48 protein-coding genes, 1 tRNA gene and 1 pseudogene are annotated in these 53,186 nt (G+C 67.9%); 25 read left to right on the forward strand and 25 right to left on the reverse strand.

The genetic code is table 11. From position 1 onward, the window contains the following. Positions 1 to 120 precede the first annotated feature (120 nt). Positions 121 to 2,679: an ATP-dependent chaperone ClpB gene (clpB, locus tag AB0F41_RS22755; RefSeq protein ID WP_357426912.1), complete on the reverse strand. Its 2,559-nt coding sequence runs from the start codon at positions 2,677 to 2,679 to the stop codon at positions 121 to 123. A 334-nt stretch (positions 2,680 to 3,013) separates the two neighbouring features. On the opposite strand from clpB, the gene AB0F41_RS22760 reads away from it, so the two are divergent. Both AB0F41_RS22760 and AB0F41_RS22765 read left to right on the forward strand, forming a co-directional pair. Continuing rightward, the gene (locus AB0F41_RS22760) at positions 3,014 to 4,171 is read left to right on the forward strand and encodes a globin domain-containing protein (RefSeq protein WP_357426914.1); all 1,158 of its coding nucleotides are present in this window, start codon (positions 3,014 to 3,016) and stop codon (positions 4,169 to 4,171) included. 49 nt (positions 4,172 to 4,220) lie between these two features. Next, complete coding sequence (locus tag AB0F41_RS22765) at positions 4,221 to 5,003, forward strand: FAD-binding oxidoreductase (protein WP_357426916.1); 783 nt, start codon at positions 4,221 to 4,223, stop codon at positions 5,001 to 5,003. 22 nt (positions 5,004 to 5,025) lie between these two features. Here AB0F41_RS22765 and AB0F41_RS22770 read toward each other — a convergent pair whose 3' ends face one another. From AB0F41_RS22770 to AB0F41_RS22780, 3 genes are read right to left on the reverse strand one after another with little or no spacing between them, the layout of a single operon-like run. Continuing rightward, the gene (locus AB0F41_RS22770) at positions 5,026 to 5,859 is read right to left on the reverse strand and encodes a helix-turn-helix transcriptional regulator (protein ID WP_357426918.1); all 834 of its coding nucleotides are present in this window, start codon (positions 5,857 to 5,859) and stop codon (positions 5,026 to 5,028) included. Next, positions 5,856 to 6,374, reverse strand: coding sequence for a DUF6879 family protein (locus AB0F41_RS22775; RefSeq protein WP_357426920.1), 519 nt, complete (start codon positions 6,372 to 6,374; stop codon positions 5,856 to 5,858). The genes AB0F41_RS22770 and AB0F41_RS22775 overlap by 4 nt, the downstream gene beginning before the upstream one ends. Further along, positions 6,355 to 6,735, reverse strand: coding sequence for a hypothetical protein (locus AB0F41_RS22780; protein ID WP_357426922.1), 381 nt, complete (start codon positions 6,733 to 6,735; stop codon positions 6,355 to 6,357). Before AB0F41_RS22780 ends, AB0F41_RS22775 begins: the two co-directional genes overlap by 20 nt. 169 nt (positions 6,736 to 6,904) lie before the next feature. Between AB0F41_RS22780 and AB0F41_RS22785 the strand changes: the two genes are divergently transcribed. Further along, a complete protein-coding gene (locus AB0F41_RS22785) occupies positions 6,905 to 7,147 on the forward strand; it encodes a hypothetical protein (protein WP_357426924.1) in 243 nt (80 codons plus the stop codon). Positions 7,148 to 7,278: 131 nt separating this feature from the next. On the opposite strand, the gene AB0F41_RS22790 is transcribed toward AB0F41_RS22785, so the two are convergent. The 4 genes from AB0F41_RS22790 to dnaK are packed head-to-tail and all read right to left on the reverse strand — an operon-like array spanning position 7,279 to position 11,458. Beyond that, entirely contained in the window at positions 7,279 to 7,692 is a 414-nt protein-coding gene (locus tag AB0F41_RS22790; RefSeq protein ID WP_357426926.1) for a helix-turn-helix transcriptional regulator, read from the reverse strand. Next, complete coding sequence (dnaJ, locus tag AB0F41_RS22795; RefSeq protein WP_357426928.1) at positions 7,692 to 8,864, reverse strand: molecular chaperone DnaJ; 1,173 nt, start codon at positions 8,862 to 8,864, stop codon at positions 7,692 to 7,694. The genes AB0F41_RS22790 and dnaJ overlap by 1 nt, the downstream gene beginning before the upstream one ends. Positions 8,865 to 8,891: 27 nt before the next feature. After that, positions 8,892 to 9,614 (reverse strand): nucleotide exchange factor GrpE, encoded by a 723-nt coding sequence (grpE, locus tag AB0F41_RS22800; RefSeq protein WP_357426930.1) that lies wholly within the window; start codon positions 9,612 to 9,614, stop codon positions 8,892 to 8,894. Beyond that, positions 9,611 to 11,458: a molecular chaperone DnaK gene (dnaK, locus tag AB0F41_RS22805; protein ID WP_357426932.1), complete on the reverse strand. Its 1,848-nt coding sequence runs from the start codon at positions 11,456 to 11,458 to the stop codon at positions 9,611 to 9,613. The genes grpE and dnaK overlap by 4 nt, the downstream gene beginning before the upstream one ends. Positions 11,459 to 11,951: 493 nt before the next feature. On the opposite strand from dnaK, the gene AB0F41_RS22810 reads away from it, so the two are divergent. The 3 genes from AB0F41_RS22810 to AB0F41_RS22820 all read left to right on the forward strand — a co-directional run bounded on the left by AB0F41_RS22810 (position 11,952) and on the right by AB0F41_RS22820 (position 16,120). Then, the gene (locus tag AB0F41_RS22810) at positions 11,952 to 13,289 is read left to right on the forward strand and encodes a hypothetical protein (RefSeq protein ID WP_357426934.1); all 1,338 of its coding nucleotides are present in this window, start codon (positions 11,952 to 11,954) and stop codon (positions 13,287 to 13,289) included. A gap of 143 nt (positions 13,290 to 13,432) precedes the next feature. Beyond that, positions 13,433 to 14,788: a S1 family peptidase gene (locus tag AB0F41_RS22815; RefSeq protein WP_357426936.1), complete on the forward strand. Its 1,356-nt coding sequence runs from the start codon at positions 13,433 to 13,435 to the stop codon at positions 14,786 to 14,788. Between the two features lie 24 nt (positions 14,789 to 14,812). Further along, positions 14,813 to 16,120, forward strand: a complete 1,308-nt coding sequence (locus AB0F41_RS22820) for a S1 family peptidase (protein ID WP_357426938.1) — start codon at positions 14,813 to 14,815, stop codon at positions 16,118 to 16,120. A gap of 473 nt (positions 16,121 to 16,593) precedes the next feature. On the opposite strand, the gene AB0F41_RS22825 is transcribed toward AB0F41_RS22820, so the two are convergent. Then, on the reverse strand, positions 16,594 to 17,424 hold the full coding sequence (locus AB0F41_RS22825; protein WP_357426940.1) for a hypothetical protein: 831 nt from the start codon (positions 17,422 to 17,424) through the stop codon (positions 16,594 to 16,596). 447 nt (positions 17,425 to 17,871) lie between these two features. On the opposite strand from AB0F41_RS22825, the gene AB0F41_RS22830 reads away from it, so the two are divergent. After that, complete coding sequence (locus AB0F41_RS22830; protein WP_357426942.1) at positions 17,872 to 21,162, forward strand: (Fe-S)-binding protein; 3,291 nt, start codon at positions 17,872 to 17,874, stop codon at positions 21,160 to 21,162. Positions 21,163 to 21,381: 219 nt separating this feature from the next. Here the strand turns inward: AB0F41_RS22830 and AB0F41_RS22835 are convergent, their stop codons facing one another. Further along, complete coding sequence (locus AB0F41_RS22835) at positions 21,382 to 21,813, reverse strand: PPOX class F420-dependent oxidoreductase (protein WP_357426944.1); 432 nt, start codon at positions 21,811 to 21,813, stop codon at positions 21,382 to 21,384. Between the two features lie 109 nt (positions 21,814 to 21,922). Between AB0F41_RS22835 and AB0F41_RS22840 the strand changes: the two genes are divergently transcribed. Continuing rightward, positions 21,923 to 22,177: a hypothetical protein gene (locus AB0F41_RS22840; protein ID WP_357426946.1), complete on the forward strand. Its 255-nt coding sequence runs from the start codon at positions 21,923 to 21,925 to the stop codon at positions 22,175 to 22,177. Between the two features lie 41 nt (positions 22,178 to 22,218). Further along, positions 22,219 to 22,575 (forward strand): Uma2 family endonuclease, encoded by a 357-nt coding sequence (locus AB0F41_RS22845; RefSeq protein ID WP_357426948.1) that lies wholly within the window; start codon positions 22,219 to 22,221, stop codon positions 22,573 to 22,575. 109 nt (positions 22,576 to 22,684) lie between these two features. Here the strand turns inward: AB0F41_RS22845 and AB0F41_RS22850 are convergent, their stop codons facing one another. The 3 genes from AB0F41_RS22850 to AB0F41_RS22860 form a co-directional block, all read right to left on the reverse strand. Then, positions 22,685 to 23,830 carry an acyl-CoA dehydrogenase family protein gene (locus tag AB0F41_RS22850; protein ID WP_357426950.1) on the reverse strand — a complete coding sequence of 382 codons (1,146 nt, stop codon included), beginning with the start codon at positions 23,828 to 23,830 and terminating at the stop codon, positions 22,685 to 22,687. After that, positions 23,830 to 25,062: an acyl-CoA dehydrogenase family protein gene (locus AB0F41_RS22855; RefSeq protein WP_357426952.1), complete on the reverse strand. Its 1,233-nt coding sequence runs from the start codon at positions 25,060 to 25,062 to the stop codon at positions 23,830 to 23,832. The genes AB0F41_RS22850 and AB0F41_RS22855 overlap by 1 nt, the downstream gene beginning before the upstream one ends. Before the next feature lie 136 nt (positions 25,063 to 25,198). After that, positions 25,199 to 25,729, reverse strand: coding sequence for a YdcF family protein (locus tag AB0F41_RS22860; RefSeq protein ID WP_357426954.1), 531 nt, complete (start codon positions 25,727 to 25,729; stop codon positions 25,199 to 25,201). A gap of 189 nt (positions 25,730 to 25,918) precedes the next feature. Here AB0F41_RS22860 and AB0F41_RS22865 point away from each other — a divergent pair, with 189 nt between their 5' ends. Continuing rightward, positions 25,919 to 27,238 (forward strand): UDP-glucose/GDP-mannose dehydrogenase family protein, encoded by a 1,320-nt coding sequence (locus AB0F41_RS22865; RefSeq protein ID WP_357426956.1) that lies wholly within the window; start codon positions 25,919 to 25,921, stop codon positions 27,236 to 27,238. 163 nt (positions 27,239 to 27,401) lie between these two features. Continuing rightward, on the forward strand, positions 27,402 to 29,174 hold the full coding sequence (locus AB0F41_RS22870; protein ID WP_357426958.1) for an Hsp70 family protein: 1,773 nt from the start codon (positions 27,402 to 27,404) through the stop codon (positions 29,172 to 29,174). A 439-nt stretch (positions 29,175 to 29,613) separates the two neighbouring features. Here the strand turns inward: AB0F41_RS22870 and AB0F41_RS22875 are convergent. Beyond that, positions 29,614 to 30,837: pseudogene (locus AB0F41_RS22875) on the reverse strand (YibE/F family protein); the annotation flags it as partial. Between the two features lie 331 nt (positions 30,838 to 31,168). Further along, positions 31,169 to 32,413: a pyridoxal phosphate-dependent aminotransferase gene (locus AB0F41_RS22880; RefSeq protein WP_357426960.1), complete on the reverse strand. Its 1,245-nt coding sequence runs from the start codon at positions 32,411 to 32,413 to the stop codon at positions 31,169 to 31,171. 94 nt (positions 32,414 to 32,507) lie between these two features. On the opposite strand from AB0F41_RS22880, the gene AB0F41_RS22885 reads away from it, so the two are divergent. Continuing rightward, a complete protein-coding gene (locus AB0F41_RS22885) occupies positions 32,508 to 33,782 on the forward strand; it encodes a serine/threonine-protein kinase (RefSeq protein ID WP_357426962.1) in 1,275 nt (424 codons plus the stop codon). Positions 33,783 to 33,828: 46 nt separating this feature from the next. On the opposite strand, the gene AB0F41_RS22890 is transcribed toward AB0F41_RS22885, so the two are convergent. Further along, the gene (locus tag AB0F41_RS22890; protein ID WP_357426964.1) at positions 33,829 to 35,208 is read right to left on the reverse strand and encodes a helix-turn-helix transcriptional regulator; all 1,380 of its coding nucleotides are present in this window, start codon (positions 35,206 to 35,208) and stop codon (positions 33,829 to 33,831) included. A gap of 257 nt (positions 35,209 to 35,465) precedes the next feature. Between AB0F41_RS22890 and AB0F41_RS22895 the strand changes: the two genes are divergently transcribed. Next, the gene (locus tag AB0F41_RS22895; protein WP_357426966.1) at positions 35,466 to 35,906 is read left to right on the forward strand and encodes a hypothetical protein; all 441 of its coding nucleotides are present in this window, start codon (positions 35,466 to 35,468) and stop codon (positions 35,904 to 35,906) included. A gap of 101 nt (positions 35,907 to 36,007) precedes the next feature. Here the strand turns inward: AB0F41_RS22895 and AB0F41_RS22900 are convergent, their stop codons facing one another. Continuing rightward, on the reverse strand, positions 36,008 to 36,523 hold the full coding sequence (locus tag AB0F41_RS22900; protein ID WP_357426967.1) for a hypothetical protein: 516 nt from the start codon (positions 36,521 to 36,523) through the stop codon (positions 36,008 to 36,010). 96 nt (positions 36,524 to 36,619) lie between these two features. Here AB0F41_RS22900 and AB0F41_RS22905 point away from each other — a divergent pair, with 96 nt between their 5' ends. Next, positions 36,620 to 37,192, forward strand: coding sequence for a helix-turn-helix domain-containing protein (locus AB0F41_RS22905; protein WP_357426969.1), 573 nt, complete (start codon positions 36,620 to 36,622; stop codon positions 37,190 to 37,192). Between the two features lie 13 nt (positions 37,193 to 37,205). Here AB0F41_RS22905 and dcd read toward each other — a convergent pair whose 3' ends face one another. After that, the gene (gene dcd, locus AB0F41_RS22910; protein WP_357426971.1) at positions 37,206 to 37,778 is read right to left on the reverse strand and encodes a dCTP deaminase; all 573 of its coding nucleotides are present in this window, start codon (positions 37,776 to 37,778) and stop codon (positions 37,206 to 37,208) included. Between the two features lie 88 nt (positions 37,779 to 37,866). On the opposite strand from dcd, the gene AB0F41_RS22915 reads away from it, so the two are divergent. The 5 genes from AB0F41_RS22915 (at position 37,867) to AB0F41_RS22935 (ending at position 39,953) form a co-directional block, all read left to right on the forward strand. Next, the gene (locus AB0F41_RS22915) at positions 37,867 to 38,238 is read left to right on the forward strand and encodes a VOC family protein (protein WP_357426973.1); all 372 of its coding nucleotides are present in this window, start codon (positions 37,867 to 37,869) and stop codon (positions 38,236 to 38,238) included. A gap of 96 nt (positions 38,239 to 38,334) precedes the next feature. Continuing rightward, positions 38,335 to 38,408 (forward strand) — tRNA-Gly (locus tag AB0F41_RS22920). Between the two features lie 60 nt (positions 38,409 to 38,468). Then, positions 38,469 to 38,939, forward strand: coding sequence for an adenylate kinase (locus tag AB0F41_RS22925; RefSeq protein ID WP_357426975.1), 471 nt, complete (start codon positions 38,469 to 38,471; stop codon positions 38,937 to 38,939). A 92-nt stretch (positions 38,940 to 39,031) separates the two neighbouring features. Beyond that, positions 39,032 to 39,379 carry a VOC family protein gene (locus AB0F41_RS22930; RefSeq protein ID WP_357426977.1) on the forward strand — a complete coding sequence of 116 codons (348 nt, stop codon included), beginning with the start codon at positions 39,032 to 39,034 and terminating at the stop codon, positions 39,377 to 39,379. A gap of 229 nt (positions 39,380 to 39,608) precedes the next feature. Beyond that, on the forward strand, positions 39,609 to 39,953 hold the full coding sequence (locus AB0F41_RS22935; protein WP_357426979.1) for a hypothetical protein: 345 nt from the start codon (positions 39,609 to 39,611) through the stop codon (positions 39,951 to 39,953). Between the two features lie 38 nt (positions 39,954 to 39,991). Here AB0F41_RS22935 and AB0F41_RS22940 read toward each other — a convergent pair whose 3' ends face one another. From AB0F41_RS22940 to AB0F41_RS22955, 4 genes are all read right to left on the reverse strand, one after another. Further along, complete coding sequence (locus AB0F41_RS22940) at positions 39,992 to 40,489, reverse strand: flavin reductase family protein (protein ID WP_357426981.1); 498 nt, start codon at positions 40,487 to 40,489, stop codon at positions 39,992 to 39,994. A 10-nt stretch (positions 40,490 to 40,499) separates the two neighbouring features. Next, the gene (locus AB0F41_RS22945; RefSeq protein ID WP_357427003.1) at positions 40,500 to 41,009 is read right to left on the reverse strand and encodes an NAD(P)H-dependent oxidoreductase; all 510 of its coding nucleotides are present in this window, start codon (positions 41,007 to 41,009) and stop codon (positions 40,500 to 40,502) included. A gap of 52 nt (positions 41,010 to 41,061) precedes the next feature. Then, positions 41,062 to 41,616, reverse strand: coding sequence for a hypothetical protein (locus AB0F41_RS22950; RefSeq protein ID WP_357426983.1), 555 nt, complete (start codon positions 41,614 to 41,616; stop codon positions 41,062 to 41,064). Positions 41,617 to 41,785: 169 nt separating this feature from the next. Further along, positions 41,786 to 42,118, reverse strand: a complete 333-nt coding sequence (locus tag AB0F41_RS22955; RefSeq protein ID WP_357426985.1) for a hypothetical protein — start codon at positions 42,116 to 42,118, stop codon at positions 41,786 to 41,788. A gap of 428 nt (positions 42,119 to 42,546) precedes the next feature. Between AB0F41_RS22955 and AB0F41_RS22960 the strand changes: the two genes are divergently transcribed. Then, complete coding sequence (locus AB0F41_RS22960; RefSeq protein ID WP_357426987.1) at positions 42,547 to 43,329, forward strand: alpha/beta hydrolase; 783 nt, start codon at positions 42,547 to 42,549, stop codon at positions 43,327 to 43,329. A 7-nt stretch (positions 43,330 to 43,336) separates the two neighbouring features. Here AB0F41_RS22960 and AB0F41_RS22965 read toward each other — a convergent pair whose 3' ends face one another. Continuing rightward, positions 43,337 to 44,101 (reverse strand): crotonase/enoyl-CoA hydratase family protein, encoded by a 765-nt coding sequence (locus AB0F41_RS22965; RefSeq protein WP_357426989.1) that lies wholly within the window; start codon positions 44,099 to 44,101, stop codon positions 43,337 to 43,339. Continuing rightward, the gene (locus AB0F41_RS22970; RefSeq protein WP_357426991.1) at positions 44,098 to 45,621 is read right to left on the reverse strand and encodes an acetyl-CoA acetyltransferase; all 1,524 of its coding nucleotides are present in this window, start codon (positions 45,619 to 45,621) and stop codon (positions 44,098 to 44,100) included. Before AB0F41_RS22970 ends, AB0F41_RS22965 begins: the two co-directional genes overlap by 4 nt. A 329-nt stretch (positions 45,622 to 45,950) precedes the next feature. Between AB0F41_RS22970 and AB0F41_RS22975 the strand changes: the two genes are divergently transcribed. From AB0F41_RS22975 to AB0F41_RS22985, 3 genes are all read left to right on the forward strand, one after another. Beyond that, a complete protein-coding gene (locus AB0F41_RS22975) occupies positions 45,951 to 47,033 on the forward strand; it encodes a DUF4185 domain-containing protein (RefSeq protein ID WP_357426993.1) in 1,083 nt (360 codons plus the stop codon). Between the two features lie 81 nt (positions 47,034 to 47,114). Next, positions 47,115 to 48,359 carry an erythromycin esterase family protein gene (locus tag AB0F41_RS22980; RefSeq protein WP_357426995.1) on the forward strand — a complete coding sequence of 415 codons (1,245 nt, stop codon included), beginning with the start codon at positions 47,115 to 47,117 and terminating at the stop codon, positions 48,357 to 48,359. A gap of 43 nt (positions 48,360 to 48,402) precedes the next feature. After that, entirely contained in the window at positions 48,403 to 49,071 is a 669-nt protein-coding gene (locus AB0F41_RS22985; RefSeq protein WP_357426997.1) for a class I SAM-dependent methyltransferase, read from the forward strand. A 66-nt stretch (positions 49,072 to 49,137) separates the two neighbouring features. On the opposite strand, the gene AB0F41_RS22990 is transcribed toward AB0F41_RS22985, so the two are convergent. Further along, positions 49,138 to 49,761 carry an alpha/beta family hydrolase gene (locus AB0F41_RS22990; protein ID WP_357426999.1) on the reverse strand — a complete coding sequence of 208 codons (624 nt, stop codon included), beginning with the start codon at positions 49,759 to 49,761 and terminating at the stop codon, positions 49,138 to 49,140. A gap of 283 nt (positions 49,762 to 50,044) precedes the next feature. Here AB0F41_RS22990 and AB0F41_RS22995 point away from each other — a divergent pair, with 283 nt between their 5' ends. Continuing rightward, entirely contained in the window at positions 50,045 to 51,880 is a 1,836-nt protein-coding gene (locus tag AB0F41_RS22995) for an acyl-CoA dehydrogenase (RefSeq protein WP_357427005.1), read from the forward strand. Between the two features lie 272 nt (positions 51,881 to 52,152). Then, complete coding sequence (locus AB0F41_RS23000) at positions 52,153 to 52,857, forward strand: MspA family porin (protein ID WP_357427001.1); 705 nt, start codon at positions 52,153 to 52,155, stop codon at positions 52,855 to 52,857. Positions 52,858 to 53,186: the final 329 nt, after the last annotated feature.

Below are 53,186 nucleotides of genomic sequence, written 5' to 3' on the forward strand. Positions count from 1 at the left end.
AATGGTTCCGCCCCGCTTCTGCTTCCCCCCCACCACTGCCTGGTGGCGAAGCCACGAGTCTCGAGGGCTGACAGCAGACGCCAAGAGGGCCGAACCCCGCGCGGCGAAGCCGCGCCAAAATTACAACCCCGCCACCACCAGCCGGTCGCCGTCCGGGGACACACCCACCTCGACCGTGTCGCCGTCGGTGATCTTGCCGGCCAGCAGTTCCTTGGCCAGGGTGTCGCCGATCGACTGCTGGATCAGCCGCCGCAGCGGGCGGGCCCCGTACACGGGGTCGTAGCCGCGCACCGCCAGCCAGAACCGGGCCGAATCGCTGACTTCCAGGGTGAGCCGCCGCTGCGCCAGCCGGCGCTGCAGCTGGTCGAGCTGGATATCCACCACGTGCGCGAGCTGGTCCTCGTCCAGGGCGTCGAACATCACCACATCGTCGAGCCGGTTCAGGAACTCCGGTTTGAAGGCGGCGCGGACCGCGTTCATGACGAACTCCGGATCAGCTCCGGCGCCCAGATTCGAGGTCAGGATCAGGATGGTGTTGCGGAAATCCACCGTCCGCCCCTGACCGTCGGTCAGCCTGCCCTCGTCGAGAACGGCGAGCAGGATATCGAATACATCCGGATGCGCCTTCTCGATCTCGTCGAACAGCACCACGGTGTAGGGCCGCCGCCGCACGGCTTCGGTGAGCTGGCCGCCCTGGTCGTAGCCGACGTATCCGGGCGGGGCGCCGACCAGGCGCGCGACCGCGTGTTTCTCGCTGTACTCGCTCATATCGATGCGAACCATCGCCCGTTCGTCGTCGAACAGGAAATCCGCCAGCGCCTTGGCCAGCTCCGTCTTACCCACACCCGTGGGCCCGACGAACAGGAACGAGCCGGTGGGGCGGTTCGGGTCCGCGACTCCGGCGCGGGCGCGCCGCACCGCATCGGACACCGCCTGCACCGCGGCGCGCTGCCCGACCACCCGGCGGCCCAGTTCGGCCTCCATCCGCAGCAGTTTCTCGGTCTCGCCCTCGAGCAGCCGGCCCACCGGGATATGGGTCCACGCCGAGATCACCTCGGCGATATCGTCCGGGCCGACCTCCTCCTTGAGCATCACTTCGCCGTCGGCCGCCGCCCCGGAGACCCGTTCGGCTTCGGCGAGGTCCTTCTCCAATGCCGGGATCCGGCCGTAGCGCAGTTCGGCTGCCTTACCCAGATCGCCGTCACGTTCGGCGCGGTCGGATTCCCCGCGCAGCCCCTCGAGCTGTTCCTTGAGAATCCGGACCTGGTCGATCGCGGTCTTCTCGTTCTGCCAGCGGGTGGTGAGCTGGTTGAGCTTCTCCCGATCGTCGGCGAGTTCGGCGCGCAGTTTCTCCAACCGCAGTTTGGACGCCTCGTCGGTTTCCTTGGAGAGTGCCACCTCCTCGATCTCGAGCCGGCGCACCGCGCGCTCCACCTCGTCGATCTCCACCGGCCGCGAGTCGATCTCCATCCGCAGCCGCGACGCCGATTCGTCCACCAGGTCGATGGCCTTGTCGGGGAGGAACCGGGAGGTGATGTAGCGGTCGGAGAGGGTGGCCGCGGCCACCAGTGCGGAGTCGGTGATCCGCACGCCGTGGTGCACCTCGTAGCGCTCCTTGATACCGCGCAGGATTCCGACAGTGTCCTCCACGGTGGGTTCACCTACCAGCACCTGCTGGAAGCGGCGTTCCAGGGCCGCGTCCTTCTCGATGTGCTGCCGGTACTCCTCGAGCGTGGTCGCACCGACGAGCCGCAGTTCACCGCGGGCCAGCATCGGCTTGATCATATTGCCGGCGTCCATGGCCGATTCGCCGGTCGCGCCGGCCCCGACGATGGTGTGCAGTTCGTCGATGAAGGTGATGATCTGCCCGGCGCTGGACTTGATCTCCTCGAGCACGGCCTTGAGCCGTTCCTCGAACTCACCACGGTATTTCGCGCCCGCCACCATGGCGCCGAGATCGAGCGAGACGACGGACTTGCCGCGCAGTGATTCCGGGACATCGCCCGCGATGATGCGCTGGGCCAGGCCCTCGACGATCGCGGTCTTACCCACACCGGGCTCACCGATGAGAACCGGATTGTTCTTGGTGCGCCGGGAGAGCACCTGTACGACGCGGCGGATCTCGGTATCCCGTCCGATCACCGGATCGAGTTTGCCCGCGCGCGCGGCATCGGTGAGATCTGTGGAGTACTTCTCGAGCGCCTGATAGCTGCCCTCGGGATCGGGGCTGCTGACCCGGGCGTTGCCGCGTACCGCGGTGAACGCCTCGCGCAGCGCGGCGGCCGTCGCCCCGTATTTCTGGAGCAGCATCGTGATATCGGTATCGCCGTCGGCGAGGCCGACCATCACATGCTCGGTGGAGACGTATTCGTCGCCGAGTTCGGTGGCCAGATGCTGGGCCGCGGTGATCGCGGCCAGCGCTTCCCGGCCGAGCTGGGGTGTGGTGGTGGCGCCGGACGCGCGCGGGAGCCGGTCGACGATGTCCTGCGCCTCGCGCCGCACGGTCGCCGGATCGGTGCCCACGGCCTCCAGCAGCGGGCCGGCGATTCCGTCGGTCTGGTCCAGCAGCGCCACCAGCAGATGGGCCGGCCGGATCTCGGGGTTTCCGGCGGCCGAGGCGGCCTGCAGCGCGGCGGTCAGCGCGGCCTGAGTCTTGGTGGTGGGGTTGAACGAGTCCACGAAGCACCTTCCTGCTAGTCGATATCTCCTCCGGCAACCGCACCCGCTTGCGGGGACTCGTGCCGTTCTGCCCGTTTCAACGTCCGAAAGGTTGAGTCTGTTCCGCTCAAGTTTGAAATTTTTCGCGCCCTGAGCCCACCCACCGGTAGCCGGAAAAATGCCGGATCACGGCGCGCAGCCCAGGCGCGATACCCGCGAACAAGATCACTCAAACCCGGTATCCGTATTTCACATCCACCATCATCACAATTTTCGGGGATACTGGTCGAGTGAAGGACGGCCGGTAACGGGTACGTCCCTTCGGGCAGATTTCAGGGAAAGGAAGCTCCACGCCGTGGATGCGCGTTCGGCAGCGCTGGTCCGCGCCAATTTCCAGTCGGTGCTCGACACTCCGGCTGGACCCGAGCGGTTGGTCAGCGCGTTTTATGGTCACCTGTTCGCGGAGAACCCGCGGCTGCGAGAACTGTTCCCTCCGGCGATGGAGATGCAGGCGAAGCGGCTGGCCACCGCTATCCAGTACATGCTCGACCATCTGGAGGACTGGGACCGTGCGCAGAAGTTCCTCGAACAACTCGCCCGCGACCACCGCAAGTACGGCGTCGAAGCCGCGCACTACGACCTGGCCGGTCCGGCGCTCTACGCCGCCTTCCAGAGCTACAACGGCCCCTACTGGACCAGAGAACTCGCCGAGGGCTGGCGAGATGTCTGTCTGCTGATCTCGGCCGCCATGGCGATCGGCGCCAATTCCGACGACGCCCCGCCCTACTGGGAAGCGACCGTCGTCGGCCACCGGCATGTCCTCGACGATCTGGCCATCGTCCGGCTGCAATCCGACGACCCGATCCCCTACCTGGCCGGGCAGTACGTCCCGGTCTCGGTACCGCAGCGCCCGCGGATGTGGCGCTACCTGTCCCCGGCCATCCCGTCGAACCCGTACGGCGAGATCGAATTCCACGTCCGCAAGGTCCGCGGCGGCTGGGTGAGTCCCTCCATCGTCGGCGAAACCAAGGTCGGCGACCGCTGGCTCATCGGCGGCCCGCTCGGCGGCCTGCAGGTGGACCCGGATCGCGGCAGCGATGTGCTCATGATCGGCTCCGGCACCGGAGTCGCCCCGCTGCGGGCCCAGCTGATCGAGATGGGCCGGCGCGGTATCAACCCGCGGGTGCACTTCTTCATCGGCGGGGTCTACCCGTGCGACCTGTACGACGTGGAGAACATGTGGCAGCTCTCGCAGAGCAACCCGTGGCTCACCGTGGTCCCGGTCTGCGAGCACAAGACCAACCCGTGGTGGTACCCGCATCCCACCGAGGACGCGCCCTACGGGATGCACCGGCGGCTCGTCGGCAATCTCGGCGCGGTGGTCGCCAGTTTCGGCGCATGGGAGGATCGGCAGATCCAGATCGCCGGTTCGGCGACGATGATCGCCGACACCCGGCGCGCGCTGCTCGCGGTGGGCACGCCGGAAGAGATCATCAGCACCGACCCGGTGTGATCCGGTACCCGCACCGTTCACCAGGCCCCGAAAGGGTTGAGGCCCGCGTATGACCAACGACCCCCGCGTGTCCCGCGATCACTCGTCCCGGCAGGCATATTGGATGGCCGATGTCGTCGAACACCATCGGCTGCGCCACGATCTGGCGGTGATCCGGCTGATCGGCGACTACGTGCCGTTCACCGCGGGACAGTCCGTGGAGGTCGAGGTCCCGCAGTTCCCGGGGATGCGGCGCCGATTCTCCCCCGCCCTGCCCCCTTCGATGGACGGCAAGATGGAGTTCCATGTGCGCACGGTCGCGGGCGGCTGGTGCAGCGGCGGGATCGTCGCCGATACCGCCGTCGGCGACCGGTGGAAACTCTCCGCACCCCAGGGCATGTTCACCGTCGACCCCGACGGGGACGAGGTGGTGATGATCGCCGGCGGCACCGGACTGGCCCCGCTGCGCTCTCAGATCCTCGAACTGGCACGGCATCCCGAACCGCCCGCCACGTATCTCTTCTTCGGCGGCTTCTCCCCCCGCGACCTGTACGCCGGCGATATGCTCGTCATCCTCGGCCACAGCCTCCCCTGGCTGACCGTCGTCCCGGTAGTGGAACGGCTCGAGGACCCGTCCTGGCCCGACCAATGGCACGAAAGACACCGCGTGGATATCGGATTCGACGAGGACGACCTGATCCAGGGCACCCTCGCCGACGTGGTCGGCTCCCACGGATCCTTCGGCCGCCACCAGGTCCTGGTCTGCGGCTCCCCCGCCATGACCCGCTCCACGGTCGAACGCCTCCTCGACACCGGAACCCCACCCGAACGCATCCAATTCGAAGGCGCGTGAGGGCCGGCGACGACGTCGCGTATCACGAGCGCCGGTCCAGGGCCGCCCGGATCAGTCGCCGGGCAGGTTCCCCGGTCACCGCCTGACCCGCCATTGTCTCGAACGCTCTTCCGTAGAGCGCTATCTCGCGCGGCTGAGAGATCGTCAGTTCGGCTGTCATGGCCTCGACCATCACCCGCCGATTGTCGAACATGACGAAATTCGTTGTTTGCATCGGAAGTTCCGCGAGGGCGGGGACGATCCCGAATGTGACGCGGGAGAGTCCCATCACGGCCAGCAGCCGATCCAGCTGGCCGGCCATCACCGAGTCGTTCCCCACTGTCGTGTACAGGGCTTGCTCCCCGATGAGGATGTGGAACCTGCGGTCGCCCTTGTACAGCAGTTGTTGCCGTTCCATGCGCTTTGCGACACCGGCCTCCAGATCATCGGATATCCGGTGGAAGTCGATGGATCGGCGCAGCATGGCCTGGGCGTACTCGGCGGTTTGCAGTATGCCCGGGACTAGTGAGGGTTGATAGATACGCATGATCGCGGTCTGTTCCGCGAGCTTCAGCGACAGCTGTTGCCTCCGGCGGGTCCCCGCGTAGAGAACGCGCCTCCATTCCAGATATGCGTGCTCGATATTCCGGGCAGTCGCGATGAGATCGGCTTCTTGACCAGTCGCATCGGTCAGTACACACCAGAGTTTGATGTCGGCTTCGGTGGGCTTGGTCTTGCCGTATTCGATCTTCGACACTCGGGTTTGGTGCCAGCCCGCCTGCCGAGCCAGTTCGCTTCCGCTCAGCCCCGACGCCAGGCGAAGCTCCCGGAGCCTGCCGCCGAGCACCTCGCGTTGTTGCTGGACCGAGTCGGTCACCGGTCGATGTAGTCCGCGTAGGGGATCGCGATTTCCCAGAGTCGATCTCTTACTCCGCCGCAGTACGCGGCAATCCCCGGATCCGTGGTGACTGCCGCGCCGACGGGCTTGCCGTCGTGGTCGGTGAGGTTGAATCCGACCAAGCGATCGTCGAAGAGCCAGAAATCATCCGGAGGAACCGTCCCGGCAGCGTGCCGGGGTAGGTATCGGATATCTTCGCCGGCCTCCACATTGCCGCCGGTGACCGACAGCAACCAACGCTGGTAGTCACTGTGCGGCACGGTTACTACGCGTACCCGGCTCACGCCGACGCCCCGGCCCGCCGTTTGCCGGACAAGGTCGATCCATGGCCTGGACAGAAACCGGTCCTTCTCGATCTGCGCACCATCGAGGAATCGCCGAAATGGATCGGACTCGCTCGGCACCGCGTAGGTGTCTCGGACCTCCAAGTGGAAGGCCGAGCGTTTCGCTTGCCGAAACAATTCGGGCCAAGGGTTACCCTGTCTCAACTCCACCGTAGAAAGTTCTCCGCTTCTTCGGCACCTCAACAGCCGCTTCGTGCTCGGCGATGGTCAACTGAGCCAACATCTCAGGGTCGGTTACCGGTGTTCCATCGAGCCGGAAGGTTCCCCGGCCGGTATCGGTCATGGTCGCGCCGATATACATCTCGGGTTCAGCGAACCCGGTAAGCAGATGGGGTATCTCCACAGTCTCGGGGCGAGTTGTCCTCCACCCCTGCACAAGATAGCTCCCGCGGTCGGTTGCATAGAGCGTGGGGCAATCACCATCTGCTGACCCACCGCGTCCCAAGAAACTCACTCGCATGATGCCCCCAGCCTTCGAGTCAAGTGCAACTATGCCGATCCGATAGTTCATGATTTCACGATTTGATCCCAGCTGCCTGCGATCAAGACAACTTGGCTTAGTTCGGCATACATCTGGATTCCGAGGTCGCTCCATCTCTACGTTCTGATCGGCCGCCGCGTCGGGTGCCAACCCAACCCCGACGCGGCGAGCAATCCATCGACTCGGCCAAGGGGTGGTCATGCTGTTCTCGGTGCAGGTCAGTTGTTTTGGAACACAGTGGCTCATCTACGCGCCCGCTTTCGGGGTGCAACGGATCGTCGCGGACAAGAAGTCGATCCGCTCGGAAGCGCGCGAGATGATCGCCCGGTGTGGTGCGGCACCTCGCGAGTTCGAGGTCGAGTTGGAACTGGGGAGGGTTGTGGATAAGTCAGAGTTCCGTCTGCTATCCGAATCGCCCCGGAACGGCGACGATGAGCCCTGACGTGGTCCACGGCGGCGTCGCGACCCGGGCCCAGCCGGCGGCCACCCCCTTCGCGAGAAGTACTCGAACGATGGAAACCCCGCGGAAAACATTCGCGGGGTTTCCATCGAGCGTGCGCCGGGACCGGCCGGCTACCTTCTCCGGTTGCGGGGTTGCCAGACGACCAGAGCGGTATTGCGCTGGGGCGGCAGCAGTTCCGGGCGGTAGTCCGGGCGGCTGCGCTCCCGCTCCAAGGCCGCGGAGAGTTCCACTACCCGCTGCTGGAGCTCCGACACCTGGTTGGTGAGTTCGATGATCCGTTTGATTCCGGCGAGATTGACGCCCTCGTCCTGGGACAACCGCTGCACTTCGCGCAGTAGTTCCACGTCCCGTTCCGAATAGCGCCGACCGCCACCCGATGTGCGCTGCGGGGTGACCAGGCCCAGCCGGTCGTAGGTACGCAACGTCTGCGCGTGCATACCGGCCAGCTGGGCGGCCACCGAGATGACGAAATATTCGGCACGCGCCGAACTGCCCTCGGGTGCCCGTTTCGGATCAGTGGACATCACGCACCTGCCCATCCAGCTCTCGGATCGAAGCCGCTGGCCTTCTCCGCCTCCTGTAGCGCGCGCAATGCGGCCACGGCGTCGTCGTCCAGCTTCGGCGGCACGGCGACCTTCACGGTGACCAGCAGATCACCGGCTCCGCCACCACGTTTGGGAACCCCGCGACCGCGCACCCGCAGGATGCGGCCGTCCGCGGTGCCCGGTGGCACCTTCACGCCGACCCGGCCCTCCAGGGTGGGCACCGATACGGTCGTGCCGAGCACCAATTCACTGTAACTGACCGGTAGTGCCAGTGTGAGGTCATCGCCGGCCCGGCCGAAGACCTTGTCCTGGCCGACGCGCACCGTGACGAACAGGTCACCCGAGGGTGCGCCCCGCAGTCCGGCCTCGCCCTGCCCGGCCAGCCGGATGCGCTGACCGTCGGAGATACCCGGGGGAATCCGGACATTGATGGTGCGGGTGCGGTTCTGGATACCGCTGCCCTGGCAGTCCACGCACGGATCATCGATGATCGACCCGGTGCCGCGGCAATCGTCGCAGGGTTCGCTGAAACCGAACGCGCCCTGGTTGCGGCTCACCACACCGCTGCCGTTGCAGATCGGGCACACCCGCGGGCTGGTGCCCGGCTTCGCACCGCTGCCGTGACAGGTGGTGCAGGGGGACGGGCTGGTCAGGTGCAACGGCACGGTGACACCCTTGGCCGCCTCGCGGAAACCGAGGGTCGTCTCGGCCTCCACATCGGCGCCGCGTCGCGGCCGCTGACCGGTCCGCGCGCCCCCGCCGCCCCGGTTGAACAGACCACCGAAGAGATCGCCGAGGCCGCCGTCGGCCGCGGCACCGGCGCCCTGCCCGAAGAGGTCGCCCAGGTCGAAGCTCTGGGAGAACCCGCCACCGCCGCCGGGAGCGAAGCCGCCGCCCCGGCCGTATCCGCCACCCGCGAACAGGCGGCGGGTCTCGTCGTATTCGGCGCGTTTGGCCGAATCAGACAGCACGGTATGGGCCTCGCTGACGGCCTTGAACCGTTCCTCGGCCTGGGCGTCACCCGGATTGGCGTCCGGGTGCAGATCACGGGCGAGCTTGCGGTACGCCTTCTTGATCTCGTCGGTCGAGGCGTTGGAGGAGACACCCAGCTCCTTGTAGAAGTCCTTTTCGATCCACTCCCGCTGGCTCACCGAGCGTCTCCTCCTCTCGCACTATCGTCAATTACCGGAGCCGGCATCAGCATCCGATGCCTCCGCCCCGGCGGTGGCCGCCGCGGTGCCGGGGTCCGGCGCGGTATCGCCCACACCGTCGGTGACCCCGACCAGCGCGTGCCGTAGCACCCGCTCGCCGAACCGGTAGCCCTTGCGCATCACCACACCGATCACCGGATCGTGCCCGGCGCCTTCGTGCTGGACGGCCTCGTGCAGATTCGGGTCGAAGGGCTCGCCCTCGGATCCGAACTCCTCGAGTCCCTGTTTGCGCAGCGCCTCGGCCAGCTTGTCGGCCACCGACCGCAGCGGCCCGGTCTCCAGATCACCGTGCGCGCGGGCACGATCCAGATCGTCGAGCACACCGAGCAGTTCGTTGACCACTCCCGCTTTGGCGTTGTCGATCGCGGTTTTGCGATCGCGCTCGACCCGGCGCCGGTAGTTGGTGTATTCCGCCGTCAGTCGCTGCAGATCAGCGGTCCGCTCGGCGAGTTCGTCCGCGGGGGACGCGGCCGGAGCCTCCGCCGATGCCGCGTCGGCGGCGTCTTCGTCGAGTCCGGCCTGCGGCGCCTGCGGGGCGACACCTTCCTCGCCCCCGGCCGGGGCGGCACCTTTGGCCGCCCCGCCCTGTTCACGGACCTCACCGGTTTCCGGATCGATCTTGCGTTTGTCGACGAAGCTCACCGGCTCCGATGCCTCTCCCGACTTGTCGTTGTTTCCCGTATTCGTCACTTCTTCTCCGTGTCGACCGGATCGTCCACGACCTCGGCGTCGACCACTTGGTCGTCACCGGAGTCGGCGGCGGCACCGTTACCGGAAGCCGCGCCTTCCTGCGCCTGGGCCTCGTAGATCGCCTGACCGAGCGCCTGCGATTCGGTGGCCAGCTTCTCCACCGCGGCCTTCACCGCGGCGGTATCGGTGCCCTTGAGCGCCTCGTTGGCCTCCGCGATCGCGGCCTCGACCTTGGTCTTCACATCGGCCGGGACCTTGTCCTCGTTGTCGGCGATGAACTTCTCGGTCTGGTGTACCAGCGATTCGGCCTGGTTACGGGTCTCGGCTTCCTCACGGCGTGCCTTGTCCTCGGCGGCGTGCGCCTCGGCGTCCTTGACCATCCGGTCGATCTCTTCCTTGGACAGACCGGAGCCGTCCTGGATCTTGATCGTGTTCTCTTTACCGGTGCCCTTGTCCTTCGCGGTCACATGCACGATGCCGTTGGCGTCGATATCGAAGGTGACCTCGATCTGCGGCACACCGCGCGGGGCCGGCGGGATACCGGTCAGCTCGAAGGAGCCGAGCAGTTTGTTGTGCGCGGCGATCTCACGCTCACCCTGGAACACCTGGATCTGCACCGACGGCTGGTTGTCGTTGGCCGTGGTGAAGGTTTCCGAACGCTTGGTCGGAATGGTGGTGTTGCGCTCGATGAGGTTGGTCATCACGCCGCCCTTGGTCTCGATACCCAGCGACAGCGGGGTCACGTCGAGCAGCAGGACGTCCTTGACCTCACCCTTGAGCACACCGGCCTGCAGGGCGGCACCGACGGCGACGACCTCGTCCGGGTTCACGCCCTTGTTGGGCTCCTTGCCACCGGTCAGTTCCTTGACCAGCTCGGAGACCGCGGGCATACGGGTGGAGCCACCGACGAGTACGACATGGTCGATATCGGCGACCTTGATCCCGGCGTCCTTGACCACGGACTGGAACGGCGCACGGGTGCGGTCGAGCAGGTCCGAGGTGATCTTCTGGAACTCCGAGCGGGTGAGCTGCTCGTCGAGGAACAGCGGGTTCTTCTCAGCGTCGACCGTGATGTAGGGCAGGTTGATCGAGGTGCTCTGCGAGGAGCTCAGCTCGATCTTGGCCTTCTCGGCGGCCTCACGCAGCCGCTGCATGGCCATCTTGTCCTTGGTCAGGTCGATACCCGAGCTCGACTTGAACTTGTCGACCAGCCACTGCACGACCCGCTCGTCCCAGTCGTCACCACCGAGGTGGTTGTCACCGGAGGTGGCGCGGACCTCGACGACGCCTTCGCCGATTTCCAGCAGCGAGACGTCGAAGGTGCCGCCACCGAGGTCGAAGACCAGGATGGTCTGTTCCTTGTCGCCCTTGTCCAGGCCGTAGGCCAGGGCGGCCGCGGTGGGCTCGTTGACGATGCGCAGGACGTTCAGCCCGGCGATCTGCCCGGCCTCTTTGGTGGCCTGGCGCTGGGCGTCCTCGAAGTAGGCGGGGACGGTGATCACCGCGTCGGTGATCTCCTCGCCCAGGTAGGACTCGGCATCGCGCTTCAGCTTCATCAGCGTGCGCGCGCTGATCTCCTGCGAGGTGTACTTCTTGTCGTCGATCTCCACGGTCCAGTCGGTGCCGATATGGCGTTTCACCGAACGGATCGTGCGGTCGACGTTGGTCACGGCCTGGTTCTTGGCCGGCTGCCCGACCAGTACTTCGCCGTTCTTCGCGAACGCGACGACAGAGGGCGTAGTGCGAGAACCCTCGGAGTTGGCGACGACGACCGGCTCACCACCTTCGAGAACGGCGACGACCGAGTTCGTGGTCCCGAGGTCGATTCCGACCGCACGAGCCATTTGTTCCTCCTCATTTTTCGACTGCTTGTGTCTGCACGGGCCTGTCCGCCCACGTACGCCGGGCTCCGGGGGAGCCACGGCGTTCCGGACCAGCCCCAGGCACGGCATAGAGCACGGCCCCAGCAATACTGAGCGTGGTCGGCTCAATCCTGCCCGCCTACCGGCGAGCCGTCAAGTCAAACTTGAGCCGAGTTCACTCAACATTGTCGAACAGCTCAACCCAGGGCTCCGGCGAACTATTCCCACGCCCCCTGCGACCGGGCCCGCACCAGTCTTCCCGCGATCGCCGCGGCGAACCCCGCCGCAACGACATCGTGACCCAGCTGTGCCGTGCCCGGCACCCGCGCACCGTCCCGCCCGGATCCCCGCCGGTGCCGAATCGGAGTTATTGTCAATGCTCCGCCCGTGGTGACCCGGCGCCCGCCGCCGGGCCGGTCACGGGCGAACCCGTGTCGCGGTTGTTGGACGAGTACGTCGAAGCGAGGATCCGAGGATGGCCACTGGGGTGGGCCTGCACATCGCGGAACACGTGTGCGCCGCAGCGGTCGTCGGCGACGGCGCAGATCCGTATTTCATCCTCCGGGAACCCGTTCTGCACATGTCCGACGACGGCGACGCCGTCCTGGGCGGTACGCACGCGCCACCCGACCACACCCATACGATCACCGGCTTCGTCGCCGCGGTGGGCGATCCCGCCGGCGTGGTGGTGGACGACGGCGAGGCCTTCCGCGGCGAGGACCTGCTGGCCACCGCGCTGTTCTGCCTGATCAACCTGACCGCCGAATATCTGCACGGCGCGGCCGAGTTCTACGCCACCCATCCGGCCGGCTGGCCGGTCGCGCAGGTACTGGCGCTGCGCGGCGCCCTGGACTACCTGGGCCTGAAAACGGTCACCCTGATCAGCGAAGACGACCTACCGGCCCCGCCCGCGGGCCTCACCACGGCCGAGAGGGGCAGCTACTTCGCGGAGAGCGCCGGCCGGGCCGCGCTCGCCGTTGTCCTCGACACCCCCGCCGGGGCCACCCCTCCCGATCCCACGACCGCGGAGAACTCTTTTCTCGACACGATCGTCATGCCCAAACTGCGCGGTGGAGATACCCCGGCCAAGGCGTATTCGGCGATCTCACCGGCCATGGACCCGGAGGCCACCTACGGCGGACCGAGCCTCGGTGTACTGGCCGCCGGGCTGGGCGTCCCCGCCGCGGAACGCCCGGCGACGAGCGCCCCGGCCGCCGCCGTCCCCGCCGTCGCTCCCGCCACCGGCAGCCGCAGGGTCGCGGCAAAGGCCGCGGCACCCGAGCCCCCCGCGCGCCCCGTCGCCGACAGGAGCGTCCGCCGCACCGCGGGCCTGGTCGCCGCCGCCGCGCTGGGCGGTGTCGTGATCGGCGCCGTCGGTGTCGCGGTCCTGCTGGGCCGCGGATCCGCCGAGCCGGGCACCCCGCCCGCCCCCACGACCACCGAAACGCCCGCCGCGTCGCCGGTCCCCCCGCCCGTCCTGCCGCAGCCATTGGCGCCGCCGCCGGTGGAACCGACCTACGAACTCGAGCCGACCTATGAGCCGGAACCGACCTACGCCGAGCCGCCGCCTCCGCCGGTGACCGTCACTCCCACCCCGGTGCCCACCACCACCGGCACCCCCGACGCCACTCGGACCCCGGGCCCGACGCTCACCGAACCGACCACCGGGACCGAAACCCCCACCACGAAAACCCGACCGTCGAACGGTTTCGAGTTCTTCCCGTTTCCGATGCCATTTCCCACCGACGAGAACCCCGAAATGGACCTTCCAGACACCGGATCCAAGGAAGGCCGTCAAGAGGAAGCCAGATAGCGTTTTGTGCCATAGAGTGTTCGCCTGACCGGTGTATTCCGGCCACCCCGGCACCCGGTCACTGCTCGAGGAAACCTGCGCGCCAACGGATTCAATCCCGTGGCCGCGGAATATCTGGCACAAAGTGCCTACGAAGGGACTCCATGCGCAAGTCGGTGGCGCGTCGCGCCGCGGTCAAGGCTGCCGTCATCAGCTCGACCGTCCTCCTGGCTCCTCTGTTCGGTGCGACGTCGGCGACGGCGGCCCCCGCACCGGAACAGCTCAGAGCCGAGGATCTTCCGGCCGAACTCGTCGAAGCGCTGTCCCGCGATCTGAATATGACTCCGACCGAATACCTGGACCGGTCGGCCCGAGCCCAGCAGTTGCAGACCTACGCGAGCGATTTCCGCACCGAACGTCCCGATGTGTTCGCGGGCGCGTGGCTGAACCCCGAGGGAAAGCCGGTCGTCGCCGTCACCTCGCCGGACGCCGCCAAGGTGGCCAGCGCCGACGGCTACCAGACCCGGCTGGCCCCGGTTTCGGCTGCCGCGCTGGAAACCTCGCTGACGCAACTGAACCAATGGGTCGCCGGGCAGCCCCGGGATATCTCGCAGGTGATCAATTCGATCGCCATCGACTTCCTCAACAGCCAGCTGGTCGTGAATGTCGCCAATACGCCGCTGGCTCATATGCTCAATCTGCCGACGCTGATCGCCAACATCAAAGTCGTCCTTTCTCCGGACGCCGGCGGCCCTGTCGAACGTCATCCCATGGGCGGCGATACCTACATCAGCGCCCCCGGCCCGCTGGACGACGCCGAATTGCGCAGTGTGGATGTCTGCTCGTTCGGCTTCAACAGTGTGGACGCCGCCGGAAACGCGCTGAATATCAGCGCCGGGCACTGCAACCCCAATCTCGACAAGGGCGACGAACGGGCTTCGGTCTACGGCCCCAATGTCCGCAATATCCCGGCGAGCCCGCAGCTGGGCACCTTCGTGCAGTCGGAACTCGGCGGCCCCAGCACCCTCGACTATTCGGTGATCCAGCTGAACGAGCGGGCGGTCGGCGCGGGTATGGACCAGCCCTCGGTCCGCGGCGCCAACGGCACCACCCTGAACATCACCGGCACCGCCGACCCGGTGACCGGTGCGCCGGTCTGCAAGTCCGGGCAGTCCTCCACCTTCACCTGCGGCTTCGTGGTCGCCGACCGGGTGGAGACCCAGCTGTTCACCACCGAGGGCGAGGCCAAGACGGTCCGCGGTTTCGCGAGCTCGGCCTGCACCCTGGGCGGGGACAGCGGCGGGGCCATCGTCACCGGCACCCTGGCACTCGGTATCACCAGCGGATCGAACGCCGCCGACGCACCCGATTGCGAAAAGGCCAACATCGCGATGGCCCAGTACGGCGGCACCGCCACGCTGGGTATTCCGATCCGCGCGATCCTCGCGCAGGCCGATGCGGCCTCCGGCGGCGGCGTCGGCAGCGGCATCAGCGTACGAACCAGGCCGAACGCCGGATGAGCCCGATATAGTCTCTGCATGCTCATGCCACGCATTGGGAAACGGCGAGAGTCGCCGACCAGAAACCGACTGCACCGCGCCGCGATTGCCGCTTCGGCGGCCGTGCTGCTTTTCGGCCCCACCGCGGTCTCCTCGGCCGCCCCCGAACCCGCTCCCGGCCTGCCCGGCGATCTCGTCGCCGCGCTGCAGCGCGATCTGCACATCTCCCCGGAGGAGTACCTGGCCCGCGCCGATACCGCCCAGCAGGTGGCGGCGTTCGCCACCACCGCCCAGCGGCAGTTCCCGCAGGTCTTCGCGGGTTCCTGGCTCGACGAACAGGGCAAGGGCGTGGTGGCCCTGGCCCCCGGCCCCGGTGCCGACGAAGCGCGCGGCGCGGCCGAGTCCAGCGGTTTCGTGGTCCGCAACGTCGCCAAGAGCGAATCGACCCTGCGCGGCGAGAAGAGCGCATTCGAGCGCTGGCTCGACGGACAGCCCGCGGCAGTGTCCGCGCTGGTTCGCGGCGTCGTGATCGATACCGTCAACAACAGCATCGCGGTGCGGGTCGACAAGGCCGGGCTGCCGATGCCGAACTTCATCGATCCGGCGCGGGTCATCGTGATGGCCCCGCCGGTCGCCGCGGAGACCCTGCCGCAGGCGGCGGCGGTCGCCGAGGCCGGCACCGTCGGCCTCGGTGGCGGTGACGGGTTCGCGTCCATCGCCGGGGACAGCTCGCTGCGCTGCTCCTTCGGATTCAACGGCATCGGCCCGGCCGGTAACGTCGTGAACATCACCGCCGGACACTGCAACCCCAACCTCGAGAACGTCGGCGCGGCCACCGTGCACGAATCGCTGGGCGGCAACAAGGTCGGCCCGAAGATCGCCACCTTCCAGAAGTCGGTGCTGGGCAACCAGGACTACTCGATCCTGGATATCGAGGACGGCGCCGCCGGCCGCTTCGAGAACAACCAGGTCAAGGTTCCGGCCGCCGCGCCGGTGCCGATCGAGGGCGTGGCCGCCCCGGTCGTGGGCGCTCCGGTCTGCAAGTCCGGTTCGCGGACCGGCTTCAGCTGCGGTGTGGTGAACGCCGTGGATCAGACCGTCCAGGTCGGCGATCGTCAGCTCACCCAGAGCTTCTCCGCCAATATCTGCGCCCTCCCCGGCGACAGCGGCGGCCCGATCGTGACCGGCCGCATGGCGCTGGGTATCTCCAGCGCCTCCTCGGTGGCCGACTACCCGATCTGCGAGATCCCCAACCTGCTGGGCGTGCTCACCGGTAACGCCCCGCAACTGTTCGCGCAGCCGGTGAGCGTAGTGCTCTCCGACAACCCGGGACTGCGCATCCGCACGAGCTAGCCATCGCCCGCCCTCCGTTCGACGCGGAGGGCGGCGGGGCCGGGCCCATCCGCACGGAACGGGTCGCACGGCATCGAGCAGACCAGAAGGGCCGGCAGCACAGCTGCCGGCCCTTCTGGCTGCCCGTAGGACATTCCCCCAGCCCCGGGCATACCCCGGGGAGGCATCTGCGCTCACGGGCCGAATGCGCGCCCCTCCGCGGCACCACCGGATCACTGACCACGGGTCCGCCGTCGAGGGTGATCGTCGCCGGAATCCGCCCCGCTCGGGCGAGCGAGAAACACGGCCTGGTCCCGGATGCGGCGGTGACCTACCGCTACGACCGCAAGGTCTGGAACGCCGCAACGGCCGGAACGCGAAAGAGGCGGTCACGGTCCGGAGTTCACTCCGAGACCGTGACCGCCTCTCACGATGCGATCCGCGGCTTGCGCGGTCTCGCCCCGCAGTGTGCGGCAGGCGGGACCGATCGGCCGTTACTTGGGCGCTTCTACTTCCGCTTCCGCCTTGGCGGGCTCGGTCTGGGGCTGTCCACCGTTGGCCCATTTGCTGGCACCGGCCGGCGCCTGCAGGGTGTTGACCAGCTCGACACCGGCCCCGATCAGCGTCGGTCCGCCGACGGCGATCGTGCCGATGATGCCGCCGATACCGGCGCCCGGGATGCAGCCCAGTGCCGGGATCACGACACAGCCGACCACGAAGCCGACAGCGGTACCGATGAAGCCGCCGATGGCGGTGGCCAGGCCGAAGTTGCTGGAGAACTCGCTGATCGCCATCTGGTTCTCGGCCGGGGAAGCGATCGGCTTCACGACCTGCGGCATGGCGACCGGCTGCAGGACGGTGTCCTGCGCGCCCGCCGGAACACCGGCCGGCTGCTCCGGGGTGATCTCGAGGACTGCGCCGTCCTTCTTCACCTCGGAGGCCACCGGGATCTCGACGCCGTTGGCGGTGAACTCCAGCGGCATCGAGGCCACCAGGGCTCCGGCCTTGTCCTTGATCTCGACGACCTTCTGGACGTCTGCCTTATCGGCTTCCGCCGTGGCGCCCTCCGCGATGGGTTCCCCTGCCGCCTCCCCCGCGACGGGTTCTTCCTGCGAGGTGCCGGGCTCCTGCGCGGCGATTTCCTTCTCGACGATGGAGAAGGTTCCGCCGTTGATCGTGGCGACCACTGTCTTTTCCAGCAACTGAACGGCGTAGTTGACCGTTTCCTTCGGCGCTGCCGCCGGTTGCGCATGAGCTGTGCTGAAGCCCATAGCGAGCGAGCCGGTGACCAGTGCTGCGATCACGGCGGATCTCGGGAGTGTCATCCAATTCCAATCGGGTGTCCGAGGTCACATCTCAACGCGAGGGGGTCAACATAGAACCGACCCGGAAATCCTCCCCGAGCGTTATGAGATGTCACGCTTCCTGATAGATCGGGCTGAGCGTAATCGAATGCACTGTCAAAAGGCGAGATTCGTTTCCCAAGCGTAAGAAACGGCACGGGTAAGCCTGGCCTTATCACGGTGCGCGACAGCGGGCCCTTTACGGTGTTGATCAGGTCGTTCCGTTATGGACGAACAACTGAACACAGTGATGTTGATCACGCCACGATCGTCGCGAAAAACCCAGGCAGACGGGCCGCAGCCTGCCGGCGATCGTACAGTGGACACCAGTAGTTACTGGCGAGTAACTTACTGGCGGTTACGATACGAGCCGGACGGGTACTGCTCAGTTCTCCGTACCTCGTGTTGCTTCGAAAGAAAGGTCGCGACATGAATGCCCTGACAGTGACGCTGGGCACCCTGGGAGCGGCGCTCAGCCTGCTGTGTTGGGCGTCGTTCTTCGGCGGCGTCCGGGATATCGTCCGGTCGATCATGCTGGGCCAGTCCGCCCCGGACCGCTGGCGACCGTTCTTCCCGCGTTTCAAGCAGATGCTCGTGGAGTTCCTGGCGCACACCCGGATGAACAAATTCCGGACGGTCGGCTGGGCCCACTGGCTCGTGATGATCGGCTTCATCGGCGGCGCCATCCTCTGGTTCGAGGCGTATGGCCAGACCTTCGATCCGGCCTTCCACTGGCCGCTCATCGGCAACACCGTGCTCTACCACCTGTGGGACGAGATCCTCGGTATCGGCACCGTTGTCGGCATCGGGACGCTGATCGTCATCCGGCAGCTGAACCATCCGCGGGTCCCGGAGCGACTCTCCCGTTTCAGCGGTTCCGCCTTCGGCCCGGCCTACGTGATCGAGGCGATCGTGCTCCTCGAGGGCCTGGGCATGGTCTTCGTGAAGGCCGGCAAGATCGCGACCTACGGCCACGCCAACGGCGCGACCGATTTCTTCACCATGCGGGTGGCCGAACTGCTGCCCGCCAGCCCGACCATGGTGTCGATCTTCGCCTTCATCAAGCTGATGTCCGGTATGGCATTCCTCTACCTGGTCGGCCGCAACATCACCTGGGGCGTGGCCTGGCACCGGTTCTCGGCCTTCCCGAACATCTACTTCAAGCGTGAAGACGACGGTGGCGTCGCCCTCGGCGCGGCCAAGCCGATGATGTCGAAGGGTCGCGCCCTCGATATGGAGAACGTCGATCCGGACACCGATACCCTCGGCGCCGGCCGGATCGAGGACTTCTCCTGGAAGGGCTGGCTGGATTTCACCACCTGCACCGAATGCGGCCGGTGCCAGTCGCAGTGCCCCGCCTGGAACACCGGTAAACCGCTGTCGCCCAAGCTGCTGATCATGTCGCTGCGCGACCACGGCCGTGCCAAGGCGCCGTACCTGCTGGCCGGTGGCAGCCGGGATGCGGGCGGCGACGAGATCGGCCTGGTCGACAGCGAGGGCAAGCCGGACGAGGCGAAACTGGCCCGGATCTCCGAGGCCGCCCGCGCCGAGTCGGAGCGCCCGCTGGTCGGCGACGCCGAGGTTCAGGGCATCATCGACCCCGAGGTGCTGTGGTCGTGCACCTCCTGCGGCGCCTGCGTCGAGCAGTGCCCGGTGGATATCGAACATGTCGACCACATCATCGATATGCGCCGCTACCAGGTGCTCATCGAATCGGAGTTCCCGTCCGAGCTCGCGGGTCTGTTCAAGAACCTGGAGAACAAGGGCAATCCGTGGGGCCAGAACGCCAAGGACCGGCTCAACTGGATCAACGAGATGGATTTCGACATCCCGGTGTTCGGTAAGGACGCCGACAGCTTCGACGGCTATGAATACCTGTTCTGGGTGGGCTGCGCCGGTGCCTACGAGGACCGCGCGAAAAAGACCACCAAGGCCGTCGCCGAACTGCTGGCGACCGCGGGTGTGAAGTACATGGTCCTCGGCCAGGAGGAAACCTGCACCGGTGACTCCGCCCGGCGCGCGGGTAACGAATTCCTGTTCCAGCAGCTCGCGATGCAGAACATCGAAGTCCTGAATTCGGTGTTCGAGGGTGTGGAGCAGAAAAAGAAGAAGATCGTCGTCACCTGTGCGCACTGCTTCAATGCGCTCAACAACGAATACCCCCAGGTGGGCGGTAACTACGAGGTGGTGCACCACACGCAGCTGCTGAACCGGCTGGTGCGCGGTAAACAGCTCGTTCCGGTGGCCCCGGTCTCGCAGAACGTCACCTATCACGACCCCTGCTTCCTGGGCCGGCACAACAAGGTCTACAACGCGCCGCGTGAACTGATGGCCGCCTCCGGCTCGACTCTGGTGGAGATGCCCCGGCACGGCGAACGGTCCATGTGCTGCGGCGCCGGTGGCGCCCGGATGTGGATGGAAGAGCAGCTCGGCAAGCGCATCAATATCGACCGCGTGGACGAGGCGCTGACCACCTCGCCCGCAAAGATCGCAACCGGCTGCCCCTTCTGCCGCGTCATGCTCACCGACGGTGTGACGGCCCGCCAGGAATCGGGTCAGGGTGAGGGTGTCGAGGTCGTCGACGTCGCACAGCTGATGCTGGATTCGATCGAACGGGTCGACCCGTCGAAGCTGACCGAGAACCTCACGGTCATCCAGGAACCGAAAGCCGAACCCGAACCGGAAGTCGAATCGGAGCCCGAACCCGAACCTGTCGCCGAGGCCGCGCCCGCCGCGGAGAAGGCGGCGCCGAAGGGTGGCGGCCTGGCCATGAAGGGCCCGGCGAAGGCACCCGGTAAAGGTCTGGGCATGAAGGGCGCCGCGAAGGCACCCGGAGCGAAGGCACCCGGCGGCGAGGCGAAAGCCCCCACTGCCGAGGGCGAGACCGCCACTCCCGCCCCTGCCAAGGGCCTCGGTATGAAGGGCGCCGCCAAAGCGCCCGGCGGTAAGGGTCTGGCCATGAAGGGCGCGGCCAAGGCGCCCGGCGCGAAGGCCGAATCCGCGCCCGCCGAAACCGCTCCGGCCGAATCGGGCGAAGCCAAGGCGGCTCCCCCGGTGAAGGGTCTGGGCATGAAGGGCGCCGCCAAGGCGCCCGGCGGTAAGGGTCTCGCCATGAAAGGTGCCGGAAAGGCGCCCGGAGCGAAGGCACCTGCCGCCGAGCCGGAAACCGAGCCGGCGGCGACCGCGGAAGCGGAAGCGACCGCGAGTGCCGCTCCGACCGAAACCAAGCCCACGGTCGCGGCCAAGGGTCTGGCCATGAAGTCCGGCTTCAAACGCCCCGGCCCGAAAGCGCCGGGGGCCAGGCCCGCTGCCGAGTCGGCTTCTGCGGAGGCCCCCGCATCCGCAGACTCGGATGTCACCGATTCCGCTCCGGCGGAAGCCGAAGCACCGGCCCCCGCGCCCGCTCAGGAGAGCAAGCCGTCGAAGCCGGCCAAGGGTCTGGCGATGAAGTCCGGGTTCAAACGTCCGGGCCCGAAGGCTCCGGGTGCCGAGGCCGCGGCGGAGCCGGCCCCGGCGACCGAACCCGAGCCGGCCGAGGCAGTCGAGGAGGCGACCCCGGAGGTCACCGCCGAGACCGCGCCGGAAACGACCAGCGAGACCGATACGTCCGGTAACGGAAACGGCTCCGCCGGCAACGATTCCGGGGCTACCCCGCCGCAGGCGAAACCAGGGGCACTCGGCTTCAAATCCGGCGCGAAGGCACCGGGTCGTAAGAGCTGACGAACACCCGATCGGACACGAGCAGGGCCCGGCGATCGAATCGCCGGGCCCTGCTCGTGTCTCCGGGTCTCGCACCGGAAGGTGCGGGCCGGACCCGTGCCGCGCCTGTATCCGGACCACGCCGGTCCGCCACCGGAACCGACGGAGTGGCAGTGGGCAGCGGTGCCGAACGTGCTCTCCCGACGGCGGCTCCCGCTCCGGGCGCTCCGGTCGTCCCGTTCAACGCAGGGCGGCGCCGTACACCCGATCAACGGACAACGCCATCAGGACCCGGCGATCGGAGACCATCACCGACCGGTACTCATCCCAGTCAGGGTGCTCCCCGGCGGCCGCACGGTAGTAGTCCACCAGCGCCTCGACCTCCGGACCGTGCGGATCGGTGCCGGGGCCGGTCAAGGTCACCGACCCCTCCGCGGTCGCCCAGGCCCAGCCGTCGGCCCGGGTCACCTCCAGCGCCGCCCGCGGGTCACGGCGCAGGTTCACGGTCTTGGCGCGGCCCTCGGTCATGGAGACATAGATGATCTCGGCGGCGCGGTCGTAGTAGGGCGTGACCGGTGACAGCTGCGGCAGCCCGTCGGATTTGATGGTGGCGAGGACGCCGAGGCGACTCTCGCTCAGCAAGGTGCGGGGGTCGAACTGTGTGTCCGTCATACCGTGGTCCAAGTCGCGTCCGCCGATCGCTATTCCGTCGCCGGCGGACGCCGAGAGGCAAACCCGGTACAGCCTCGAAACGGATCGGAACCGGGCATATCATGTCGGCATGTCGCTGCCGAACAGTGATCGCCCGGACCTGCCCGAGTCCATGTCATGGGAGGAACTCGAGCAGCTACCCGAGGAGGTCGCCGGCCAGATCGAACTGTGGGACGGCCGGGTGGTCTGGGTACGTCGCGGACCGAGCGAACACCAGACCTTCAGTCGTCGTCTGACCAACGCGTTCGAGCGCAATGCCCGGAAGACGATGGCAGACCAACCCGACAGCTGCTGGAGGGTCGAAGCCGAAACCAATGTTTCCTGAACAGCCACGGTAAGTCGAATTTCCTGACACCCGATTTTCTCGTGTTCCGTTGCTTGTCTTCGCCCTTCCAGGATGTCCGGGCCACCGACACCCGCTTGGTCGGCGAAGTTCTGTCACCGAGCAATACGCAATCGGATATGGAAGCAAAGAAAGCACGATACGCGGGCGCGGGGATCCCCTGGTACTGGCAGGTGAGTTTGGCTGGGGCAGAAAGTGCCATAGCCACGATCCGAGCCTATGGCCTGGAGACCGACTCCGGACCGCTCCCCGATGGCGTGCGGCCGCTACGTCAAGCCAATTACATCCTGGCCGGTGAATGGACCCCCGCCGACCCGGACGGCGTCCATATCGACTTCCCGTTCCCGATCACCATCCCATGGACCGAACTGGAGTACTGAAGCACGGACCGGGCCGCGCGGTGATCCCCCTCTGTCGAGCCACCGCACGGCCCGGCGCGGGTTTTCGCGCACCCCACTCGGGCACGGGTGAGTGGGGTGCGCATTCCGATCAGGAGTTCGTCAACGCGATATAGCGTGCGAGATGATCGGAGCTGGAACCGAATTCGTATTCGATGGCGGTGAGCCGCTTGAAGTAGTGGCCGATGGCCAATTCCTCGGTCATACCCATCGCGCCGTGCAGTTGCACCGATTCCTGGCCGATGAGACGGGTCGCGCGGCCGATGGTGACCTTGGCCGCCGAGATGGCACGGGCGCGTTCGGCTGGTTCGGCCTCGAGCGCGTAGGCCGCGAGGTACGCGGCGGCAACGCTCTGCTCGAGTTCGATGAGCATATCGACCATACGGTGCTGTAGTGCCTGGAAACTGCTGATCGACACCCCGAACTGCTGGCGCTGTTTGGTGTATTCGACGGTGTCGTCGAGCACTTTGCGCATCAGGCCGACGGCTTCGGAGGCGACCGCGGCGATGGCGTCGTCCACGGTCGCGTCGATCACCGGCCAGGCCCGGCCTTCCGCGCCGAGCAGCGCGTCGGCTGGGACGCGGAAGCCGGTGAGGGTGAGGTCGGCGGCCACTCGGTCGTCGATGGTGCGATACCGGTGCACCTCGACTCCGGCGGGCGGCGCGGACGGGTCGAATTCCAGTAGGAACAGCGATATTCCGTCGTGATCGCGGCGCTCGCCGGAGGTACGCGCGGAGATGATCAGATGGGTGGCGATGGGCAGGCTCGTCACCACGATCTTGGCGCCGTCGAGTACCCAGTCCGCGCCGTCACGCCGCGCGGTGACCGAGACATCGTGGCGCACTTCGCCGGAGCCGGGTTCGAGCGCGGCGAAGGCGATTCGCGCGGCGCCCTCGGTGATCCGCGACAGCAACGCCTGCGCGCCCTCGCCGCCGGACCTGCGCAGCAGACCGCCGCCGACCACCACGGTGTCGAGATACGGTTCCACGACCAGGGCCCGCCCGAGTTCCTCGGCGATGATCATGCCCTCGACGGGACCCCCGCCGGAGCCGCCGGCGGTCTCGGGCAGGGTGAGGCCGAGGACGTCCAGTTCGGCCAGCCCCCGCCAGATCTCCGGCTGCCAGCCCGCGCCGGTCTTGACGGCGCTCCGGCTGTTCTCGAGGTCGTACCGGGCAGCGAGAAAACCGGCGACAGCGTCGCGCAGCATCTGCTGCTCATCGGTGAAGGTGAAGTCCATCAGAGCCCCAATGCTGCCTTGGCGAGGATATTTCGCTGAATTTCGTTGCTACCGGCGTAGATCGATCCGGCGCGGTCGTTGAAGTAGCGCAGCGGCGCCACGGCCTGCCAGTCGGCGCCGCTGAGGTAGCCGTCGGACGGCGGGGTGTATTCGGCGATCGGACCGCCCGGCGCGGTGGCGTGCGGCTGGTAGACGCGGCCGCGCGGACCGGCCGCGGTGAGCGCGAGCTCGGTGAGCTGCTGGCTCAGTTCGGTGGACAGGATCTTCAGCATCGACGACGACGTCCCCAGATCCTTGCCCTGCGCCATCGCGGCCAGGGTCCGGAACTCGAGCACCTCGAGCACCTCGGTGCGGATCCGGGCGTCGGCCAGCTGCGCCGCGAAATGCGGATCGGCGCTGAGCGGGTTGCCGTCGCGGCCGGGCTGGGTCGCCGCGGCCGTCGCGATGTTCTCGGCGATGGCCTGCAGCGCGGGCGCCATGGCGCCGCCGCCGCGCTCGTGGACCAGCAGGTATTTCGCGACGGTCCAGCCGTCGTCGATCCGCCCGAGCACATTGCTCTGGGGGACCCGCACATTATCGAAGAAGATCTGGTTCTGGACCTGCTCGCCCGAACTCATCACCAGCGGCCGGATCTCGATACCCGGGGCGGTCATATCCATCAGCAGGAAGGTGATGCCCTGCTGTTTCTTACCCTCGCGGGAGGTCCGGACCAGGGAGAAGATCCAGTTCGCCTCGGTGGCGTGGGTGGTCCAGATCTTGCTGCCGGAGCAGACGAAATCTTCGCCGTCGGCGACGGCGGACATGTTCAGGGCGGCGAGATCGGACCCGGCCTCCGGTTCGGAGTAGCCCTGGCAGAAGAAGACCTCCCCGGTGAGGATGCGCGGCAGGAAGTACTTCTTCTGCTCCTCGGTGCCGAAGGCGATCAGCGCCGGGGCGACCATCCGGATGCCCATCGGCGAGAGCGCCGGGGCGCCCGCCAGGGTGAGTTCGCGGCTGAAGATGTAGTGCTGAGTGAGCGACCATTCACAGCCGCCCCATTCGACCGGCCAGTGCGGCGCCGCCCAGCCCCGCTCGTGCAGGATGCGCTGCCATTCCAGGCTTGCCTCGTGGTCGGAGTAGACACTCGTCATCAACCGGCCCGCGGTGCTGATCTCGGGCGTCAGCTTTTCGGCCAGGAATGCCCGTACCTCGTCTCGGAAGGCCTTGTCGGCCTCCGACCAGTCGTAATCCATACACGCTCCCGAAGGCTTCATGCGTCGTCGCAGCAGGTCCGGCGACTACCGGTGCCACTGCGAATGTAGCCACGCCGCGCACCCGCAGTCAAACTGAAGGCACGTGCCCTCAAAGGTTCGGAAATAGTCCGGCAGGTTACCCGCAATTCTCGAACATCGCCTTCACGTAGCCCGCCGATTGGTACACGTAGTCGTAGGCCCACCGCGGGACCGACAGCCGCGGCCGGGTGTCCACGAACATCAGCTGCCCGTCCCAGCATTTGCCGAGCACATACCGCGCGCGCGAGATATGCGGGGTGAAGGTGACGACGATGACCCGCCGCCAGTCGTGCGCACGCGCCTGCTCGGCCAGATAGCGGGCTTCGCCCCGGGTGGTCCGCGGCTCGGGATCGAAACAGATGACCTCGAAGCTGTACCCACCGTGACAGATCCGGTTGATCAGCGGGCTGTCCTCGTAGGGGTTGGAGATGAGAACCCGCGGCGCGTACCCCTCGCGCGCCAGCCGCAGACCCAGCGCCTCCCGGCCGTCGTGCGCACCGCCGAGCACCAGGATCGCGTCGGCCGGAGCGGGATCCTCACGTTGCGGCCGGACGTACACCGGCCACAGCGCGAGCACCACGACCGCGACGACGACCAGCGCCGTGGCGAGAACGAGTCGGTGGCGCATCGCCGCGATCCTAACGGCCACGGCCCGTCCCCCGGCCGCGCCCGGCCGCAGCCGAAAGCGGTGGTCCGGCCCGCCGCACAAGGCCGCGGCCCAGGTCGCGGCGCTGCGTCGTCGGGTGTACATCTGCTGTTGCCCGATACCTCGCCTCGGTTTTCTGGTGTGGCCATCGGCGCGGATTACCACTGGATCATGCGATGCACAGTCTTCGGAACCGGGTACCTGGGGGCCACGCACGCAGCGTGTATGGCCGAGCTCGGACACGATGTACTCGGAGTCGATATCGACCCGGGCAAGGTCGCGAAACTCTCCGACGGGGTGACTCCCTTCTACGAGCCCGGCCTCGACGCGGTACTACGCCGCAACCTCGACTCCGGACGGCTCCGGTTCACCACGTCCTACAGCGAGGCGGCCGAGCACGCGGAAGTCCACTTCCTCGGGGTCGGCACACCACAGAAGAAGGGTGAGTACGCGGCGGACCTCAAATATGTGCACGCCGTGGTGGACACCCTCGCCCCGCTGGTCACCCGGCCGTCGGTCATCATCGGCAAATCCACCGTGCCGGTGGGCACCGCCGCCGAGCTCGGCCGCCGCGCCCGCGCGCTGAGCCCGGATATCGAGGTGGCCTGGAACCCGGAATTCCTGCGCGAGGGTTTCGCGGTGAAGGACACCCTGCGGCCCGACCGCCTGGTGCTCGGCGTGGATCGCGAGCGGGAACGGTCCGACTGGGTGCGCGAGGTGGTCGAGGAGCTCTACGCCGATCTCCTCGCCGCCGAGGTCCCCTTCCTGCTCACCGATCTGGCGACCGCGGAACTGGTCAAGGTGTCCGCGAACGCCTTCCTGGCGACCAAGATCTCGTTCATCAACGCGGTCTCGGAGGTCTGCGAGGCCACCGGCGCGGATGTCACCGTCCTGGCCGACGCGCTCGGCTACGACGCCCGGATCGGCCGCCGTTTCCTCAACGCCGGGGTCGGTTTCGGGGGTGGATGCCTGCCCAAGGACATCCGCGCGTTCATGGCCCGGGCCGGCGAACTCGGCGCCGATCACGCCCTGGCTTTCCTGCGCGAAGTCGACAACATCAATATGCGCCGCCGCACCAAGATGGTGGATATGGCGGCCCGTGCCTGCGGTGGTTCGCTGCTGGGCGCCAATGTGGCCGTTCTCGGCGCGGCCTTCAAACCGGAATCCGACGACGTCCGGGATTCACCCGCCCTGAACGTGGCGGGCATGATCCAGCTGCACGGCGCCGTGGTCACCGTCTACGACCCCAAGGCACTGGAGAACTCGCGGCGGCTCTTCCCCACGCTGAGTTACGCGACGTCGGTGGTGGAGGCCTGCGAGCGCGCCGATGTCGTACTGGTGCTCACCGAATGGAAAGAATTCGTGGCGCTGCGGCCCCGGGATCTGGACGCGGTCGTGCGGACCCGGTCGATCATCGACGGACGCAACTGTCTCGATCGAGCCGCTTGGCGCTCCGCCGGATGGGTGTACGCGGGGCTGGGCACACCGTAGAGTCGTGGGAGCGAGCCGGGCCCCGCGGCATCGGTTCCTGCCACCCGTAACAACGGGACCGGGCGGTACTGTCGGAGGAGTCACCTGGTTCGGGGGATGAGCCGTCATCGTCGACCGGTTGGCGCTCGCATATCGTGAAGCGGGAAGTACAGATGGGCTGCCGATGAGTTCAATTCTGGGTGTGTCGGTGGGGGCCGGCGCGATCCGTTTGGCGCGGCCACCCGCAGGCGACGGGTCCGCGACGGATCCCGAATCGTTCGAGCAACGGACGTTCGTGGTGCCGCCGGAAACTCCGAGCGCGGAACGTGCCGCGCTATCGGTCGCCGCCGCCTTGAACTCCACCCCCTCGATCATCGCCACCGTGCTGGCCTGCCGCGGTGAACAGCAGGCCCGGGCCCTGCGCGTGGCCATGGCCGAACAGGGTCTGCACGATTACACCCTCGTGCCCGATATCGAGGCGATCCTCGAATTCGCCGTCACCTCCGGCGCCCTGCAGGGTGTGAACACGCTCGCCGTCTACGACCTCGGCGCCTCCGGACTGTCGGTGACGGTCGTGGATACGGCGAGCCGGGAGGTCCGGCACACCGAACGCACCGGCGATATCAGCGGTGAGTATTTCGATTCGCTGGTCCGCGAACAGCAGATCAACTCCGGGCGGATCGCGCATCCGCCCGACCCCGCCGATCTGATGCGGCTCGACGCGCTGTGCCGCGCCGCGAAAGAGCGGCTTTCCGCGAGCAACGCGGTCGCCCTGCCCAGCGATTTCGGGCCGGTTCTGCTCACCCAGGAGAACTTCACCGCGCTGATCGCCCGGGCCGTCGAGACGTCGGTACGCTCGACGCGCGATGTCATCGCCCGGTCCGGAGTTCAGGTCCAGGCGCTGCTCGCGGTAGGCGGCGGTGTGCGTATTCCGCTGGTGAGCCGGACTCTGCGCGATATCCTCGAGATTCCGGTACTGGTGCCGCCCGAACCGGAGGCCGCGACCGCCCGCGGCGCCGCACTCCTCGCGCGCAAGGTGCCGGGTTCGCGAGCAACTATCGCCGCGGCACCCGAAGCCGGGAACTCCGAGACGACCCGGGACCCGCTACGGGATCCCACCGGGCCACGGCCGGAATCCGCCACGCCGGCGGCGGGTGTGGTCACCCCGGCCCCGTTCGCCCCCGCCACCCCGCGCGTCGTCACCCCGCACCCGGGTGCCGCCCTCGCGTACTCCGGCTCCCACGAGCCGGCGGCGGCCACCGCGACCCTGCAGTCGACCGGGCCGCAGGCGGCGGTCGCGGCGAAACCCGATCCGTACCCGGCCATGTCCGGACTTTTCGCCCCGGTGCCGCAACCGGGTATCTTCGGCCCGCCCGCGGGAGATCCCGCGCCGGCCGGTCCACGCCCGCTCCTCGCGCCCGCATCGTCCCCGGAGCCCACGAGCGACCGCGGTACCCGAGCACCCGAATCCGCCACCGCGGCGCTTCCGGAAACCGCCACACCACAACGGCTCTCGCCGGCCGAGGATCCGCCGACCGTCGCGCTGCGGATTCCGGCGAAACTACTGCCCCGCCGATCCTTCGACGTCCCGCCGCGCCGCGGTCGCGAGCTCAGCGCCGCGGCGGTGGCGGTGAGTGCTCTGGTCGTGGTGGCCGCGATCGGTATCGGCCTCGGCTACGGCCAGCATATGTTCCGCCAGGAGTCGACCACGGTCGAAAGCACCACCCAGGCACCTACGACCCCGCCGAGCACTCGCACCGCCGCGCCCGCTCTGCCCACCACCACCGCGCCCGAACACGCCTCGATGGCCGAACCGCCGCCGGTGGCGGCTCCGCGGGAGACCGAGGCACCCACCACCACGAGCGGGCCGAACACCTTCCAGGTTCCGGGTCTGCCGCCGATCGTCGTACCGACCATCCCGCCCGACGCGCTGCCCTTCCCCCGGCCACCGCGCTGACCGGCCGTCGCACCGGCGGCCCTCAGAACTCCCCGTACCCCGGCCGGGGCGGACGCCGAGGACCACGTAGCCCCGGTTGCTCCCCGGACCACGGCCGCTGTGCTCCGGGCTGCTGCGGATCCGGACGCCGGGGTCCCGGCTGCCGGGGCCCCGGCTGCTGCGGATCCGGGCGTTGCGAACCCGGCCCGGGTGGCCCGGAACGACCGAGACCCCCCGGGTCGGTGCCCGGACCGGATGGCCGGCTTCGCGGCCGGTCGCCCGGTTCCGTACGAGGCACCCGCGGTTGTTCCCCGGTGGTCGGCCACGGCTCGTATCGGGTCGCCGGCCGGCCGCGCTGCCGAGCCGCCATATCGGGTTCCGGCCGGGCCACCTTGCGATGGCTCCCGGTATCGGCGCGTTTACTCGTTTTCGGCCTGCGCGCGGGCTCCGGGCGCCGATGCGAACCGAACGGCTTGGCCAGCATGACCGCGATACCCGTGGTCAGCGGTACCGAGAGGGCCAGGCAGATACCGCCGACGGCCGATCGCGCGATTTCGATCGCCACCGCGTCACCGACCAGCACATCCCGGATGGGGCGGCCCGCGACACTGAACAGCAGCAGCAGCGGCAGCGCCCCACCGGCGTAGGCGAGTACCAGGGTGTACACGGTACTGGCGATATGGTCCCGCCCGACCCGCATCGCCGCCGCGAAAACCTCGCGCCGCGTGGCTTTCTTGTCCAGTTCCGCGAGTTCGAATGCCGCCGAGGCCTGGGTGATCGTCACATCGTTGAGCACACCCAGCGAACCGATGATGAAACCGGCCAGGAGCAGGCCCGTGATGCTGACATGCTCGATATAGGTCGCGACATTGGTGTTCTGCTCTTCGGAGAGTCCGGTGAGCGTGGTGGATTCGATGGTCAGCCAGGACAATAGCGCCGCGATGAGCATCGAGGTGAGGGTGCCCAGCAATGCCGAACTCGTCCGCAGGTTCACACCGTGGGCGAGATACAGCACCGAATAGAGGATGAGTGAACCCGCCACCAACGCAACCGGTATGGCGGGTTTACCGTCCAGCAGCGCCGGTAGCAGAAAGACCACCAGCACCGCGAACGCGAAGACGAGCCCGATCAACGCCCGCAGGCCGCGCCAGCGGGCTATCGCCACGATCACGACGATGAAGGCCGCCACGAGCACACCCAGCGGGAAGCCGCGCGAATAGTCGTCGAAGGAGTACAGCGGGGTGCCGTCGGGAGCGGCCTGCCGCACGATCCGCAGCTCGTCACCGGCGGCGAGATCGGGTTGTCCAGGGCCGGGAGCGATTTCCAGCAGCGTGTGCTTACCCGCGTGCGGCCCGGATTCGATCTCGATCAGACTGCGCTGACAGTCGTAGACCTGCGCGGCGGGCGGCTGTGGCTCACCCTCGAAAACCCGCCCGATGGACTGACTGCCACAGGCGCCGAGGTCCTGCCGGATCACCGTCCCGGCCTCGGTGACCACCGCCGAGCCGTCCGCGTTCTGCATGGGCAGCGGGATATCGATCTGCTGCCGGTCGGGCCACAGCGCGATAGTGGCGATAACCACGACGATGCCGATCGCGACCAGCAGCCCGACCACGACCCGTGCCGCGGTCGCGCCGATGGCGATCGGCCGGGAGTGATCGTGATGGTGATGGTGGTCGCTCACCCGGGCCAGCCTAGAGGATGCACCGGTGGCTCATGCGCCCGGCGGACGGGCCATACGCAGGGAATTCACCGACGGCGGGAGGCTTTTCCGAGATTTTCGGGAAGGGGCGGCGGAGAGCAGGGGGATGTCTCCGCCGCCCGGGGTCGGCGCCCAGGGGGGTAGGCGGCCTAACCCGAGGACCAGGTTGCCCAGGGGGGGTAGACAACCTGGCCGGGCACTCGAAGTGCCGATGCCCACTGTACACACAGGATCCGGATTTGTGCCAGTGTGTTCAGTAATTCCGCCGAAATCCGGACGGAGGGTCTGTTTTTGCCCATGATTACCCGCCCCGCTACTGGCGATAGCCCGCCAGGAAGTTGCCGAAACGCTCGATGGCAACAGCCAGATCGCGGGCCCAGGGCAGGGTCACGATGCGCAGATGATCATGGTGGGGCCAGTTGAAACCGGTGCCCTGCACCATCAGGATCTTCTCCTGCAGCAGCAGGTCCTGCACCAGTTTCTCGTCGTCGTGGATTTCGTGGACTTCGGGGTCCAGCCTAGGGAACGCGTACAGCGCCCCTTTGGGTTTCACGCACGACACGCCGGGAATCGCATTCAAACGCTCCCACGCCACATCCCGCTGCTCCAGCAACCGGCCACCGGGCAGGATCAGATCCTCGATGCTCTGGTAACCACCCAGCGCGACCTGAATGGCGTGCTGTGCGGGCACATTCGGGCACAGCCGGGAGGACGCCAGCAGGTCGATACCCTCCAGGAATCCGGCCGCGTGCTCCTTGGGCCCGGTGATCGCCAGCCATCCCGACCGGTACCCCGCCACCCGATAGGCCTTGGACAGGCCGTTGAACGTGAGGCACAGCAGATCGGGGGCGAGCGTCGCCAGCGAGATGTGCTTGGCGTCGTCGTAGAGGATCTTGTCGTAGATCTCGTCCGCGAGCAGCAGCAGCCGGTGCTTACGAGCCAGGTCCACCAGTTGCTGCAGGACCTCCGCCGAATAGACGGCACCGGTCGGGTTGTTGGGGTTGATCACCAGCAGCGCCTTGGTGCGAGGGGTGATCTTGGATTCGATATCGGCGATATCGGGCTGCCAGCCGATGCTCTCATCGCACAGGTAGTGCACCGGAGTGCCACCGGCGAGGCTGGTCATCGCGGTCCACAGCGGATAGTCCGGCGCCGGGATCAGCACCTCGTCGCCATTGTCCAGCAGCGCCTGCATGGTGATGGTGATCAGCTCGGAGACGCCGTTGCCGAGGTAGACGCTGTCCACGTCCAGTTCCGGGAATCCCGGAACCAGCTCGTAACGGGTCACGATCGCGCGGCGGGCGGGCAGTATCCCCTTGGATTCGGAATACCCCTGCGCGTTCGGCAGGGCGGCGATCATATCCCGCATGATCACATCGGGCGCCTCGAACCCGAAGGGCGCGGGGTTACCGATATTGAGTTTCAGGATTCGGTGCCCCTCGGACTCCAGCCGCGCTGCGTGCGCGTGTACCGGCCCACGGATCTCGTAGACGACGTTCTGCAGCTTCTTGGACTGCTCGAGATTGCGGGGCGCGGGGTGCGAATGGCCAGTACTCACCCGGTCCATGGTGCCACCCGGCACAAACGGATATCGGTCCCGGCCCCGGGTCGTGCAGTACCGTTATCGCTGGACAGAGGCAGAGGAGAGCCAGGTGGGGCGGTCGCTGGTGAGCGGCGAGGTATTCGCGGGATATCGCATCGAACGGCTGCTCGGCGCCGGCGGGATGGGCGAGGTCTTCCTGGCCAGAGACCTGAACCTGCCCCGGCTCGTGGCGCTGAAACTGCTCGACAGCACCCGCGGCGCGGACCCGGGCCTCGCCGGCCGCTTCCGGCGGGAAGCCGATACCGCCGCCCGGCTGTCCCATCCGAATATCGTCGCGGTGCACGCACGCGGTGAACAGGACGGCCGGCTGTGGATCGCGATGGAGTTCGTCGACGGCACCGATGTGGACGAACTGCTGCGCGGCGGCCCGCTGCCGCCGGCCCGCGCGGTCCGCGTTCTCGAAGACGTCGCCGCGGCGCTGGACCACGCGCACCGATCCGGCGTGCTGCACCGTGATGTGAAACCCGCGAACATCCTGCTGACCGCCGGTCCCCGGGAGCGGGCGCTGCTCGCCGATTTCGGTATCGCGAAAAGCCTGGACGAATCGACCGGGCTCACCCGCACCGGCGAGGTCTTCGCCAGCCTGCGCTACGCGGCCCCCGAACAATTCACCGAAGCCGCCGTCGATCACCGCGCCGATATCTATGCGCTCGGTGGCACGCTGCACCATATGCTCACCGGCTCCCACCCGTACCCGGGAACCAGTTCGGCGCAGCTCATCCACAGTCACCTGAACCGGCCACCGCCCGTACCCAGCGCCCTTGACCCGCGGCTGCCGCGCGGATTCGACGTAGTGATCGCTCGCGCCATGGCCAAGGACCCCGCCGCCCGGTATCCGACCTGCGGCGATCTCGCCGAGGCCGCGGCCGCCGCGCTCACCGGAACCGCCGACCGGTCCGGACCCACCGCGCACTCCGGATCCACCGCGCCTTCACTGTCCACCTCGCAGTCACGGTCCACCCAGATCTCCGAACGGACCAGGACCGCCGAACCCGCGGTGAACAGCGGCCCGGCATCCGCATCGACCGCCCGGCTCCCGGCCCGCGCCCGCCCGGCCGGACGCCGGAGACGTCGTCATTTCACCCTCGCACTGGTCACGATCGCCGCCGTCGCGGTCGCGATATGCGGTACCGGGGTCGTCGCGGTGGATGCGGTCCGGGGCCCGGTGGTGGAACGCCTGCACAAGGCCCGCGAACTGGCCGGTGGCTTCGCGCATCGCGTGAAAGGCGCCCTCCACGACGTGGTGTTCCTGACCGGAGAACCGGATACGCCCGCCGAGCCGGCCCGCACACCCGCGCCGCCCGCCGAGCCCGGTGCCCGGTAGCGGGCAGCCACCGGCCGGCCGCGTTACCGTTCCTCTCGGCTACGGGCTAGACGCCACCGCCGGGCGGTAGCCCGTGCGTCACCGTCGATCCGCAGAATTCCTCGATCCGCTCGTCCAGATTGCGGGCCTCGGCGACGCCGTGGAAGGCCGGGGCGCAGATACGGCGACGTAGCCCGGTGAGGCGTTCCTCCAGCTGCGCGATGCGCTTGTCCTGGTCGAGCGAGAGAACCGGATGCAGTGCCGCGGCCGCCCCGTCCAGACTGCCGTTGATCAGGTGCGCGGCCGCCGAATCGACCCGGGCCAGCGCTTCGGCCCCGTAGGAGCGCCGGTGGGCCGGACCGGTGCGGTACAGCTCGATGGTGCGTTCGGTCGCGGCCAGCGCGGGTTCGGCCATACCCAGATGGATATAGGTGGCGCCCGCGTAATAGCTGGCCTTGGCGTCGGGGAAACCGAACACCCCGCCCACCTCGTCGTGCAGGGAGTCCGATCGGGCGCCCTCGCCCGCGTCGGCGGCGGCCCGGATGCACCGCTCGGTATCGGCGGCGCTGCCGATCTTCGACCAGATCCGGGCCTCGATATTGTGCAGCCGCACCGCGGCACTGGCGGAATCCGCGTACTGCTGCCCACTCTGGGCCAGTTGCAATGCCCGGTGCGGCCGTTCGGACCAGTATTCGATCAGCGCGTGCATACCGCGCGTCCAGGCCCGTAAACCGTTGTGGCCGCAGATCTCCGCGTAGGCCCAGGCAGCCCGGATCTGTTCACCGGCCGCGTCCAGATAACCCAGGTCGGTGCTGGCGTTCGCGAGTAGCCCGGACAGCGAGCCCGCGAGCAGGTAGAGGTGGCCGGTATCGGCGGGCCGCTGATTACCCTCCAGCAGCCGGTACACCCGGCGGCGCACCCGCAGCATTTCCACCATCATCGGCATCGGCGGGGTGTACAGGTAGTCGTTGGCGATCCGGGTGACATCGGCGTCGAGCTGTTCCAGGGTGCTCGGACCGAGATTCGTCCCCTCGGCCCGGCTCACATGATCGCTCGCCTCGTGTGCTGCCGCCATGATCAGATCCCTCTCCGAAATCGCCGCCGGCCCGTCGCCGCGGAACGAACCGCCGTCGACGAGGGCCGAGAGCCCGGCGTCGATGGAATTGCCGCCGCCGGTCGGGCCGGGGCCGGCGAGCGCGGCCGGACCGCTATCGGGACCGGCGGTGGACAGGGCCGCGAACCGCGCCCGCTCGACATCGCCCGACCTGGCCAGACAGGTATCGAGGGCGGCTTGGTTGACCGGACGTGGATGCACCCGGACGCCGCCGGCCTCCCATTTGGACACCAGTCGTTCGTGCACACCCAGATGCGCCGCGAACTCCCGGATGCTCATCCGCTTGGCCTCGCGAAGCGCCCGGGCCTCCCTTCCAGACCACTGGCCGACCACGTCGTCACCCTTTCCGAACGATTTCCTCTCCAGAGTACGAGCCGAATGTGACTGCAACCACAGGGAAATTCGTATCGGGGACCAATGGCAGCGCAAGGGCAGTGGAACGCGGGCGTGTAGGCGGTTCCGGCGCGCCGTAGACCGAGCGATCCTGGATGAGAAAGGTCGGCGACCACCGTCAGCCGTGGCTCGGCACGCAGGGAGGCCCGGCACGCCAGGAGGCTCCGCACGCAGGACGCAAGGGGATCACCGTGAACGTGGAAAAGCTCAGAACGGTCGACGACTGGGCCGCTTACTATCGCCACGAATTCGGGTTACCGGCCACCGAACGCGGCGGATTCGTCATGCTGCCGATCACCAGCCGCGCCTGCGTGATGCATCTGCCCACCGACCGCGCGCGAGCCGTCCGCGACCTGATGGAATCCCATGAGATCCGAGTTCCCATGCTGGCCCGTCAGATTCGCTGGAGTTTCCTGGCCTATCCGGACCGCCGGCCGGATCCCGAGGTGGTCGAGATGCTGGGCCGTATCGATATCGATATCCCGGGCGTGGGCAGCGCGGTGATGCTGCCGACCGGTATGGGCCGGTGGAACCGGGAGGGATGCAACTGGGTGGTTCCCCCCGAACGCGATGGTCTGCTGCCGCCGCTGTCGTCGGTGATCAATGCGGCGCTGCTGGCCGGAGGCGCCCGGGAATAGCCGGGGATGGGGCTACGTCCGGCCGCTCACAAGGCGTTCCGGACGTAGCCCGCCCCGAATCGGGACCCGATCCGCCGGGTGCGCACAACCGGGCCCCCGGATCAGCTGTGCGCCAGGAGTATCCGCCGCGCCGCGGTCAGCAATTCCGGCGCGAAGCGGCGGTGTCCGGGGGCGGCCCACTTCCAGACGATCGCGCCGATCCGCCGTTCGTAATGCACGAAGGTACTCAGTGAGACACCGCCGGCATCCACCTCGACCACCAGGTTTCCGGTGATCAGCCAGGATCGGGCCGCGAGCGTCACCCAGCCCGCGCCGTGGTCGGCGATTTCCCATCCCGCGATCTGCCCGGGCGCGGATTCGCGTGCCAACCGCAGCCCCAGCAGCCCGCGCCAGATGATCTGCCCCTTGCTTCCCGCCGCGTCCCGCAGCGCCGCGCGGGCCCATCCCTCGGGCGTACCGATCGCCTCGGCATCTGCTGCGACCAGCGCGAATCGGTCGGCGTAGTCGTAGGCGGGCACGGTCACACGCGACAAGGTCGCGGGATCCATGTCGTAGCACCGGTCGGTGACCGGGGGTGTTCCGTCCTGGGTGTTGTGAACGCTGGGATGATCCGTCATCGCTGCACTCCTCGTCTGATATACGGTGGCGTATATCAACGGTAGCGCAGTTATACGGTGGCGTATATATCTGAGGACAGAAAGGTGGACATTCTGATGGGCACCGCCAGAACACCGAGTGCCGGCTGGATCGACGCCGGGTTACAGGCCCTGGCCCGCGGCGGACCCGACGCCGTCCGGGTGGAAGCGCTGGCGAAAACGCTGGGCGTCACCAAGGGTGGCTTCTACGGCTATTTCGCGGACCGCGACGCGCTGCTCGAGGCAATGCTGGACACCTGGGAGCGGCGCAGCGTCGACGAGGTGCTCGACCAGGTGACAGACCAGGGCGGCGGCGCCCGGACCAAGATCTACCGGGCCGGTGCGCTCACCCTGTCCCCCGACCTACTGCCCGTCGATCTCGCGATCCGCGACTGGGCGCGACGCGACGAGACCGTGGCCGCCCGCCTGCGCCGGGTGGACAACGAACGCATGCGCCTGCTGCGCGAGATGATCGGCACCTATTTCACCGACCCGGTGGAGGTGGAGGCCCGCAGCGTGCTGGCCTTCGCCGCACGGATCGGAATGCATTTCCTGGCCGCCGACCGGATCGCCGGTCCGGACCCGCGGGCGGTCGAGGCCCGGACCGCCGAGATCGTGCTGGGCGGGCCGGTCGGCGACAGCGGTCACTGACCGGCCGCGCGAGCTAGGCCGGTGACCGGAAGTTCAGATAGGCCCTGGAAGGCGTCGGCCCCCGCTGACCCTGATATTTCGACCCGGTCCCCGCGCTGCCGTACGGATTCTCCGCCGGGCTGGTCAGCCGGAACAGGCACAGCTGCCCGATCTTCATCCCCGGCCACAGGGTGATGGGCAGGTTCGCCACATTCGACAGCTCCAGGGTGATGTGCCCGCTGAACCCGGGATCGATGAAACCAGCGGTCGAATGGGTGAGCAGCCCCAGCCGCCCCAGACTCGATTTGCCCTCCAGCCGCCCCGCCAGATCGTCGGGCAGGCTGCACACCTCCAGCGTGGAGCCGAGCACGAACTCCCCCGGATGCAGCACGAACGGCTCACCGGCGGCGGGTTCCACCAGACTGGTCAGCTCGTCCTGACGCTGCGCCGGGTCGATATGGGTGTAGCGGGTGTTGTTGAAGACCCGGAACATCCCGTCCAGCCGCACGTCGATGCTGGACGGCTGCACCAGGTTGTCCTCGAAGGGTTCGAGCCCGAGCCGTCCGGCGGCGAACTCCGCCCGGATGTCACGATCGGAAAGCAGCACGCCAGCAGCGTAGCGACCCTCCACACAGCCGGCGGCCCCGGTCCTGCGGCTCCGGTTTCCTGTCACACTCCGGGGGCATACTCCGCGCATGTCCGAGACCAGCGCGCACACCCATCACGGCATCGACTACATCGAACTCACCGTCACCGACCTGGACGCCGCCAAACGCTTCTATCGGTCCGCCTTCGGCTGGGAGTTCACCGACTACGGCCCCGAGTACGCCGGTTTCCGCCGCTTCGACGGCAGCCCCGGCGAGGCCGGTGGTCTCGCCCTCGGCACCGACGTCCGGGGCGGCGGCCCCCTGGTCCTGTTGTATTCCGAGGACCTCGACAGCACCCTGCGCACCGTCGGCGCCGCGGGCGGTACGGTCACCGAGGGCCCCTACGACTTCCCCGGCGGCCGCCGCTTCCACTTCGCCGACCCCAGCGGCAACGAACTCGGGGTCTGGTCCGAATCCTGACCGGTCGCGCATTCCACGCCCACTCCGGATCCGGTGAAAATTTAGAGCGTGGGGGCGGGCTCTGCTAAGCTGCCCTTCGCGCCTGTGGGCGTGCTCGCCGGTGTAGTTCAATGGCAGAACTTCTGCTTCCCAAGCAGATGGCGCGGGTTCGATTCCCGTCACCGGCTCCACCACCACGACCGGTACGGCCGGTCCATGGTGTCGCCTCCTACCGAAACTCTGGCAAACCGGTGCACAAGGTCGTTGTTCTCGGTCGCGGCGGGGCGGGCAAGTCCACCCTGGCCGCCCGTCTCGGCGCTGCCGCCGCACTACCGGTGATCGAACTCGACAAGTATTTCTGGCCGCCCGACCTCACTCCCATTCCGAAAGACCAATGGTCCCGGATCCAGCGCCGACTCGTCAGCGAACCGATATGGGTGCTCGACGGCGACCTCGGCCCCTACGACGTTCTCGAAGTGCGACTACAAGCCGCCGATACCGTTGTCGTGCTCGATTTCCCGCTGTGGCGATGCGCCTGGCGCGCACTGCGGCGCTCGCGTGAGAACGTGGCGTTCTGGCGGTGGGTGATCGGCTACCGGCGACGCAGCCTCCCTTTGATCGAGGCCGCCATCGCCCGGCACGCCGCCCATGCGGATATCCACCTGCTGCGAACATCCCGAGATGTCGAGCACCTGCTGGCCCGAACCCGGCAGCGTCCATGAGCGGACCACTCGGCGAGAGCCGTACGACACCGCCACCCGCGACACGGCTCGGGAAGCATCGGTAGGTGCGCTCGGCGGGATAGCGTTCGCGCATGGTGAGCGGTCTGCACGCGATCATCTTCAGTCCGGAGGCCGAGCAGGTCCGGGCGTTCTTCCGCGAGGTCCTCGAATGGGACTCCGTGGACGCCGGGGGCGGCCGGCCGATTTTCGCCGCGCCGCCGGCCGAACTGGCCGTGCATCCCGCCGATACGTCCAGCCACGGGCTCTACCTCATGTGCGACGACCTCGAGGCGACCCTGGCCGAGCTCCGGGCCAAGGGTGTCGAGTTGTCCACAGGTGTGACGGACCAGGGCTGGGGATTACTCGCCGCTATCCGGTTGCCCGACGGCAGCGAACTCCCGGTCTATCAGCCGCGCCATCCGTCCCCGCCCCATAGCTGACCACGCAATTCCGTGCCGAGATGGCTTTCGGCGCGGAATATGTTCTCGCGCATTCGGTTCTGTATGGACAATGGCGCATTTGTACCAGGAGTGGAATGGCCGTCGCCGGGTATGAACACCAGGATTCATATTCGAGGCAAGAGAGACCGGCCGAGTGACCCAGCTGCGCCATTCCCGTGACGACGCAATCTCACGCACCGACTCCGCTTCACGAACCGAGGAGATTGCATTGCTCAAAATCGTTTCCGCCGCCGCTGCCGCGCTGTCCGGAATTGCCCTCGCCGTGGCCGGGTTCGGGCTCGCGGGGTACGCCCAGGCCGCACCCATTCCCGGGGTCGCCCCGGACGTCCAGGTGCATTCGCGGCTCGCCATGCTCGGTGCGGATCGCCCGGATGCCCCGGTGCTGGCGAACCAGGTCTGCGGGATTCTGCACAGTGATCCCACGCCTGCCGGAAAGCGCGCCGCCCGCGATCACCTGATGGGCGCCGGGGTCACGCCGGGGGTGCAGGACGGCTGGACGCTGGGCACGATGGTCGATGTGATGTGCCCGGAAATGGTGTCGGTACTGCGCTGAGACGCCGGATACGGCCGGGACCCGCGAGTCCCGGCCGGTCAGCCGGCGCGCAGCAGCCGGAAGCGGGAGCCGTGGAACACCAGCGGTTCCCGGTCCGGATGGATGGCCAGACGATGGATACGCAGGATCACCACCGTGTGGTCGCCGGCGGGGACATGGGCTTCCGGGGTGCCTTCGATCCACACCGACGCGCCCTGGACGAATACCGCCTCCCCGGTGCCGTCGTGTAGTTCCAGACCCTCGAAACGGTCGCCGTTGCGGGCACTGAGTGAGCGCGCGGCTCCCTGCTGATCGGTGCCCAGCAGACTCAGGCCGAGGTGACCCGCGTGGACGAGGCGGGTCCAGGTGGCCGAGGTGTTCTGGATGCAGAACGATACGAGCGGCGGATCCAGGGAGACGGGGACGAAGGTACTCACCGCCAGCCCGTGCGGTTTCCCGTCGATACGGGCGCAGACCGCCACCACTCCGCTGGGGAAGTTCGCGAACGCGCGGCGCAGGCCGGTGCCGTCGGCGGGAGTTTCGAAGATATCGGTCATAGCGGGCCCTTCACTTCGTGCGGGAAACCTCGGCCGACAGCGCATGCGCCACCGGCCGCCAGCGTTCGGCGTACGCGGCGAGGACTCCGTCCTCGGTGTAGGTCCGGTCGGAGAGGTACAGCCCGGGCAGCGCGGTGGTCGCGCCGAGTTCCACCAGAACCGGTTTGAGCAGCAGATCCGGTGCGAGGGCGTGCGCGGGTCCGGCGCCGAGCATCAGCGGGACGGCCAGCACCCCCGATAGGCCGGTACCGCCGTCGAACTGTTCCAGGAACAGTTTCAGCAATCCGGTGTAGGTGGCCTTGAACGTGGGGCTGGCGAAGATCACCAACTCCGAACCGGCGACGGTACGGACCGCCTCGGCGACCGCGGGGTCGCCCCAGCCGAGCAGTTGCGGGCCGTGTTCGACCAGGTCGAGAACTGCGGGCTCGGTATCCGGCCGCAGGGCCTCGGCCAGGGCGACGGCCGCGGACAAGGTGCGCGACGCCGGTTTCGGATTACCGGCCACCACCGTCACGGTCACTGTCATGCCTCCTGCCCCGGCGCGTACCGGGTTCGACTCGTGCCTGCGCCGATCAGTTCAGCAGCGGTAGCCCGGCGGAGCGAGGGTTGTACTCGGCGCGATCACAACCGGCGGTCTGCGCCAGCACGTACAACCCGCGCGGCAGATGGAGCGAAGCACGGTGCAGCGGCCGGTCGGCGGCGACCGGCAGGAGGCCGGCCAGGCCGCCGCGGTCACCGGCGACGAAGGTCAGATCGGTGGTGGCGGCGATCTCGCCGAGTGATTCCGGGGTCACGAACTCCACCAGGAACGCGCCACCCCGGTCCAGGAAGGCGCCGAGCCGGGCACCGGTTTCGAAGGGGTATTCCACGGTGACGCCGACATAGCCGTCGAATCCGATCCGCGCGGCCCGCCGGGCCCCCGCGCCCGGGCGACGACGCGGCCGGATACCGCCGTCGGTGACCGGGGGATGCGTCCCGTGCCGTAGCGCGCGCCGATCCCGGTCGCTGTAGAGCACGACCTGGAACCCGGCGTCGATCAACGCCAGCGCGTAGGTGACGCCCATCGGGTCCGCGCCTATCACCGCGGCCGTTTGCGTGGCCGGGGCGCACGAATTATGTGCTGACATGCCGGCATGCTGCGGGCCGTTGATTCCCGTTCACAGTATTGCGCTCACCGAGAATCATTTCCGGAACGCCTATCGGGCGAAATGCGTTGGTGTGCGGAATATCTCGGGACTCCCACGGGCCGGGCGGACGCTGCCGCACGGCCCGTGTGCCGGATCGATCACCGAATGACTACTGCGCGTTCCCGAGACATTCGCTGACGATCTTGTTGGTCGCCGCGCGGGCCTTGTCGGCGTCCTCCGGACTCATGCCGAGGGTTTCCGGATCGGCCATCCGGGTGTCGAATTCGTCGCTGGTCATGGTCTGCAGACCGTCTTGCGAAATGCCCTCGGCAATGTAGATCTTCGCCGCGCAGTCGGCGAAGGCCGGATCCTGCAGCCCCTTCTCCTGCAAGGATTTGGACAGATCCGCTTCGTTCAGCGCGGGTGCGGATTCGGTATCGCTACCGCAGGCCGCCAGCAGCGGCAGAATGACGAAGGTCGCGGCAATAAGGGTCTTCCGCACCGGGTTCCTCTCTCAGATGTATCACCTGGACGCCGCGCCGGCCGCGGATTCGATACCCGGGCCACCCGTACGACGTCCACGCATGTGTGTAGTCGCAGTCACACTCGTGCCGCAACTCGGGGCGCCGAATTCCGATATGCCTCACAGTCGGGATCGGTGCAGGTCCGGCCGGGGTATCGGTTTCCGGTGCGGTCGTGTTCGGGTAAGCCGGGCATGAAGAGATGCCACTTTGCAACATTTGAAATGTCATGTCTCTTAAAAAAGGGGGGCGCGGGCGCTGTGTCATGCCCGCTTGCGTCATGCCCGCTTGCGCGCGAGCGCGGAGCCGCCACGGCGTGCAGCCGCGACAGTCCCGCGCGAGACGAACTGAGGGCCCATGCCTGCTGTTAGGGTTGTCCGGAATCCCGTATCGATCGGAAGAGCCGGAAATGACGACCCTCGAGCACCATCGTGAAGGTAGCGGCGCACCTCTCGTTCTGGTGCACGGGGTGGGTAGCAGATGGCAGGTGTGGGAACCGATCATCGGCACCCTGGCCGAGCGCTTCGAGGTGATCGCGGTGGATCTGCCCGGGTTCGGCGGTTCGGCTCCGCTGCCGCGCACCACCGTCGACACCCTCACCGATGCGCTCGCCGATTTCCTGGCCGCCGAAGGTATCGAGAAACCCCACCTCGCGGGCAACTCCATGGGCGGCGGAATCTGCCTGAACCTGGGCGCGCGCGGCCTCGCCCGTTCGGTGACCGCGTATTCGCCGATCTTCTTCTGGGACACACCGGGCCGGATCTGGTGCCAGCGGTCGCTGGGGCAGTCCAAAACCCTGGGCCGGCTGCTCGGACCGGCGGTACCGAAGCTGCTGGCCACCCCGGCGGGACGGACCGCCTTCCTGGGCCTGGTGTTCGGTAAGCCCTGGGCAGTTACGCCGCAGGTCGCACTGGACACCGCGAACGGGGCCATCCACTCCCTGGGATTCGCGCCCGCGCTGGCCTCCTTCACCGACGCGAAACTGCACGACCCCGCGGCCCTCGCCGATCTTCCGGTGACGATCGCCTGGGGTAACCGGGACATCCTGCTCACCTATGCGACCCAGAGTCGCCGGGCACGCGCGGTACTGCCGCACGCCCGGCACATCACGCTGGCAGGCAGCGGTCATACCCCGTTCTACGACGACCCCGTCGCCTGCGCCCGGGTCCTGCTGGAACAGGCGGCACACTAGCGGGCGATCAGCGCCCCTGCCAGACGGGATCGCGCTTCTCGGCGAAGGCCAGCGCCCCCTCCGCGGCATCCTTGGACACCAGGGCGGGCAGGGCTATCTCGCCCTGTTTGGCGAATCCCTCGGCCGCGGTCCAGTCCGGCGTCTCATCGATGATCCGCTTGCTCGCCGCCACCGCCAGCGGCGCCGCCGCGGCGATCTCGCCGGCCAGTTCCAACGCGACCTCGAGCGCCTCCCCCGGTTCGGTCACCCGGTTCACCAGGCCCAGCTGATACAGCCGCTCCGCGCTGATACGACCGCCGGTCAGCGCCAGTTCCGCCGCCGTACTGCGCGGCAGCCGCTGGGTCAGCCGCATCACGCCGCCGGCCGCCGCCACCAGACCCCGCTTCACCTCCGGGAGCCCGAATTTCGCGTCCCGGGCGGCCACGATCAGATCACCGGAGAGCGCCAGCTCGAAACCACCGGCGAGCGCGAAACCCTCGACGGCCGAGATCATCGGCTTCACCGGCGGTTTCGCGGTGATACCCAGCGGTCCGCGGCGTTCGGTGATCGGCACCTCGCCGCGCGACATGGCGATCAGATCCATACCGGCGCTGAAGGTGCCGTCCGCGCCGGTGAGCACCAGGACCCGGGCCGTATCGTCGGCCTCGAATTCGTCGATCGCGGCCTCGATCGCCTTCGCGGTCGCCAGGTCTACGGCATTGCGCGCCGCGGGCCGGTTCACCGTGAGCACGGTGATCGCGTCACACCGGTCCAGGAGCACGGATTCGGTCATCGGGCGGTCCTCTCGCTGAGCAGCCTGAAACGATCTGCGGCGGTGATATCGATGGTGGCGCCCAAGCGGTCGCCGGCGGTGCAGGCGGCGATCGTCTCGCTGTCGGTCGCCCGGACAAGTATGCGGGCCCCGGCCGGGTTGAGCGCACTCACCACGACCGCTTCGGGTTCGTCACCGTCGGCGCCCTTGCGATACGGGACCGTGTAGGCCTCGACGACCGCCGGGCCGGTGTAGCCGGGAGCGGTATCGCGCCGGGCCACCGGGACCTCGGCCTCGACCGGAGCGAACAGTTCCGCGGGCGGGCGCGCCGAGTACACGCCGACGCCGTGCTTGGTGATGTACCAGCCGAGCGCGGTGGTCAGGCCGTAGTCGTCCGGATTGCGGCGCAGGACCTGCGCCATGGCGGCGATACCGTGGGTGCTGTAGTTGTTGCCCGGCCCGCCGCCGAAGGTGAGACCACCGGTCACGGTGAGGGGTCGCGCGAGATCGTCGATCGGCAGGCCCAGCGCCGCGGCGCCGACCTGTACGGCCACCGGGAAGCAGGAGTACAGGTCGATATGGGCGATATCGTCGATGCCCACTCCGGCGCCCGCCAGCGCCGCGCGCCCGGCCGCCGCGATCGCCGGAGAAGCGGCCAGCTCGGTGCGCTCGGAGATGAACCAGGTATCGGTGGCGGTCGCGCCGCCGTGCGGGAAGATCCACAGATCCCGCGGTACCCCCGCGGCATCGGCCGCGGCGGCGCTGCACAGGATGAGACCCGCCCCTTGATCCACCGTCAGATTCGCCATCAGGAGCTTGGGGTAGGGCGTACAGACCATACGGTTGTCCGGCCCCGTGGTGACCAGTTCGGACACCGTACGCGCGGCCGGCAGCCACGCGTACGGGTTACCGGCGGCGACCTCGGAGAATCGCGACCACAGCCCGCCGATCCGGGCCAGATGCGATTCCTGGTCCAGGCCGAGCCGGTTGCGCATCGCCGATTCCATCAGCGCGTACACGAAGATCGGGCCCCAGAGTCCGGCGGCGGTCTCCATCGCGGTGTTCGGCGCGTCGTCGGAGCCGACCACCAGGCCGGGCCGGGCGGTCGCGTCCTGTTCCAGCCAGTCCGGCTCGGTTCCCGCTTTCTTGGCAACGTTCCATGAGGCCACCGCCTCGGCACCGCAGATCAGCGCGATATCGGTCTTACCGGCCGCGATCTCGCCGCCCAGCAGGTTCAGCAGACGCTGCGGGGCGTCGCCGCCGTAGCGGGCGGATTGCACCGTCCGTTTCGGCGTGATGCCCAGTTCGGCCGCCACGAGGGAACCCAGATCGGGATAGGTGCGGCTGACCGGAGACACCGAGGCGATCACATCGGCCGAACGCAACAACGCATCACCGGCCCCACTGTCGGCGGCGGCCCGGCGCAGGGATTCCGCCGCCAGCTCCACCGGGCCGGGCAGGCCGGCTTCACCGGGCCGGTGCACGATCTGACCGGCCCCGACGAGCACCGGTGTGCGCGGGTCCATTCCGGCTGGCAGCATGTGTCCTCCGCTTCCTCGCTGAAGTAACCCGCTGAAATGCGCGGTTAACTTCTCGATTAGACCATGTAGTGGTCTATGCCGCTGGGGGCCGGACTTTCCACCGGCGAACCGCCGCGGCTCCACGATCGGACCGGATCCGCCGGTAACACCTTCGCAGAACCGCGGGGGAATTAGCTGGTCAGGCCGTGTCCACTGCTAACATGTGCCGCGATCTGCGAGCTATTCGAAAATGTGCGCCGCGTATCCGTTCGAGGCGCCCCCCATTTGACCGCGGCGTTTTTACGCAACCCGGAGGTCCGACGGACTTGAAGAGAACCGGATCCATCCTGATGTCTTTGCTGGCGGGCGCATCGGTCGCTCTCCTGGCGGCCACCACACCGGCCGCGGCGAATCCCAACGCCATCAACCCGATACCGGTGCTGAACGGCACCGCCGGACTTCCCCAGTTGCACGGCGCGACCCGGGCGGTTTTCCAGGTAACCGGGATGGCGAGCCCCAACAGCACCCACAACTACAACATGCTGGGCACCGATCTCGGCATCATGTGGGACAACGAGAAAGGCGAAATGCTCACCGCTTTCGGCGATACCGCCGGAGTCGGTTTCCCCAATCTACTCGCCGGCAGTATGTGGGCGTGGCGCAGCAATGTGCTGGTCCGAAGCCATACCCAAGACCCCCGGCACGGGATCTTCTTCGACAGCGTGGTACGCGATGTTTTCGGTCAGGCCCGCGATCTGATCCCCAGCCCGAAGATTCCGCTGCTGGAGATCAGCCGTATTCCGACGGCCGGGATATCGGTGGGCGGCGTACAGTACATGAGCCTGATGTCGGTCAAGACCTGGGACACCCCCGGAGAATGGACCACGAATTACTCGGGGCTCGCAGCCTCGTCCGACAATGGCGAAACCTGGGCCGATCTGGCTTTCACCCGGCGGCCCAACGAGGGCGCGAACCGCAATTTCCAGATGAATGCCTTCGTGAAGGAAGGCGGGTTCGTCTACGTTTACGGGACCGCGTCGGGTCGTGACAATGCCGCATATGTCTCCCGCGTCCGCGAACCCGATATCCAGAACCTGGGCGCCTACGAATACTGGGACGGCGGGGCCTGGAAACACGGCGATGTGAATGCCGCGCGACCGATTATGCACGGCGTCGGGGAACTATCGGTGATGTGGAATGACCACCTGGGGCAGTTCGTCTCGCTGACCACGGATCCGTTCAATTCGGTGGTTATGCGTACCGCGCCGGCGCCGGCCGGGCCGTGGAGCGAACCACGGGTACTGATCGATGCCCGGGAATTGCCGACGGCCTACGCCCCGTCGATATTCCCGTACCAGACCGGTAGCGATCTGTATTTCATGACCACCGTGCACAACCAGTACAACGTTGTCCTGATGCGCACCCGGCTGTGAGCACGGAATCCTCCTCTTGACCTGAAGCATTATTGAGGTACAAGGCTGGTCCGCGACGCCCACTCGCGACCAGGAGGACCCATGACCAGCACCGCCCCATCCAGTAGCACCGACGCGGTTTCCGAATGGTTGCGCGGCGCGGCCCGGCCGATACACGGCACCGGGCCCGCCGGCACCGGATCGGATCTGCGGCCGCTGACCGACCGCCTGGCCACCGCCCGGGTGGTCGGTCTCGGCGAATCCACCCGCTTCTCCCGCCAGACCTACGGCGTCCGGGATCGGATCCTGCGGACCCTGGTGACCGAGCACGGTTTCCGCGCGCTCGCCCTGCAGGACAGCGCCCGCTCCGGAGCGCGCATGGACGCCTATGTGCGCACCGGCGCGGGCGATCCCGTCGGCGCGCTCGCCGAGGCCTGGCGTCCACTACGCACCGCCGAAACCGCCGCGACCCTCGAATGGATACGGCACTACAACGTCGCGCATCCCGGCGACCAGGTCGAAGTGTTCGGGGTGCAACCCCCGGCCGCCGGACCCGCGGACTACGACGCGGTCCTCACCTACGCCGCGGCCCGGGCGCCGGATCGCCTCGCCGAGCTGGAATCCCAGCTGACCCCGATCCGCACCGCGCACCGGATCGACGAACATATCCAGCGCCACCGCGGGATCCATCCCGGCCGCCCATTCGCCGAAGACGCGCGGAACGCGCTCGCGCTGGTGGAGTCACTGCCGGCCGACGGCGACGCGGCGGCCGACCACACCGCGGCACTGGACCACGCCCGGCTGATCGTGGCGTTCCATGAGAACAGTGTCGCCGGGCGCGGCGGTTTCGGCGGCGACGACGGCGGATCGGCGCAGACCCTGATCGACCGGTACGACACCACCGGCGCGCGGATCGTCTACTGGGACGGAATCGGCCACACCGCCGGGACCGAGCTGCGGACCGGCGGCGCGACCCTGATGCGCGGCGAGGGAAGTCGCCTACGCGCCCACTTCGGCGCGGACTACGTCTCGGTGGCGATCGGATTCCATCACGGCGACCTCGGTACCGCCGTCGCGCCGGAACCGGAACCCGATCTGGTCGACGCCGCGCTGGGCGAGGTGGACCTGCCCGCCTTCTACCTCGATCTGCGCGCACCGGCGCCGGCGCCGGTGCGCGCGTGGCGAGCGGCTCCGGCGCACCTGCGGGTCATCAGCGGTATGTACGACCCGGCGAAGGACCGGGAAGCGCGCCTGACCGTGGATTCCCTGGCCGATGCGTTCGACATCCTGGTCCACATCCGCGAAACCGCACCCGTGGACTGGCTGCCCGAAATCACCGCCGGTTGAAGACCCGGCCCGGGACAACGGCCACCTCCATACACTGGTCGGCATGAAGGCGGCCGACTGGGATGCGCGGTATGTGCAGAGCGAACTGGTGTGGGGGGCACCACCGAACAACACGGTGGTGGAGTTCGCGCACGGGCTGGACCGGCGCATACCGCTGCTGCCCGGCCCCGACGGGCAGACCCCGGAACTGCCGCGCGCCCTCGACCTCGCCTGCGGAGAAGGCCGTAACGCGCTGTGGCTGGCCACCCACGGCTGGCAGGTGCACGCGGTGGATTTCTCCCAGGTCGGAATCGATAAGGGCCGCACGGTGGCGACGCGGCTGACCCGGTCGATCCGGGAGCGGATCACCTGGCAGTGTGCCGATCTCACCGAACCGGGCGTCGATATCGGCGGCCCCTACGAGCTGGTGCTCATGGTTTTCCTCCATCTGACGGCCGCACAGCGCCGCGAGATGGTCCGGCGGGCGGCCGATCTGCTCACCCCCGGCGGGATGCTGCTGGTACTGGGACACGACAGTGCGAATCCGGCACAGGGGCACGGGGGGCCACAGGACCCGGAGATCCTGTTCACCCCCGAGGATGTGGTCGCCGACCTGGGCGCCGATTCCGGACTCGAGGTGGATACGGCCCGGCAGGTGCTGCGGCCGACCGAGGCCGGTGACGCGATCGATGCCCTGGTCGTCGCGACGAAACCCGCGCCACGGGCTCAATAGTCGCCGAGCGCCTGCGTGATGAGCCGGCCGAGGTTTTGAGCGTCCCGCGACGCCACCGTATGACGGTCAGGCGCGCCAGCGCTCGAACCAGGGCACCAGCGTTTCCGCGATCGTGTCGAAACCCTTCCGGAAAGAGTGGGGCTGGCCGGGTATCACCTTGACCTCCGCGGCGTCGGCGGCGTCCGGAATACCGAAAGGGTCGCTCCCACCGTTGATCACCACCACGTCGGCGGCTCCCGCCGCGAGTAGTTCGTCACGCCGTGATTTCTCCGGCTTTCCCGGGGGATGCAGCGGAAAGGACACCGCGACGATCGCGCGGGCGCCGAGTTCGGTGGCGGTCCGGCAGGCGACGCGGGCACCGTTGCTGCGTCCGCCGAGTACCAGCGGCAGCTCCCGGCCGGTGCCGGAGTCCGGCTTCCGGCCGATTTCGGCACGCAGCGCGCGCACCAGTTCGATCCACGCGCGGTCCTGGGGTTCGGGTTTACCCGGAGCGCACCGGCCCGCCACCCGATAGGGCTGTAGTACCCGGGCGACCACCCCACCGGCGGCCAGCGCGGTATCGCGCACGGTCAGGATGTCGGGGGAATCCACTCCGCCCCCGGCGCCGTGCGTGAATACCAGCAGGAACGCCGGTTCGTCGGGGTGGTCGATCTCGGCCTCGGCGGGCCCGGAGCTCGTCTCGATCCGCACGCCTCACCCTAACCAGCCGGGCTCCGAGCTTTCGTGAACACGCCGCCGACCTGCGACGGAACCGGTCCGGGGCAGCCTCGTAGGGATGCCTGCCGCCCCCGGCCTGTTCATCACGTCACAAAGCGCCCCGGCGCAATTGCCGAGCGCCTTACCCGTCGGTAATATACTCAGTAAAGTTACCCGCGAGTAGCATGCCGCCTTCCGGTAGCTACCCGATGGCAACAACGGGCGGGAACGGCATCCATACCGACCGCACCCGACTCAACGGAGAGTGAGTATCACAATGGGTCATTACAAGAGCAACGTCCGCGACCTGGAGTTCAACCTCTTCGAGGTACTCGGCCTCGGCAGCATCCTCGACTCCGGCGCCTACGGCGACCTGGACGCCGACACCGTCAAGGAGATGCTCAACGAGGTGCGTCGCCTGGCCGAGGGACCGCTGGGCGAATCCTTCGCCGACGCCGACCGCAACCCCCCGGTCTTCGACCCCGAGACCCATACGGTCACCCTCCCCGAGTCGTTCAAGAAGAGCTACCGGACCCTGCAGGAAGGCGGCTGGGACACCTTCTCCGTCGACCCGGAGCTGGGCGGTATCGATGTCCCGCGTGCCGCCTACTGGGCCATCGCCGAGCTGATTCTGGGCGCGCAGCCCGCAGCCTTCATGTACGCCGCCGGCCCCGGCTTCGCCAATATCTTCTACAACAACGCCACCGAAGAGCAGAAGAAGTGGGCCAAGATCGCCGTCGAGCAGGGCTGGGGCGCCACCATGGTGCTCACCGAGCCCGACGCCGGGTCCGATGTGGGCGCCGGCCGCACCAAGGCGGTCCAGCAGGAGGACGGGTCCTGGCATATCGAGGGTGTGAAGCGCTTCATCACCTCGGCCGACTCCGACGACCTGTTCCCGAACATCATGCACCTGGTGCTCGCCCGCCCCGAGGGCGCGGGCCCGGGCACCAAGGGACTGTCGCTGTTCTTCGTCCCGAAGTTCCACTTCGACCACGAGACCGGCGAACTGGGCGAGCGCAACGGCGTCTTCGTCACCAATGTCGAGCACAAGATGGGCCTGAAGGTTTCGGCCACCTGCGAGGTCACCTTCGGTGGCCACGGTGTTCCGGCCCAGGGCTGGCTCGTGGGCGAGGTCCACCAGGGCATCGCGCAGATGTTCGAGGTCATCGAGCACGCGCGGATGATGGTGGGCACCAAGGCCATCGCCACCCTGTCCACCGGCTACCTCAACGCGCTGGACTACGCCAAGCAGCGCGTACAGGGTGCCGACCTCACCCAGATGAGTGACAAGAGCGCGCCCCGCGTCACCATCACCCACCACCCGGACGTGCGGCGCAGCCTGGCCACCCAGAAGGCCTACGCCGAGGGCCTGCGCGCGGTGTACCTGTACACCGCCGCCCACCAGGACAAAGACGTCGCGGCCGCCGTCTCCGGCGCGGACGCCGATACCGCGGCCCGGGTCAACGACCTGCTGCTGCCGATCGTCAAGGGCGTCGGCTCCGAGCGGGCCTACCAGTACCTGACCGAATCCCTGCAGACCCTGGGCGGTTCCGGCTTCCTGCAGGACTATCCGATCGAGCAGTACATCCGCGACGCCAAGATCGATTCCCTGTACGAGGGCACCACCGCGATCCAGGCGCAGGACTTCTTCTTCCGCAAGATCGCTCGCGACCGCGGCGTGGCCCTGGCCCATGTGGCGGGCCAGGTCCAGAAGTTCATCGACTCCGAGGCGGGCAACGGCCGCCTCAAGGGCGAGCGGAAACTGCTGGCGACCGCCCTCGAGGATGTGCAGGCCATGGCCGCCACCCTCACCGGTCACCTGATGGGCGCCCAGGAACAGACCGACGAGCTGTACAAGGTCGGCCTGGGTTCGGTGCGGTTCCTGCTCTCGGTCGGCGATCTGCTGATCGGCTGGCAGCTGCTGCGCCAGGCCGAGGTCGCCGGCGCGGCCCTCGACGCCGGCGCCGAGGGTGCGGACAAGTCGTTCTACCAGGGTAAAGTCGGCGTAGCGCAGTTCTTCGCCCGAAACATCCTGCCGGAACTGACCGCCACCCGCGCGGTCCTGTCCAACCTGGACAACGACATCATGGAACTCGACGAAGCGGCCTTCTGACCCGACTTCACAGCTCCCGAACAGCGGTCCGGATTCATCCGGGCCGCTGTTTTCGTTGCGGCACACCCCGAATGCGGCACCCGGACCGGGCAGGAGACCGGCCGCGGTGTACCGCGTGCCGCCCACTTCGGCGAATCGCCGGTGCGGTAGAAATACCCGCACCGACCGTATTTGCCGCTAGGTTCGGGGCGCCGCCGCGGGATTCGCGGCGGCGATTCCCCTATGAGTTCGTTTATGAAGTTCCGATTCGATCACCCCTCGACTGGAGCATTATGAACCGCAGGCTCTCCTCCACCCTGTCCACGCTCGCATCGATTCTGGCCGTCACCGCCGGGGGCACCGTTGCCCACGCCGCACCCGGCGAAATCAACTCCGGCGGTACGCGCATGGTCGCGGCCGTCAACGCCAATTCCGTCGTACCGTCGCCCGAAACCGCGCAGGGCGTCCCATTCGTGCACGCGGTCAAGGTATCCGGGGATTTCTCCGTCACCCTCGACAGCACCTCGGCCCTGCGCAGCGGCGAGATCGTCGCCGGTTACCTGGTCGGTTGCGCCGTCGATATCGCCAACGGCATCTCGATCGGAATCTCCCCCAGCGTCGCCGTCGGCGCCTCCATCGCCCCCTCCGTCGGCGTCGATTTCGGCGTCGATCTCGGACTCGCCATCGACGCCCCACCCACCGTCGGCATCGGTGTCGGCGTAGGCGTCGCGGTCCAGCCCTCGGTCGGCGTGGAAAGCGGCCTCGCCGGCGAGCTCGCCGTCAACCTGGCCCCCGGCACCGTGACAGCGGCCGTGATCGGCGCTACCGAACTCGACGAAGAGGCAACTTTCCCCTACACCTTCTCCCACTCCAACACCCCCCTCAACGTCAACGGCTGCCTCTCCCCCGCCTCCGCCATGCCCTTCATCACCGTCCGCGCCGACTCCACCAACACCACAGTCCAGACAACCGGCTACGGCGACCCCTTCATCTTCTAGCGCCCCTCCACGACCGACAGCCCCCACACAACCCGGCCACCCGGCCCAGATCCGGATGCGCCACTCCCTGAACAGCAGACCGCCCGTCACCTAGCGACCACCGGAACCGATCCGAACCGAACACGTCCACAGAACGGGCCACCCGCTCGGTGCCGAGTTCAGCGAGGCCCTGAAAGGGTTCGGCCCGCGTCGCCTGTCAGCCCGCGAGACAATGCGCCGCAGGCGCGAGTATCGCGGCTCCGCAGGTCCGGATCGGCGGCATCCAGGGCGATATCGGCCCCGAATTCGAGCGCCCGCTCCCGCGCGGCGGGCAGTGGGTCGACCGCGAT

The organism is Nocardia sp. NPDC024068, assembly GCF_040638875.1.
In the GTDB taxonomy this organism is placed as follows: Bacteria; Actinomycetota; Actinomycetes; order Mycobacteriales; family Mycobacteriaceae; genus Nocardia.

What these genes read in the sequence shown, in the direction of transcription:
- AB0F41_RS22765 (WP_357426916.1), top strand. Translation starts at nt 4,221, where the DNA reads ATGACCAACGACCCCCGCGTGTCCCGCGATCACTCGTCCCGGCAGGCA.
- AB0F41_RS22780 (WP_357426922.1), bottom strand. Translation starts at nt 6,735, where the DNA reads ATGAACTATCGGATCGGCATAGTTGCACTTGACTCGAAGGCTGGGGGC.
- AB0F41_RS22785 (WP_357426924.1), top strand. Translation starts at nt 6,905, where the DNA reads ATGCTGTTCTCGGTGCAGGTCAGTTGTTTTGGAACACAGTGGCTCATC.
- AB0F41_RS22790 (WP_357426926.1), bottom strand. Translation starts at nt 7,692, where the DNA reads ATGTCCACTGATCCGAAACGGGCACCCGAGGGCAGTTCGGCGCGTGCC.
- dnaK (WP_357426932.1), bottom strand. Translation starts at nt 11,458, where the DNA reads ATGGCTCGTGCGGTCGGAATCGACCTCGGGACCACGAACTCGGTCGTC.
- AB0F41_RS22810 (WP_357426934.1), top strand. Translation starts at nt 11,952, where the DNA reads ATGGCCACTGGGGTGGGCCTGCACATCGCGGAACACGTGTGCGCCGCA.
- AB0F41_RS22815 (WP_357426936.1), top strand. Translation starts at nt 13,433, where the DNA reads ATGCGCAAGTCGGTGGCGCGTCGCGCCGCGGTCAAGGCTGCCGTCATC.
- AB0F41_RS22820 (WP_357426938.1), top strand. Translation starts at nt 14,813, where the DNA reads ATGCCACGCATTGGGAAACGGCGAGAGTCGCCGACCAGAAACCGACTG.
- AB0F41_RS22825 (WP_357426940.1), bottom strand. Translation starts at nt 17,424, where the DNA reads ATGACACTCCCGAGATCCGCCGTGATCGCAGCACTGGTCACCGGCTCG.
- AB0F41_RS22830 (WP_357426942.1), top strand. Translation starts at nt 17,872, where the DNA reads ATGAATGCCCTGACAGTGACGCTGGGCACCCTGGGAGCGGCGCTCAGC.
- AB0F41_RS22835 (WP_357426944.1), bottom strand. Translation starts at nt 21,813, where the DNA reads ATGACGGACACACAGTTCGACCCCCGCACCTTGCTGAGCGAGAGTCGC.
- AB0F41_RS22840 (WP_357426946.1), top strand. Translation starts at nt 21,923, where the DNA reads ATGTCGCTGCCGAACAGTGATCGCCCGGACCTGCCCGAGTCCATGTCA.
- AB0F41_RS22850 (WP_357426950.1), bottom strand. Translation starts at nt 23,830, where the DNA reads ATGGACTTCACCTTCACCGATGAGCAGCAGATGCTGCGCGACGCTGTC.
- AB0F41_RS22855 (WP_357426952.1), bottom strand. Translation starts at nt 25,062, where the DNA reads ATGGATTACGACTGGTCGGAGGCCGACAAGGCCTTCCGAGACGAGGTA.
- AB0F41_RS22860 (WP_357426954.1), bottom strand. Translation starts at nt 25,729, where the DNA reads ATGCGCCACCGACTCGTTCTCGCCACGGCGCTGGTCGTCGTCGCGGTC.
- AB0F41_RS22865 (WP_357426956.1), top strand. Translation starts at nt 25,919, where the DNA reads ATGCGATGCACAGTCTTCGGAACCGGGTACCTGGGGGCCACGCACGCA.
- AB0F41_RS22870 (WP_357426958.1), top strand. Translation starts at nt 27,402, where the DNA reads ATGAGTTCAATTCTGGGTGTGTCGGTGGGGGCCGGCGCGATCCGTTTG.
- AB0F41_RS22900 (WP_357426967.1), bottom strand. Translation starts at nt 36,523, where the DNA reads ATGACGGATCATCCCAGCGTTCACAACACCCAGGACGGAACACCCCCG.
- AB0F41_RS22905 (WP_357426969.1), top strand. Translation starts at nt 36,620, where the DNA reads ATGGGCACCGCCAGAACACCGAGTGCCGGCTGGATCGACGCCGGGTTA.
- AB0F41_RS22915 (WP_357426973.1), top strand. Translation starts at nt 37,867, where the DNA reads ATGTCCGAGACCAGCGCGCACACCCATCACGGCATCGACTACATCGAA.
- AB0F41_RS22930 (WP_357426977.1), top strand. Translation starts at nt 39,032, where the DNA reads ATGGTGAGCGGTCTGCACGCGATCATCTTCAGTCCGGAGGCCGAGCAG.
- AB0F41_RS22940 (WP_357426981.1), bottom strand. Translation starts at nt 40,489, where the DNA reads ATGACCGATATCTTCGAAACTCCCGCCGACGGCACCGGCCTGCGCCGC.
- AB0F41_RS22950 (WP_357426983.1), bottom strand. Translation starts at nt 41,616, where the DNA reads ATGTCAGCACATAATTCGTGCGCCCCGGCCACGCAAACGGCCGCGGTG.
- AB0F41_RS22960 (WP_357426987.1), top strand. Translation starts at nt 42,547, where the DNA reads ATGACGACCCTCGAGCACCATCGTGAAGGTAGCGGCGCACCTCTCGTT.
- AB0F41_RS22965 (WP_357426989.1), bottom strand. Translation starts at nt 44,101, where the DNA reads ATGACCGAATCCGTGCTCCTGGACCGGTGTGACGCGATCACCGTGCTC.
- AB0F41_RS22970 (WP_357426991.1), bottom strand. Translation starts at nt 45,621, where the DNA reads ATGCTGCCAGCCGGAATGGACCCGCGCACACCGGTGCTCGTCGGGGCC.
- AB0F41_RS22975 (WP_357426993.1), top strand. Translation starts at nt 45,951, where the DNA reads ATGTCTTTGCTGGCGGGCGCATCGGTCGCTCTCCTGGCGGCCACCACA.
- AB0F41_RS22980 (WP_357426995.1), top strand. Translation starts at nt 47,115, where the DNA reads ATGACCAGCACCGCCCCATCCAGTAGCACCGACGCGGTTTCCGAATGG.
- AB0F41_RS22985 (WP_357426997.1), top strand. Translation starts at nt 48,403, where the DNA reads ATGAAGGCGGCCGACTGGGATGCGCGGTATGTGCAGAGCGAACTGGTG.
- AB0F41_RS22995 (WP_357427005.1), top strand. Translation starts at nt 50,045, where the DNA reads ATGGGTCATTACAAGAGCAACGTCCGCGACCTGGAGTTCAACCTCTTC.
- AB0F41_RS23000 (WP_357427001.1), top strand. Translation starts at nt 52,153, where the DNA reads ATGAACCGCAGGCTCTCCTCCACCCTGTCCACGCTCGCATCGATTCTG.